This is a genomic window from Actinacidiphila sp. bgisy160, from assembly GCF_057707815.1.
In genome coordinates, this window is the sequence record NZ_JBYIQW010000027.1 from 55,749 (window position 1) to 97,122 (window position 41,374).

The 41,374-nt window shown below is 71.8% G+C and carries 41 protein-coding genes and 3 pseudogenes (1 of these 44 running past the window's edge); 22 read left to right on the plus strand and 22 right to left on the minus strand.

The window, feature by feature from the left end; translation table 11 throughout:
* Both AC3EUJ_RS21575 and AC3EUJ_RS21580 read right to left on the minus strand, forming a co-directional pair.
* Positions 1-1,401, minus strand: the 5' portion of a protein-coding gene (locus AC3EUJ_RS21575) for an aminotransferase class I/II-fold pyridoxal phosphate-dependent enzyme (protein WP_431963752.1). Its footprint begins 69 nt before the window's first position; the window shows 1,401 of its 1,470 coding nt (coding positions 1-1,401); its start codon is at positions 1,399-1,401; its stop codon lies off the left edge, out of view.
* A 55-nt stretch (positions 1,402-1,456) separates the two neighbouring features.
* On the minus strand, positions 1,457-1,837 hold the full coding sequence (locus AC3EUJ_RS21580; protein ID WP_431963754.1) for a hypothetical protein: 381 nt from the start codon (positions 1,835-1,837) through the stop codon (positions 1,457-1,459).
* Between the two features lie 138 nt (positions 1,838-1,975).
* Between AC3EUJ_RS21580 and AC3EUJ_RS21585 the strand changes: the two genes are divergently transcribed.
* On the plus strand, positions 1,976-3,163 hold the full coding sequence (locus tag AC3EUJ_RS21585) for an amidohydrolase (RefSeq protein WP_431963756.1): 1,188 nt from the start codon (positions 1,976-1,978) through the stop codon (positions 3,161-3,163).
* Between the two features lie 85 nt (positions 3,164-3,248).
* Positions 3,249-3,809: a hemerythrin domain-containing protein gene (locus AC3EUJ_RS21590; RefSeq protein WP_431963758.1), complete on the plus strand. Its 561-nt coding sequence runs from the start codon at positions 3,249-3,251 to the stop codon at positions 3,807-3,809.
* Between the two features lie 330 nt (positions 3,810-4,139).
* On the opposite strand, the pseudogene AC3EUJ_RS21595 reads toward AC3EUJ_RS21590, so the two are convergent.
* Positions 4,140-4,440 (minus strand): annotated as a pseudogene (locus AC3EUJ_RS21595) (LLM class F420-dependent oxidoreductase); the annotation flags it as partial.
* 52 nt (positions 4,441-4,492) lie between these two features.
* Positions 4,493-4,675 carry a hypothetical protein gene (locus AC3EUJ_RS21600; RefSeq protein ID WP_431963760.1) on the minus strand — a complete coding sequence of 61 codons (183 nt, stop codon included), beginning with the start codon at positions 4,673-4,675 and terminating at the stop codon, positions 4,493-4,495.
* An 827-nt stretch (positions 4,676-5,502) separates the two neighbouring features.
* Between AC3EUJ_RS21600 and ctaD the strand changes: the two genes are divergently transcribed.
* The gene (gene ctaD, locus AC3EUJ_RS21605; protein ID WP_431963762.1) at positions 5,503-7,230 is read left to right on the plus strand and encodes an aa3-type cytochrome oxidase subunit I; all 1,728 of its coding nucleotides are present in this window, start codon (positions 5,503-5,505) and stop codon (positions 7,228-7,230) included.
* The gene (locus AC3EUJ_RS21610; RefSeq protein WP_431963764.1) at positions 7,227-7,604 is read left to right on the plus strand and encodes a hypothetical protein; all 378 of its coding nucleotides are present in this window, start codon (positions 7,227-7,229) and stop codon (positions 7,602-7,604) included. Before ctaD ends, AC3EUJ_RS21610 begins: the two co-directional genes overlap by 4 nt.
* An 82-nt stretch (positions 7,605-7,686) precedes the next feature.
* Here the strand turns inward: AC3EUJ_RS21610 and AC3EUJ_RS21615 are convergent, their stop codons facing one another.
* A complete protein-coding gene (locus AC3EUJ_RS21615; protein WP_431963766.1) occupies positions 7,687-8,364 on the minus strand; it encodes an HSP18 transcriptional regulator in 678 nt (225 codons plus the stop codon).
* A gap of 122 nt (positions 8,365-8,486) precedes the next feature.
* On the opposite strand from AC3EUJ_RS21615, the gene AC3EUJ_RS21620 reads away from it, so the two are divergent.
* The 3 genes from AC3EUJ_RS21620 to AC3EUJ_RS21630 all read left to right on the plus strand — a co-directional run bounded on the left by AC3EUJ_RS21620 (position 8,487) and on the right by AC3EUJ_RS21630 (position 9,894).
* Positions 8,487-8,921, plus strand: a complete 435-nt coding sequence (locus AC3EUJ_RS21620) for an Hsp20/alpha crystallin family protein (protein ID WP_431963768.1) — start codon at positions 8,487-8,489, stop codon at positions 8,919-8,921.
* Between the two features lie 102 nt (positions 8,922-9,023).
* A complete protein-coding gene (locus tag AC3EUJ_RS21625) occupies positions 9,024-9,419 on the plus strand; it encodes a DUF2267 domain-containing protein (RefSeq protein ID WP_431963770.1) in 396 nt (131 codons plus the stop codon).
* A 64-nt stretch (positions 9,420-9,483) separates the two neighbouring features.
* On the plus strand, positions 9,484-9,894 hold the full coding sequence (locus tag AC3EUJ_RS21630; protein ID WP_431963772.1) for a DUF2267 domain-containing protein: 411 nt from the start codon (positions 9,484-9,486) through the stop codon (positions 9,892-9,894).
* Positions 9,895-9,963: 69 nt separating this feature from the next.
* Here AC3EUJ_RS21630 and AC3EUJ_RS21635 read toward each other — a convergent pair whose 3' ends face one another.
* The 3 genes from AC3EUJ_RS21635 to AC3EUJ_RS21645 all read right to left on the minus strand — a co-directional run bounded on the left by AC3EUJ_RS21635 (position 9,964) and on the right by AC3EUJ_RS21645 (position 11,474).
* Positions 9,964-10,185 (minus strand): hypothetical protein, encoded by a 222-nt coding sequence (locus tag AC3EUJ_RS21635; RefSeq protein WP_431963774.1) that lies wholly within the window; start codon positions 10,183-10,185, stop codon positions 9,964-9,966.
* Positions 10,186-10,515: 330 nt separating this feature from the next.
* Positions 10,516-10,755, minus strand: coding sequence for a DUF6480 family protein (locus tag AC3EUJ_RS21640; protein WP_431963776.1), 240 nt, complete (start codon positions 10,753-10,755; stop codon positions 10,516-10,518).
* A gap of 86 nt (positions 10,756-10,841) precedes the next feature.
* Positions 10,842-11,474, minus strand: coding sequence for a UdgX family uracil-DNA binding protein (locus AC3EUJ_RS21645; protein ID WP_431963778.1), 633 nt, complete (start codon positions 11,472-11,474; stop codon positions 10,842-10,844).
* A gap of 64 nt (positions 11,475-11,538) precedes the next feature.
* Between AC3EUJ_RS21645 and AC3EUJ_RS21650 the strand changes: the two genes are divergently transcribed.
* A complete protein-coding gene (locus AC3EUJ_RS21650) occupies positions 11,539-12,555 on the plus strand; it encodes an SDR family oxidoreductase (RefSeq protein ID WP_431963780.1) in 1,017 nt (338 codons plus the stop codon).
* 18 nt (positions 12,556-12,573) lie between these two features.
* Here the strand turns inward: AC3EUJ_RS21650 and AC3EUJ_RS21655 are convergent, their stop codons facing one another.
* The 3 genes from AC3EUJ_RS21655 to AC3EUJ_RS21665 all read right to left on the minus strand — a co-directional run bounded on the left by AC3EUJ_RS21655 (position 12,574) and on the right by AC3EUJ_RS21665 (position 15,809).
* Positions 12,574-12,729 (minus strand): DUF6131 family protein, encoded by a 156-nt coding sequence (locus AC3EUJ_RS21655; protein ID WP_431963782.1) that lies wholly within the window; start codon positions 12,727-12,729, stop codon positions 12,574-12,576.
* A gap of 302 nt (positions 12,730-13,031) precedes the next feature.
* Entirely contained in the window at positions 13,032-13,868 is an 837-nt protein-coding gene (locus AC3EUJ_RS21660) for a Rieske (2Fe-2S) protein (RefSeq protein ID WP_431963834.1), read from the minus strand.
* A gap of 210 nt (positions 13,869-14,078) precedes the next feature.
* On the minus strand, positions 14,079-15,809 hold the full coding sequence (locus AC3EUJ_RS21665; RefSeq protein ID WP_431963784.1) for a SpoIIE family protein phosphatase: 1,731 nt from the start codon (positions 15,807-15,809) through the stop codon (positions 14,079-14,081).
* A gap of 205 nt (positions 15,810-16,014) precedes the next feature.
* Between AC3EUJ_RS21665 and AC3EUJ_RS21670 the strand changes: the two genes are divergently transcribed.
* Both AC3EUJ_RS21670 and AC3EUJ_RS21675 read left to right on the plus strand, forming a co-directional pair.
* Positions 16,015-16,671, plus strand: a complete 657-nt coding sequence (locus tag AC3EUJ_RS21670; RefSeq protein WP_431963786.1) for a HemK2/MTQ2 family protein methyltransferase — start codon at positions 16,015-16,017, stop codon at positions 16,669-16,671.
* Positions 16,652-16,852 (plus strand): annotated as a pseudogene (locus AC3EUJ_RS21675) (CDGSH iron-sulfur domain-containing protein); the annotation flags it as partial. The gene AC3EUJ_RS21670 and the pseudogene AC3EUJ_RS21675, both read left to right, overlap by 20 nt.
* A 417-nt stretch (positions 16,853-17,269) precedes the next feature.
* On the opposite strand, the gene AC3EUJ_RS21680 reads toward AC3EUJ_RS21675, so the two are convergent.
* Together AC3EUJ_RS21680 and AC3EUJ_RS21685 are read right to left on the minus strand one after the other, a co-directional pair.
* On the minus strand, positions 17,270-17,668 hold the full coding sequence (locus tag AC3EUJ_RS21680) for a hemerythrin domain-containing protein (RefSeq protein WP_431963788.1): 399 nt from the start codon (positions 17,666-17,668) through the stop codon (positions 17,270-17,272).
* 289 nt (positions 17,669-17,957) lie between these two features.
* A complete protein-coding gene (locus tag AC3EUJ_RS21685; RefSeq protein WP_431963790.1) occupies positions 17,958-18,449 on the minus strand; it encodes a DUF6328 family protein in 492 nt (163 codons plus the stop codon).
* Positions 18,450-18,617: 168 nt separating this feature from the next.
* Here AC3EUJ_RS21685 and AC3EUJ_RS21690 point away from each other — a divergent pair, with 168 nt between their 5' ends.
* Together AC3EUJ_RS21690 and AC3EUJ_RS21695 are read left to right on the plus strand one after the other, a co-directional pair.
* Positions 18,618-18,788 carry an LPFR motif small protein gene (locus AC3EUJ_RS21690; protein WP_431963792.1) on the plus strand — a complete coding sequence of 57 codons (171 nt, stop codon included), beginning with the start codon at positions 18,618-18,620 and terminating at the stop codon, positions 18,786-18,788.
* A 10-nt stretch (positions 18,789-18,798) separates the two neighbouring features.
* Positions 18,799-19,404: a flavodoxin family protein gene (locus tag AC3EUJ_RS21695; RefSeq protein ID WP_431963793.1), complete on the plus strand. Its 606-nt coding sequence runs from the start codon at positions 18,799-18,801 to the stop codon at positions 19,402-19,404.
* Positions 19,405-19,413: 9 nt separating this feature from the next.
* Here AC3EUJ_RS21695 and AC3EUJ_RS21700 read toward each other — a convergent pair whose 3' ends face one another.
* Positions 19,414-20,604, minus strand: coding sequence for a zinc-dependent alcohol dehydrogenase (locus tag AC3EUJ_RS21700; RefSeq protein WP_431963795.1), 1,191 nt, complete (start codon positions 20,602-20,604; stop codon positions 19,414-19,416).
* A 190-nt stretch (positions 20,605-20,794) separates the two neighbouring features.
* On the opposite strand from AC3EUJ_RS21700, the gene AC3EUJ_RS21705 reads away from it, so the two are divergent.
* From AC3EUJ_RS21705 to AC3EUJ_RS21715, 3 genes are read left to right on the plus strand one after another with little or no spacing between them, the layout of a single operon-like run.
* Complete coding sequence (locus tag AC3EUJ_RS21705; RefSeq protein WP_431963797.1) at positions 20,795-23,893, plus strand: FAD-binding and (Fe-S)-binding domain-containing protein; 3,099 nt, start codon at positions 20,795-20,797, stop codon at positions 23,891-23,893.
* Between the two features lie 26 nt (positions 23,894-23,919).
* Positions 23,920-25,728 carry a thiamine pyrophosphate-requiring protein gene (locus AC3EUJ_RS21710; RefSeq protein WP_431963799.1) on the plus strand — a complete coding sequence of 603 codons (1,809 nt, stop codon included), beginning with the start codon at positions 23,920-23,922 and terminating at the stop codon, positions 25,726-25,728.
* Positions 25,725-26,849 carry an enolase C-terminal domain-like protein gene (locus AC3EUJ_RS21715; protein ID WP_431963801.1) on the plus strand — a complete coding sequence of 375 codons (1,125 nt, stop codon included), beginning with the start codon at positions 25,725-25,727 and terminating at the stop codon, positions 26,847-26,849. The genes AC3EUJ_RS21710 and AC3EUJ_RS21715 overlap by 4 nt, the downstream gene beginning before the upstream one ends.
* Before the next feature lie 291 nt (positions 26,850-27,140).
* Here AC3EUJ_RS21715 and AC3EUJ_RS21720 read toward each other — a convergent pair whose 3' ends face one another.
* Positions 27,141-27,782: a hemerythrin domain-containing protein gene (locus tag AC3EUJ_RS21720; protein WP_431963803.1), complete on the minus strand. Its 642-nt coding sequence runs from the start codon at positions 27,780-27,782 to the stop codon at positions 27,141-27,143.
* A gap of 72 nt (positions 27,783-27,854) precedes the next feature.
* Here AC3EUJ_RS21720 and AC3EUJ_RS21725 point away from each other — a divergent pair, with 72 nt between their 5' ends.
* Together AC3EUJ_RS21725 and AC3EUJ_RS21730 are read left to right on the plus strand one after the other, a co-directional pair.
* Entirely contained in the window at positions 27,855-28,481 is a 627-nt protein-coding gene (locus tag AC3EUJ_RS21725; RefSeq protein ID WP_431963805.1) for a TetR/AcrR family transcriptional regulator, read from the plus strand.
* A gap of 312 nt (positions 28,482-28,793) precedes the next feature.
* Positions 28,794-28,997 (plus strand): hypothetical protein, encoded by a 204-nt coding sequence (locus tag AC3EUJ_RS21730; protein ID WP_431963807.1) that lies wholly within the window; start codon positions 28,794-28,796, stop codon positions 28,995-28,997.
* A gap of 273 nt (positions 28,998-29,270) precedes the next feature.
* On the opposite strand, the gene AC3EUJ_RS21735 is transcribed toward AC3EUJ_RS21730, so the two are convergent.
* The 6 genes from AC3EUJ_RS21735 to AC3EUJ_RS21760 form a co-directional block, all read right to left on the minus strand.
* Positions 29,271-29,642, minus strand: a complete 372-nt coding sequence (locus tag AC3EUJ_RS21735; protein WP_431963809.1) for a winged helix-turn-helix transcriptional regulator — start codon at positions 29,640-29,642, stop codon at positions 29,271-29,273.
* 299 nt (positions 29,643-29,941) lie between these two features.
* A complete protein-coding gene (locus AC3EUJ_RS21740; protein ID WP_431963836.1) occupies positions 29,942-30,799 on the minus strand; it encodes an endonuclease/exonuclease/phosphatase family protein in 858 nt (285 codons plus the stop codon).
* 136 nt (positions 30,800-30,935) lie between these two features.
* Positions 30,936-32,030: a D-alanyl-D-alanine carboxypeptidase family protein gene (locus tag AC3EUJ_RS21745; RefSeq protein WP_431963811.1), complete on the minus strand. Its 1,095-nt coding sequence runs from the start codon at positions 32,028-32,030 to the stop codon at positions 30,936-30,938.
* A gap of 156 nt (positions 32,031-32,186) precedes the next feature.
* Positions 32,187-33,449, minus strand: a complete 1,263-nt coding sequence (locus AC3EUJ_RS21750; RefSeq protein WP_431963813.1) for an ATP-binding protein — start codon at positions 33,447-33,449, stop codon at positions 32,187-32,189.
* Between the two features lies 1 nt (position 33,450).
* Positions 33,451-34,203: a two-component system response regulator CseB gene (cseB, locus tag AC3EUJ_RS21755; protein WP_431963815.1), complete on the minus strand. Its 753-nt coding sequence runs from the start codon at positions 34,201-34,203 to the stop codon at positions 33,451-33,453.
* Positions 34,204-34,351: 148 nt separating this feature from the next.
* Complete coding sequence (locus tag AC3EUJ_RS21760; protein WP_431963817.1) at positions 34,352-35,215, minus strand: DUF3152 domain-containing protein; 864 nt, start codon at positions 35,213-35,215, stop codon at positions 34,352-34,354.
* Between the two features lie 192 nt (positions 35,216-35,407).
* Between AC3EUJ_RS21760 and AC3EUJ_RS21765 the strand changes: the two genes are divergently transcribed.
* From AC3EUJ_RS21765 to AC3EUJ_RS21780, 4 genes and pseudogenes are all read left to right on the plus strand, one after another.
* Entirely contained in the window at positions 35,408-36,097 is a 690-nt protein-coding gene (locus AC3EUJ_RS21765; protein ID WP_431963819.1) for a response regulator, read from the plus strand.
* A complete protein-coding gene (locus tag AC3EUJ_RS21770; protein ID WP_431963821.1) occupies positions 36,094-37,710 on the plus strand; it encodes a sensor histidine kinase in 1,617 nt (538 codons plus the stop codon). Before AC3EUJ_RS21765 ends, AC3EUJ_RS21770 begins: the two co-directional genes overlap by 4 nt.
* Positions 37,707-38,300, plus strand: a complete 594-nt coding sequence (locus AC3EUJ_RS21775) for a hypothetical protein (protein WP_431963823.1) — start codon at positions 37,707-37,709, stop codon at positions 38,298-38,300. Before AC3EUJ_RS21770 ends, AC3EUJ_RS21775 begins: the two co-directional genes overlap by 4 nt.
* A gap of 34 nt (positions 38,301-38,334) precedes the next feature.
* Positions 38,335-38,455 (plus strand): annotated as a pseudogene (locus tag AC3EUJ_RS21780) (VOC family protein); the annotation flags it as partial.
* A gap of 31 nt (positions 38,456-38,486) precedes the next feature.
* On the opposite strand, the gene AC3EUJ_RS21785 reads toward AC3EUJ_RS21780, so the two are convergent.
* On the minus strand, positions 38,487-39,398 hold the full coding sequence (locus tag AC3EUJ_RS21785) for an NAD-dependent protein deacetylase (protein ID WP_431963825.1): 912 nt from the start codon (positions 39,396-39,398) through the stop codon (positions 38,487-38,489).
* A gap of 1,137 nt (positions 39,399-40,535) precedes the next feature.
* On the opposite strand from AC3EUJ_RS21785, the gene AC3EUJ_RS21790 reads away from it, so the two are divergent.
* Positions 40,536-41,357, plus strand: coding sequence for an MBL fold metallo-hydrolase (locus tag AC3EUJ_RS21790; protein ID WP_431963827.1), 822 nt, complete (start codon positions 40,536-40,538; stop codon positions 41,355-41,357).
* Positions 41,358-41,374 lie beyond the last annotated feature (17 nt).

The following is a 41,374-nucleotide window of genomic DNA, read 5'->3' on the forward strand; positions in this document are numbered from 1 at the left end:
GGCCTCGACCCCGGTACGCAGGTAGTCCAGCACCTCCCCATCAAGGCGTTCACCGGGGAGGGCGGCGGGGATGCCCGGCGGGTAGGGCGTGAGCATCTCGGCGGTGATCCTGCCCTTGGCCTCGGCGATCGGGACCTGCTCGGCCGGGCCGAAGAAGGCGTCCCGGGGCAGGACGACCTGCTCCAAGGTGAGCTCCCCCGGGCTCGGGATGTCCACCGAAGGCGTGGGGCGCAGGTCGTCCACGTGCTCGACGAGGTCGGCAAGCGCCGTCACCAGGACGGCGGCGGTGTCTTCGGTGTCGCCGTGGGTCAGCTGGGCGCTGATCCTGCGGTGGTCACTGACGTGCAGGTTCACACCGTGGTGGGCGCGCAGCCAGTCGGCGGCCCGGTACCCCGTCACCCGCAGCGCGGAGATGTCCACGATGACCTGCAGCGGGTCCAGATCGGCGGCCCGACCCGGGCCGCAGAAGTCCTCGCGGCCGTGCACATGGAAGCCGTCCAGCTGCTCGATCTGACCGCGCAGGGAGCCGGCCAGGGCCAGGGCCCTCTCGTACAGCGCGTGACCGTGCTCCACCATCTGGCGGCGCCAGCCGTCCAAAGCCGCGTACAGCAGCACGGACGGGCTGGTGGTCCCCAGCAGGTCCTCGCGGGCCTTCAGTACGGCGGGATCGACCAGGTCTCCCCGCAGATGGAACACCGAGGTCTGCTCCAGCGCCGAGCCCATCTTGTGCACGGAGGTGACGCACACGTCCGCTCCGGCGTCCATGGCCCAGGTCGGCAGTGAGGGGTGGAAGGGCAGATGCGCTCCCCATGCCTCGTCCACGATGAGCGGCTTGCCCTGCCGGTGGCACTCCTCGACGATCGCGGACAGGTCCGCGCAGCTCCCGTACGGGGTGGGGCTGGTGACCAGAACGCCCTTGGCATCGGGGTGGTCACTCAGGGCCGCGGCGACCGCCTGGGCGGAGGGCGGATGGGCCAAGTGGAGGTCGGGGTCCCATTGGGGGCGGACCCAGACCGGCTCCTGTCCCGAGAGGATCAGCCCGGAGATGACGGACTTGTGGGCGTCCCTGCCCACGACGAGCTTCTCGTGCGGCCCCGCGACCGAGAGCATCGCCGACTTCACCGACAGCGAGCTGCCACAGGTGGAGAAGAAGGTGTACTCGGCTCCCACGGCGTCCGCCATGAGTTCTTGCGCCTTTTCCAGGACGCCGTGCGAGGAGGTGCGGTCGTCCAGACCGCTGGTGGCCAGGATGTCGGAGTGGAACACCGCCTGTCCCAGCGCTTCCAGGACGCGGGGATCGGTACCCCGGCCTTGTTTGTGACCGGGTGGGGTGAACGGTGTCTGTCCGGTGGCGTGGTAGGCGGCGAGCGCCTCCAGGACCGGCGCGTGCGAATGGTCCATGAACTGCGGCTGCCCCTGCCCCGACCGGGGAAACGCCCGGCGGGGGCATTCGGGCTCAGCGACCGCGGTGCTTGGTCCTCGGCTCCTGCGGGTCGACCCCGCTGAACTCGGAGGTGTCCTTGGCGCCGCTGGGTCGTCCGGAGGCACCGCGTTTCCCGGTGTCCTGGATCTGCCGCTTGCCGGACTTTCCGGCCCGCTCCTCACCGCTGCGCGACACGTCGTTCGCCGGTGTGCCGGCCGTCGACGCCTCGATGTCCTCGGAGGACGGTTCGCTGTTCTTGCCGCCGGGCGCATAGGTGTCCGGGTGGAACGAACGGTGACCGCTGGGATTTTCCTGCTGCTTCGTGGCGTCGACGTCCGTGGCCCAACCGTGCTGGTCGTCGCCCTTGTGGCGGCTGGGACCCGCGCCGTGCGGAGGATGCTGCTTCTTCGTCATCGCGCTTCCCTCTCAAGAAGTACCTTCCGTGCATTTCCTGCCTTTGTGGACGCGTGCCCCCGCCCCGGCGGCTCATGCGTGGCGCGATGTCCGGCGCGGAGGCGGGTAGGCGACCGGCAGACATCCGGGAGGTCAGCGATGGACGAGCGCTTGGACCAGGTGTACGCCCGTGTCGCGGAGCAACTGGCCGCCCGTGCCGGGCCCCTGTGGGAGGTGGCGCTGACGCTCCACGGGGACCCGGAGCCGGCCTTCGAGGAAGTGCGCGCGACCCATCTGCTGGCCGGCCACCTGGAACGGGAGGGCTTCTCCGTACAGCGCGGGGTGGCGGGCCTGCCCACGGCCTTCGTCGCCGGCGCCGGTGACGGCGGCGGCCCGCGGGTGGCGCTGCTGCTGGAGTACGACGCCCTGCCGGGGCTCGGGCACGCCTGCGGCCACAATCTGATCGCCGCGGCCGGACTCGGCGCCGGCCTTGCCCTGCACGAGGCACTGCCGAGCCTGCCCGGGTCGCTGCTGGTGGTGGGCACCCCGGCCGAAGAGCGGGGCGGCGGCAAGGTCGTCCTGGCGGAGGCCGGCGCCTTCGACGGGGTGGACGCGGCCCTGATGTTCCACCCCGGCGTGCATAGCTGGTCGTGGGCACCGCTCACGGCCTCTGCCCAGGTCCGCGTCGCCTTCCACGACCGGGCCGCCCACCCCACCGGCAACCCGGCCGAAGGAATCGACGCACTTGCCGCGCTCATCCAGCTGTTCAACACGCTGCCGGTGCTCAGCCGGCGTCTCCCGCCGGGGTCGCACGTGCAGGGCATCATCACGGAGGGCGGCAAGGCCACCAACATCGTCCCCGAGTACGCGGAGGGGCTGTTCGGCCTGCGCGGGGCCACCACGGCCGCCCGTGACGAGCTGGCGGACAGTCTGGCCGAGTGCGCGCAAGGCGTGGCTCGCGCCACCGGCACCCGGGCGAAGACCTGCCCCGCCGACGCCGGCTACGACCACTTCCGCAACAGTGCCGTCCTGGCCGCGCGGTTCACCACCCATCTGGCCCGGGCAGGCCTCGCCGCGAGCGAGCCGGTGCCCGGCGTCTACCTGGGCTCCTCGGACATCGGCACGGTCAGCAACCGCCTGCCGACGATCCACCCGTTCGTGGCGATCACGGATGCCGACGGCTCCGACCACACGCCACGGTTCGCCGCGGCCGCCGCCGGCTCCCGGGCCCGCGAGGCCATGCTCGCCGCCGCCCACGCGCTGGCCTGCTCCGCCGCCGACGTCCTGGTCGATCCGGACGTCAGCGCGGCGGCCTGGGCCGAACACCACCACCACCCGGACGGCTGACAACAGGGCGCGTGCCCGGCCCGGGATCGGGAAGCCGCCCGGGAGAGGACCGTAGAGCGCACACCGGAGCGGAAGGAGCCACGAGATGGGACACGGCGGAAACGTCATCGCAGAACTCACGGCCGACCACCGGGAGGTGGAGGAGTACTTCGCCCGCCTGCGGGCACTGCCGGCGGGTGACAAGGAACGCCGTGACGTACTGGACGAGGTCACGATCGAGCTGGTGCGGCATTCGGTGGCCGAGGAGATGTACCTCTACCCGGCCGTCCGGGAGCACGTGTCCGGTGGGGACGCCCTCGCCGACAAGGAGATCCGGGAGCACGCCGAGGTAGAGCAGGTCCTGAAGGACCTGGAGGACGTCGACATCGACGACGCCCGCTTCGACCAGCTGGTGGGGAAGCTGATCACCGACGTCACCGAGCACATCCTGGATGAGGAACAGCGGCTGTTCCCCAGCCTGGCGCAGGAATGCTCGCCCGAGCAGCTCAACGAGCTCGGTGAGCAGGTCCGCAGGGCGAAGAAGGTCGCCCCGACCCGGCCGCACCCCAGTGCCCCGGACACCCCGCCCGCCAACAAGCTCCTGGCGCCGGGAACCGGACTGGTGGACCGGGCCCGCGACTTCGTCACCGGCCGCGGCAGGTCCTGACACGGCCGACCGCCCGGGCCACTCCGGCGGGCACCCGTCTGAGCGGCCCGGGCTCCGTCGCCGGCCGCCCTGCAGGCCGACGAAGTCCGCGCCGTGTCGCGTGGCGGCCGCACCCCCAGGACTGACGCTCCTGCCCAAAGCGCGCCCGCTACCTGCCGCGTACTCGGCAGCCCCGGCCGCGGCGCTCGGCGCCGGAGGCCGTCCTGTCGCGCGGGGAACAGATGCGGCGCTGACCATGGCCGCCCGCCCTACCCGGTGCCTGGCGACCCGCGCCGGGCTTCTGCTGCCGGGTCGGTCGACGGCCGCCTGCTTGCGTCTCCCAGGCAGGCGTCAAAGTTCGCGCAGGGCGGGCAGGAGGGTCTTCGCGGCCCAGTCCAGGAAGGCCGTTTGCGTGTCGCCGCCGACCTGGACGAGGGCGATCTCGCCGACCCCGCTTCCACGTACCGGCGGACCGCCTCCACGAAGGCCTCCGGGTCGTCACCGCAGGGTGATTGCGCGACGTCCTCCGGGCGAACGTGGGCGCTCGCCGAGGCCAGAGCGCAGGTCCCGGCCAATTCCGAGTGACCTTCCAGCCGCCGCCGAACCAGCGGAACTGCTCATGTGCCCGGCCCACGGCGGTCTCCCGCCCCGGACTCCGGGTCCCCCTCCCGGCGTCCGGGCTCGGCACCGGTCGTCTGCCCGTCTCAATCGGGCGGCTCCTGCGGTGGCATGTCGCGCGGCGCGTCGGGAATGTCGCTCTCCGGCCGCCCTCTTTCCGCGGCGTCCGGGTCGTGTCCGCGGGCCTGCCGCAGATCCTGCTGGTCCTTGGGGGGCGGGGCGGTGCGTCCCGTCTCCTCGAGTGGCTCCTTTGGCTCCTTGCCCTTCATGATCTTCTCCTCACGTGGGCGGCCCGGCGGGCGGACCGTCGGCGCCTTCGCCGTCCTCGTCCTGCCGGGCCCGCTCCCGCGGCTCCGACGGCGGTGCCGGCGCAAGGGGCGCTCCGGGCAGCAGATTCTCCGGTGAAGTGACGCCGGGCTCCTCGTCCCTGTTGCGGTCGGGCGCCCGGTCTTGATCTGGTGCCTTCATGGCTCTCGGCTGCCCGGCAGGAGTACGGGCACACCTGCGCGCGGCGTGGGAAGGCGCCGGCGAGGGTTCCCTCCACCGGGGCCGCCGCCGGCGCATCTCCGTCGCGGAAGGCGAACCGCACAGGGGCGCGCGCTCGCGCGTCCTGCACCTGGAGCCCGGCCTCCCGCCCGGAATCGATCCAGCCGCGCACCACCCGGCGGCCGAGATCGACTTCCCGCCCGGCGCGGTTCTGGCGCCGTTCACGGACGGCCCAGGTCGAATCCCGGGGTCTCGACCTGGACGACGCCGTCCGCCGCCCATCACCTGTCCCGGTCCTGCGGCGTCACGATGGAGGCCGTGGCCGACCGCCTCATCGGTCACCCATCGGCATGCGCCCCGCGCGACGACGACGTCGCACCGCTCCTGCCGCGGACCGGCGGCCCGCACTTGCGCCGGTAGGCGGATCGGCGGCCACAACCTCGGTGACCGGGCTCCGCTCGGTTCATCCACGCGATCGCCGCGCCCACCATCGGGGCAATCCGGTCCAGTGGCGCCGTCCCGCAATAGACCTTTGCAAAGGTGCCCGAACACCTTGAGGTACGGCACCGAGAGCGGGCGACGCAACCCAGGTGAAAGGGCGGCACCAGCTATGGCAGTACAGGTAGAGCCGACTCGGGGAGCGGAAGGGGAGCGGCTCAAGCCTGGGGCCGTCATCGTGGACTGGCTGACGACGACGGACCACAAGAAGATCGGGTCGCTCTATCTGGGCAGTGCCTTCGGGTTCTTCCTCGTCGGTGGGATCCTGGCGCTGGTGATGCGGGCGGAGCTTGCCCGGCCCGGCACCCAGATCCTGTCGAACGAGCAGTACAACCAGGCGTTCACCATGCACGGCACGATGATGCTGCTGATGTTCGCCACCCCGCTGTTCGCCGGGTTCGCCAACGCCATCATGCCGCTGCAGATCGGCTCCCCCGACGTGGCCTTCCCCCGGCTGAACATGCTGTCGTACTGGCTGTTCCTGTTCGGATCGCTCATCGCCGCGGCCGGCTTCTTCACCACCCAGGGCGCCGCGGACTTCGGCTGGACCGCCTACACCCCCTTGTCCGGCGGTGAACGCACCCCCTATGTCGGGGGCGACATGTGGATCCTGGGCCTGGCCATGTCGGGCTTCGGCACCATCCTCGGCTCGGTCAACTTCATCACCACGATCATCTGCATGCGCTGCCCGGGCATGACCATGTTCCGGATGCCGATCTTCACGTGGAACATCCTGCTGACCTCGGTGCTCGTGCTGTTCGCGTTCCCGGTGCTGGCTGCCGCGCTGCTCGTCCTGTTCGCGGACCGCAAGTTCGGCGCGCACGTCTACGACCCGCAAAACGGCGGGCCACTGCTGTGGCAGCACCTGTTCTGGTTCTTCGGGCACCCGGAGGTCTACATCATCGCGCTGCCGTTCTTCGGCATCGTCACCGAGGTGATCCCGGTCTTCGCCCGCAAGCCGGTCTTCGGCTACCTCAGCCTGATCGGCGCCACGATCTCCATCGCCGGCCTGTCGGCCACCGTGTGGGCGCACCACATGTTCGCCACCGGAGCGGTCCTGCTGCCGTTCTTCGCGTTCATGACCTACCTGATCGCCGTGCCGACCGGAGTGAAGTTCTTCAACTGGATCGGCACCATGTGGAAGGGCTCACTGAGCTTCGAGACCCCCATGCTGTGGTCGCTCGGATTCATGATCACCTTCCTGTTCGGCGGGCTGACCGGGGTCATCCTGGCCTCCCCACCGCTGGACTTCCACGTCACCGACTCCTATTTCGTGGTCGCCCACTTCCACTACGTCGTCTTCGGCACCGTGGTGTTCGCCATGTTCGCCGGCTTCCACTTCTGGTGGCCCAAGTTCACCGGGAAGATGCTCGACGAACGCCTCGGCAAGATCCATTTCTGGACGCTCTTCATCGGCTTCCACACCACCTTCCTCGTTCAGCACTGGCTAGGCGCCGAGGGCATGCCCCGCCGCTACGCCGACTACCTGGCCGCCGACGGCTTCACCACCCTGAACACCATCTCCTCCATCGGTGCCTTCCTGCTGGGCCTGTCGACCCTGCCGTTCATGTACAACGTGTGGAAGTCCGCCCGCTACGGCAGGCCGGTCGAGGTCGACGACCCCTGGGGCTACGGCCGATCCCTCGAATGGGCCACCTCCTGCCCACCCCCACGGCACAACTTCCTCACCCTGCCCAAGATCCGCTCCGAGTCCCCCGCCTTCGACCTCCACCACCCCGACATCGCGGCCCTCGACCAAGAACTCAACGTCGGCCGCCGCGACGTCATCGAACCCGGAAAGGGCGCCGCGAAACCGCTCGGCGAGGGTGACCAGACGTGAAACGGCGTCCTCCCCGGTCCGCCGCCGGCGCTCCGGCGATCGCCGACGGTATCGCCGCATGCGAAGACTTCCTCTCCTGGCACGCGGACATCAGCGACGCCGAAAACGCGGCCAGGGACTACGCCGACCGCATGCCCTGGCTGACCACCGGGCAGCGGCATGAGGTCGTGCGACTCTACGTCGCTGATCGCCTCGGCTTGATCCGTGCCATGCGGACACGCGTTGCCGAGCGCGAGAGCGCACTGCACTCCGAGTACGGCAGACGCTGTGAAGCTTTGCGGAACCGACTGCTGTGCACGGTCGTCGCCCTGGCTTTGGTGACCGCGGCCGCCTGTATCCCCGTGCCTCTCCTGGTGCTCTTCACCGGAGACTGACCCGCCGCGGGTCCGAGCCGGCCGGCCCTGGCAGCGGGGCCGGTCTCGAACCGCAGGCCGGCCTGCGAGATACTTCCCGCGTTCAGCCGCCACGCCGCTGGTCGTCGCTTTTCCTCCGCAACTGCTCAGCGTGCCGAGTGAGAGCGTCGACGCGTGCGGCGACCTCCGGATGCCCCGGCCGCAGGTGCACCTGGGTGGCTGCGAGGGGGGCCATCAGGCGCGCCGCGTCGTTGTGGGCGAGGGCCTCGTCGACGGCTGCGACGGCGGAGCGGGCGCCGGGAGGAAGGTCGGTGAGTCCGGTGACGTGAGCGGCCAGCCGGCGCAGATCTCCGGCGTTGTCGCGCGCCCAGGCAGTGACGGTGCGGTCGGCGGCACGGCGGTCGCGGGTCGCTTTCACACGATCCTCACCCGTACTGCCCGCGGCTCCCGGCTGCAGCCGAAGGTAGCGGCGTTCGGCGGCCTGACGACTGGCGACCCCGAGCGGACCGGCCAGGTCGGCCCAGCTGGCCCCGGCGGCTCGGGCGGTTTCGATCAGTCCCCTCTCCCAGCCGGCGAGCTGCCCGCGCACCTCCCGCAGGAGGATCAGCGACGCCAGCGCCTGTTCCGCGTCGCCGGCGGAAGCAGGTGCCGGTCTCGCGTCCGCCGCACGGGCCTCGCGCAGGGCTCGGTCAATGGCGTCGAGAGCAGCTGCCGCGGCCAGGAGCGGTACAGGTCCGCGGCCGACGGCGTCCCTCGGCGCGGGGGGCTCGGTAACGTCCATGACCCTCCTTTCCGTCATCCATTTGACGACTCAAGATTTGTCATCGCTTGGACGACATGCTACAACGGAACCAGGTGAAGCGCATTGGCAGTCACTGCCCGAACGCTTGGAGGTGTTTCACGATGTTGATGCGCACCGACCCGTTCCGTGAGCTGGACCGTCTGACCCAGCAGCTGCTCGGCACGTCCGGCACCTGGTCCAGGCCCCAGGCGATGCCGATGGACGCCTACCGCGAGGGTGACCACTACGTGATCGCACTCGACCTGCCCGGCATCACGCCCGACGCGATCGACATCGACGTCGAACGCAACATGCTCACGGTCAAGGCCGAACGCCGCCCGGTCGCCAAGTCCGACGACGTGCAGCTGGAGCTGTCCGAACGGCCGCTCGGTGTCTTCTCCCGGCAGCTCATGCTGGCGGACACCCTGGACACCGAGAACATCGAGGCCGACTACGACGCAGGTGTCCTGACCCTGCGCATTCCGATCGCCGAGCGGGCCAAGCCCCGCAAGATCGCGATCACGTCCACCGGCGACCGCAAGCAGATCAGCGGCTGAGCCCTGAGCCGGGCGACCCGCCCGGCACGACCCGGCGGCGGAGGACGGATGCCGTTCCCCTCCCTCCTCGGTTCCGTCCTCCGCATCAGCCAAGGGGGAACCATGGCTATGCGACCTGATGCGTTCCTGACACGGGTCCAAGAACGCGGCGAATACGCCACACGGGATGAGGCGGACCGCGCGGCCCGCGTCGTGCTCGGACTGCTCGGCGCGCACGTGGTCGGCGAAGAACGGTCCGAGCTCGCCGCCCTTCTGCCCGAGACCTACGCACTCATCCTGCTGAACCCGCTCCAAGCCGCCGAGCCGCTGGACGCGGAACGGTTCGTGCGGGCCACCGCGGCCTGGATCGAGGGCGCCACCGAAGCGACGGCGCGCTGGGACGTCGGCGCGGTCCTCAGCGTGGCTGCCGAAGAGGCCGGTCCGGACCTGTTGCGAAGGCTCCTGCTGCAGTTGCCGCCCGGCTACGACCTGTTGTTCGGCCACCTCGCGTCGGCCTGACCGCGCGACCCGGAGCGGGACACGCCCTCCCGCCCCCTACTACATGGAAGGAAAGGCACTCCCGATGCACGCCACGGCGATGACGTTCGACGCGATGGTCGAGCACGTCCGCTACGAAGGTGCGTACCCGACCCGCGACCGGGCCGAGCAGGCCGTCCGTGAGGTGCTGGCAGGCCTGGGACGGCAGTTGACCGGCGACGAACGCGTTGCCCTCGCTGCCCTGCTGCCCGTCGAGGCCGCTCTCGAGTTCACCGCCCAGATCCCCCGCCCGGAACCGCTCACCGGTTTCGGCTTCGTCAGCGACCTGGCCGCGCGCACCGGCGTAACACCGGCCACCGCACGCTGGGACGCCGGGACCGTCTTCGCTGTACTCGCGCGCCTGGCCGGGGAGGACCTCGTCAGCCGGATCCTCGCACAGTTGCCCAGCGGCTACGGCCTGCTTTTCGGCCGCGTCGAACTGGCGCCGACAGGCTAGTGGTGGCTGGGTGCGGAACCGCGCGCGGGACAGGCGCGGATTTGCCCGGCCAGGCCGGCCTGGGGCATCTCAGAGGCCGGACATGACCCGGGCCGCGGCCTTGTCGCTCGCGTGCCCTTCGAGGGCAGCCCACTCAGCGACGTCGAAGGGCCAGTGCTTGTCCGTGTAAGCGATGACGACATGGCGGCCGTCCTGCCGGACGGTGTGCCGCCGGTCTCCAGGCGCCGCGCCGGCAGCGACGACGGCGGCAGCCGATGAGGTGCTGCGGCACTTCAGACGGGTCTTGGGCATGGGGGTCAGCGCTCCTGCTTCGCTGGTCGATTGTCAAACGCTGCCTCTTCGGAGCCTAGCCGGAGTACCGCGCGGCCTCCTCCCGGACCGCGCTTTCGCCGCGAAATCTCCGTGACGGCCATCTCTGTCACAGCTCGTCCGTATCCGCGCGAACGTATGCACACCACTCGTGACACTGACGATCCGCCGCCGATGCGCTGATGAACGACATCTTGCCGAAGTGCGTTCAGCCGCCGGTTTCGTCACCGGTTACCGGCTTGAGCCCGCCGGCGGAACCCTTTTCGGTCCGGAGGCACGCCTCCGGGGGCTCAGGCGGCGCGGGGGTCGCGGTTACGAGGACAGGGCTACGATCATGGCGATCACCCCGGCGAGGAAGATCGCCACGACGAGGAAGATCAGTACCAGCGGTGCGAATCCCCACGCCTTGCGGAGTTCCGGACGCTCGGGAAGCGATATCCCTTCGGTGGTGCTGCTTTCCGCCGGGGGCGTCTCGGTGGGCGGCACCTTGTGCCCGGCGTGCTCGGCGCCGCTTTGAGGGGCGGAACGATCGCCTGCATGCGGCGTACTCATGGCGCACCTTCCAGTCGAACGCGGTCAGTGCATCTCCTGTGCGACTTCCCGGAAACCGGGCCGGGAAACGGAGCCGCGAGCCGGGGTCAGCCGAGTGCGTCGGCCACGACGCGCAGGTCCGCGACGAGCCCGGCGTACATCTCCTCGCGGTTCTCGCCGGCCCGCAGCACGGCCGAGGGGTGGACGGTGGCGAGGACGTGCGCCCCGTCGAGGGGCACGCCCGGGGTGAGGAGCCTGCCGCGCTGCCGGGTGACCCGGAACTCCGGTCCCATCACTGCCTTGGCCGCGGTCGCGCCGAGCACGACCACGATCTGCGGCGCGATCCGTTCCAGCTCGGCCTCCAGCCACGGCTTGCAGGCCGCGACCTCGCGCAATGTGGGCTGTTTGTGGATCCGCCGCTTGCCGCGCTCCGGGACCGTGAACTTGAAGTGCTTGACGGCGTTGGTCACGTAGGCGTCGGCCGGATCGAGCCCGGCCTCCTCCATCGCCCTGTCCAGGACCTTTCCCGCCGGGCCGACGAAGGGACGGCCCTGCCGGTCCTCCTGGTCCCCCGGCTGCTCGCCCACCAGCACGACGCTCGCGGAGGGCTCTCCCCGGCCGAAGACGGTCTGCGTGGCGTCCGCGTACAGCGGGCATCCCCGGCAACCGGCTGCCGCGCTGCTCAGCGCCGCGAGATCCGCACCTTCGGGGACGTAGGGCGAGGCGTCGTATTCCGCCATGGCGAGCGCCTACCCCCGCGAGGTGATACGAAGCTCCCGCCCCGGGTAGCCGAGCCTCATGACGATGCGACGGCACACCAGGACGGTTGTGGTGACCGGGGCAAGCGGGGGTGTCGGCAGGGCGGCGGCCCGCGCCTTCGCCGCCCGCGGGGACCGGGTCGCCCTGCTGGCCCGTGGGCGCACAGGACTGGCCGCGGCAGCCGACGACGTGGTGCGAGCAGGCGGTGCGGCACTGACCGTGCCGGTCGACGTGTCCGACGCCGACGCGGTGGAGGCGGCCGCGGCCCACGTCGAGGAGGCGTTCGGCCCCATCGACGTATGGGTCAACAACGCGTTCACGGGGGTCTTCGCACCCTTCACCGAGATCTCCGCCGACGAGTTCCGGCGGGTCACGGAGGTCACCTATCTGGGCTACGTGCACGGTACGCGGGCCGCGCTGCGCCGGATGCTCCCACGCGACCGCGGTGCGATCGTGCAGGTGGGCTCCACGCTGGCCTACCGCGGTATCCCGCTGCAGTCGGCGTACTGCGGCGCCAAGCACGCCATCCAGGGATGGAACGAGTCGCTGCGCTGCGAACTGCTGCACTCGGGCTCGCGAGTTCGTACGACGATGGTGCAACTGCCGGCACTCGACACCCCGCAGTTCGACTGGGTGCTGAGCCGCCTGCCCCACCGCGCCCAGCCCGTGCCGCCGATCTACCAGCCCGAGGTGGCGGCCCGGGCGATCGTGCACGCCGCGGACCACCCCGGCCGGCGCGAGTACTGGGTAGGGGCGAGCAGCGCGGCCACGCTGCTGGCCAACGCGGTGGCGCCGGGCCTTCTGGACCGTTACCTGGCACGCACCGGCTTCCGTTCGCAGCAGACCGCGGAGGACGCCGACCCCGCGGCGCCGGTGAACCTGTGGTCACCGGCTGACGGGTCCGACGGGCACGACTTCGGCGCGCATGGACGCTTCGGGCCGCAGGCGCACTCCAGGAGCGCGCAGTCCTGGGCTTCGCGTCACCACGCGGCCGTGGGGGCCGCGGCGGTGGCCGCTGCCGCGACCGCCGTCGCGGCCGCGCGCGGCCTCCGCCGCGTTTGACCAAGGGCGGCGCGCCGCCTACCAGTAGTGCCGGCGTCCGCCGACTCCACGCCCCACGGCGCCCAGCACCCAGAGCACGAGGCCGATGACGACGAGAATGATCCCGATGGTCCACAGGATCGAGATCCCGGCGAGGAAGCCGATGATCAGCAGGATGATGCCGAGGATGACCATGATGTCCTCCGCTGGTCGGCCCGCGTGCGGGCAGCTTGAGCAGGCGCGCCTTTTCGGCGAGCCGTCCCGCGTAGACCTTGTGGCGCCGCGCGGGTACGTCGAGCGCGGCCATCAGGTCGAGAAGGCTGTCCCGGTCCTCCTCGATCTCGTCGGCCACGCGCCGCAGTTCGTCGCCGTGCGGCGAGGAACGGTGGTGGTCCGCCAGGTGACGCGCGATCAGCAGCCGGGTCGTGGCTCCGGCCGGATGGTCGGCTCGGTGGATCTCCAGAGCTTCCCGGCTCATGACGGTTCCTCCTGGTGGCTCAGGTCTCGGCGAGCCGCACCTCGACCTGCCCGTCGGGGGCTACACGGCAGTCGAAGCGGGGTTGCGGCGCGGTCGCCGGCCCCTGGACGTTCGCGCCGTCCGTCAGGCGGAACTGGCTGCCGTGCCAGGGGCATTCGAGGCAGCCCTCGAGGACCTTGCCCTCGTGCAGGGGGCCGTTCATGTGGTTGCAGCGATCGGCCAGGGCGTAGAACCGCCCGTCGTCCTCCCGGACCACGACCACCGCCGCCTCGTCGGCCATCCGCCGTACGGGCTCCCCGAACGGGAAGTCCTCCGGCACCCCGATGCGGTGCCATCCCGGCTCCACCAGCACGGGCACCGCCTCGGCGTGGTTCACGCCGGCGCCCTGCCGGTAGGCGAGGTGGCCGCCCAGCACCCCGCCCACCGTGGCCAGGGTCATGCCACCGAACCCCAGAGCGCGGCCGAGTATCGGGCGGCCCTTGATCCGGTACACGAGGGAGGCGGCGTACGCGGTGACGGCCGCGAGATTGGCGGTCGCGTGAACCAGGCCCACACGGGCCTGCCGGGGGCGCTGCTCCGCCCAGTCCACCCATCCGGCGAGCGCCGCGGGCCCGGCGGAGGCCAGGCCCACCGCCACCAGGCGCCGGGCGGCGCGGCTCTCCCCGGGGAGCAGGTCGAGTATCCCGGCGCAAGTCCAGGCCCCGATCGGCAGTTGGACCAGGACCGGGTGCACGGGGTGCCCGAGCCACAGGCCGCGCAGTGCGTCACGCCCCCGGCCCAGAGGCACCGCGCGCACGGCTTTGCGGACGAGCCCGGCGGGCCCGTCGAGCCACTCCTGTTCTTCCAGGACGTCCATGGCGGCGGGGAGAGCGCCGTTCGGCGAGTCCTGCTGTTCGCTCTTAAGCCTCATAAGTCTCATGTGGAGCGGCTTTCCTTCACGCTCCAGGGCAAACCCGGCATCCGGCAACGCGGGCGTGGCCCGGTGTGTGCGCCAGCGCGGGCATATGCCCGTGGCGTCGCCCTCAAGGTGCCCGCGGGGCCGTACGCGACGAGGAACCGCCCGCTGTCAGGAGGCGCGGTCGGGCGTGCGCAGAGCGAGGAAGGCCACGTCGTCGTCGTTGTCCTGGGGCCTGACCCGGTCGAGCAGCGCGTCGCTGAAGGAGTCCAGGTGGCGCCGGGCCAGGGAGGCGGCGTGTTTGCGGAGCCGGTCCAGTCCCTCGTCGATGGGGTGCCGGGTGGATTCGACCAGTCCGTCCGTGTAGAGGACGAGGGTGGATCGCGGTGGCAGGGTCACGACCGCGTCCTCGCGCGGTGTGGCCGTACCCGTGCCGAGCAGGATGCCGTGCCCCTCGGTGAGGAAGCGGCTCTGGCCGTCGTGGTGCACCAGGAGCGGCGGCGGGTGACCGGCGTTGGTCCAGCGAACTCGCCACATTCCGTCCTCCGCGCTGGTGAGCCGCGCGAGCAGCATGGTCGCCATCGGGACCTCGGCGATGTGCATGACGGCTTGATCCAGCTGGGTGACGACGGCGCTGGGGGACTCCGGGTGCGACCAGGCGAAGGCGCGCAGCATGTTGCGCAGCTGCGCCATGCCACCGGCGGCGTCGAGGTCGTGTCCCACGACGTCGCCTATGGCGAGTGCGGTCACTCCGTCGCTGAGCGGGAACGCGTCGTACCAGTCACCGCCGACCTGTGAGGCCTGGGGGGCGGCCACGTACCGGGCCGTCATCTGCACGCCGGGGATCGTGGGCATCTGGGGCAGCAGGTGGCGTTGCATCGTCTCGGAGACCTTGCGCTGACGCTGGTAGAGGCGTGCGTTGTCCAGGGCGAGACCCGTCCGCCGGGTCAGGTCCTCCAGCAGCGGGAGGTCACAGGCGGTGAAGGCGTCCGGGCGTGTGGCACGGCCCAGCGTGAGCGCTCCCAGCACGTCCCGCAGGCCGCGGACCGGGGCGATGGCCGCGGAGTGCATGCCGGTCTCCTCGAAGAGCCGGTGCTGTTCGACGGCGATGCCGGAATCCGGTGGGTCGAGGTACGTGGAGGCACTGACGATCGCGGACGCGACGCCGCGCAATGCGCGGGACAACGGCATGGGGGATTCCTGCACCAGCGGCGGCATCGGACCCTGCAGGTCAGTGCGTTCCACCAGGACGCCGCCCTTGTGCTCCACGACCAGGGCGCGGCGTACTTCGTTGTTCTCGTTGAGCAGGTCGACGATCGCCCAGTCCGCGAGGAGCGGCACGGTGAGGGCGGCCAGGCGGTGCAACGCCTCGTCCACGTCCAGGGTCGAGGTGAGCTGTGTGGTGGTCTCCGCGAGAAGGGCGAGACGGTCGAGCTCCGTCAGCGGCGTGGAGCGCTCCTCGCCCTCCTGCCGACGCTCGGGGGCCTGCTGCCGCTGGTAGAGCATGACCAGGGCACCCGGCCTCCCGGAGCCGAGGGCGTAGGGCGTCAGGAACCAGGACAGACCCAGCAGGCTGCCGTCCCCGCGCGCGAACCACCCCAGGTCGCTGTGTCTGGTGCTCCCGGCCATGAGGGCGTCACGCATCTGGCAACGCGAGCGCGGCAACGTGCGGCCATGGCTGTCGCGGTGCAGCAGGTCGTGGGCATCCTGACCGAGGAGATCCGCGGCGGACCACTGCAGAAGGATCCGGGCCGCGCCGTTGGCCGCGGCGATCAGGCCCTCGTCGTCGACCACGAAGGCGGGCGCCCTCACGCCCTCCAGCAGATCGTCGGGCACGGCTCCGGCCTGTGCTCGCGGTCCCGCGAGCAGGGGCTGTCCCGCCTCCGGTACGACGGCGTCCATGGTCCCCCCTCCTCACATGCCCATCGGGTCTCTTGGCCTACCCCCGCACCAGGATCCCATGCGGTGTGCCTCGCGCACCGGCCACGGAGGGTACGCGGGCTCCGCGCCACCCGTGACGTGATTTCGGACCACCACCTGGCGGCTCGGTCCACGTACTCCTTCCCCGATCCATGTTAGTTCTCCTCCTGTGGGGTAGCCGCGACCTATGTGGCTTTTGTGCCCACCGGGGGTGTACCGCCCCCAGCACGACACGCTCCTTCTCGCGGAGGCGCTGCAGCGGGAGCCCCTCGCCGGCGATGTCGCCGTGCTCGATCTGGGCACGGGGAGCGGGGCGCTCGCTCTGGCCGCCGCCGAGCGCGGGGCCGCTCAGGTGACCGCCGTCGACACCTCCCTCAATGCGGTGTGCACCGCATGGATCAACGCCCGTCTGCACGGCCTGCGCGTCAAGGTGCTGCGCGGCGACCTCACCGAACCGGTGACGGGCTCCCGATTCGGTCTGATCATGGCCAATCCACCGTACGTGCCGTCTCCAGGGTCCGGTCCTCCTGCCCGGGGCCGCGCCCTCGCGTGGGACGCCGGCTCCGACGGCCGTGCGCTGCTGGACCGCATCTGCTCGGACGCGCCCGCGCTGCTCACTCCGAGCGGCGTCCTGCTCCTGGTCCATTCGGGGCTCTGCGGGGTCGAGCGCACACTGGGCCGGCTGCGTCGCGCCGGCCTGCGGGCCGCCGTCGTCGAGCGCCGGTACATCCCGTTCGGGCCGGTGCTGCGCGACCGGTCGGCATGGCTGGAGGCACGGGGGCTGATCGCTCCCGGCGAGGAGAAGGAAGAACTGGTGGTGATCCGTGCCGAACGTGAACGATGAACCGTCGCCGACCCGCGTGACGATCACGCGGAACGGCCCGATCCTGATCGAGGGACCCGTCGAGGTCGTCCTGGACGACGGCCGTGTCGTGCGTTCCGACCGCTTCGTCGTGGCCGTCTGCGCGTGCCGTCGCAGCCGCAAGTACCCGTGGTGCGACACCAGTCATCGGCGGCACAGCCGGTCCTCGCCGCGCCGCACGGAAGAGATCCAGGACAGGGCGTCCTCCTCAGCCGCCGCCCTCGTCGAGCCGACCGCGCAAGTGAACGATCACCCGTGCCAGTAGACGGGACACATACATCCGGCCGGACCCGGCGCGGCGGTTACTGTACCTGCGTCATCACCTGCGGGTCTGCCATGACTCACCGGCACGTCGTCGCAGGCCGGACCCGGCACTGAGTGGGGTCTGCGGCTCTGACTCCCCCTGAAACCGCCCCTGGAGTCATGAAGCCTGATGGAGAGTGGCGGGAGTGGGCGTCTTCCGCTTCCGCCAGGAACGCTCCCCGCCGCTGGGCGGCCGAAGGCGCGCCGCCGGCCCGGCGCCGGGCCCGGGTTCACGGCGGCCCCGAGGGGCGGGCCGCACGTTGAAGGGCGGCGCCGGTCAGTGCCGGTACCCGCCCTCGGCGGCGGTCTCCTCGCTGATTTTCTCCATCTGCTCGAACATCTGCTGGGCCTGGGCGGCGGTGAGCTTCTGGTCGAGCAGCGGGAGGTAGACCTCGTCCTCCTTGGCGAAGTGCAGACTCACGATGCCGTTGAGCGAGTAGAGGACCCTGCGCAGTTGCCGCTCCTGGGCGGGCGAGGGTGTGCCCTGTCGCAGGTTCTCGTCCAGCTCGCCGAGCTTGTCGGTCAGCGTTTCGACTTCGATGTGGTCGCGGCGCATCGTGTCGGTCGCACGGGTGCTCCCGTTCCCGCCGATCAGGCTGTCCACCTTCTTGTAGAGCACCTTGTCCTCGGCGACGGCATGGGGGATGAGTTGCCGGGACAGGAAGGTGTAGGACATCCCGGGCCGGCCCTCAACGGCGGTTGCCGGCCACGTCTCCCGTATTCGGCGGACGCAGTGTGAGCAGTCCGCGGGCGCACAGTTCCTGTACGACACGGAACAGCACGTCGCCCTCGCCCACGCCATGCCCCCACGGGTCTTCCGGAGCGGGCAGGGCTTCCACGGTTGACACGTCCCGTGGTCGCGGGACGACGGGCGTCCGTTCACGGAGATCCTCAGCGCACTACCGCGATATCGGCAACGGAGCCTGCGACTTGATGGGACATCCGGGTGACGTGGCCGCATTCGATCAGTTCTCCGTGAAGCGGTACCTGGCCCACAGGGGCAGCACGAACCAGCACAGCATGCACCAGGCGAGGATCGCCGCCACCAGGTAGGGCACGTACGCGTCATGGGTGGCCACCCGGAGGACCAGGAGCAGCGCGGAGGACATGGTGAGCAGCAACAGGACGAGCCCCGCGAAGGTGAGGCGGGCGGCCCAGAGGACGGTCTCCGGTTTGATCCGCCGACCGGAGACGATGCGGTGGAAGGAGACCGGTCCGACCAGCGCTCCGGTGGCGGAGGCGCCCAGCACGACGGTGAGGATGTAAATGATCTTGTCGGTCGCCTCGAGCTGTGGGTAGCGCGGGGTGAAGACCACGGTCAGCAGGAAACCGAAGAGGATCTGAACACCCGTCTGGGCGACCCGGACCTCCTGGATGAGTTCTCCCCACTGGCGGTCGGCGCGCTCCTCCCGGGTCTCGTCGCGGCCCTTCCGGCGGCCGGCGCCGTCAGCAGGCATGTCGCCCTCCCGTCGATCGATGGTCCGGTCTTGTCCGTGTACCCGCGACGGGGCGCGCGCCTCGCCGCCGACCCCTGCGCATCCGCACAACGTCCTACACCGTTTCCGCCGGGCCACCGCGGGAAGCCGTACCGCCGGCACCGTACGTCCGGACTTCTGGAGGATCACATGTCCGCTGCCGTGGCGGACGTACCGCGCGGCGCCGGGAGCGCCGTCGCGACCGTGGTGACGTTCCCGTTTCGTGCGGCCCCCCGTCCGCTGGGCGGCGCGGGCGACCCGGCACTGACCGGGAGAGTGAGTCCGGCGCTCCTCCGGGATGCGCCGCCGTGCGCGAGGTAGGTAGAGCCGCATGAAAGCCCTTGTCATCAACTGCACCTTGAAACGGTCTCCGCAGCCGTCCAACACCTATGCGCTGGCGAAGGTGGTGGCGGACCAGCTCGCTGCCTACGGCGTGGACATCGACTGTGTCCGCGCCGTGGATCTGGACATCAAGCCGGGCGTCACCAGCGACGAAGGCGAGGGGGACGCCTGGCCCGAGATCCACACGAAGCTGCTGTCCTCGCAGATCCTCGTCGTGGCCTCCCCGACGTGGTTGGGCAGGCCCTCTTCGATCGCCCAGCGCGTGCTGGAGCGGATGGACGCCATGCTCTCCGAGACGGACGACCACGATCGCCCCGTGGCCTACAACCGGGTGGCCGGGGTGGTGGTGACCGGCAACGAGGACGGCGCCCACCATGTGATCAGCGAGATCTCCGGGGCGCTCGCCGGCATCGGCTTCACCATCCCGGGCCAGGCCTGGACCTACTGGCACCTCGGCCCGGGCGCCGGGCCCGACTACCTCGACGACGAACGCGGCCACGACTGGTCCCACAAGACGGGACGCGCCATGGCCGCGAACCTGTACGGGGTCGCCCAGGCCCTGGCGGCCACGCCCCTCGGCGCGCCGCCGGGCTGACCGCGGGCGTCACGGGATCATGAGGACCTTGATGGCGCCGTCCGCCTTCTTCTGGAACATGTCGTAGGCCTGCGGGGCCTGCTCCAGGGGGACGTGGTGCGTGGCGAATCCGTCCACGCCCAGGGGGTCCTCGTCGGTCAGCAGCGGGAGGATCTCGTCGGTCCAGCGCCGGACGTTCGCCTGGCCCATGCGCAGCTGGATCTGCTTGTCGAACATCGTGAGCATCGGCAGCGGGTCGGTCATACCGCCGTAGACGCCGGTGATCGAGATCGTGCCGCCACGACGGACCAGTTCGATGGCCAGGTACAGGGCCCCGAGCCGGTCGACACCGGCGGTCTGCATCAGCTTGGCGGCCCAGGCGCGGGGCAGCAGGCCCACCGACTGCTGTGCCAGCTTGCCCAGGGTGCTGCCGTGCGCCTCGGTGCCCACGGCGTCGATCACCGCGTCCGGGCCGCGGCCGTCGGTGGCGTCCCGGACGGCCTTCACGAGCTCGTCCTGGCCCTCGTACTCCTCGAGGCTGAAGACATGGGCGCCGTCGTGGCGCGCCCGGGTCAGTCGCTCCGGTACGTAGTCGATGCCGATGATCTTGCCCGCGCCAAGGCGGCGGGCGACGCGGCAGCACATGTCGCCGATCGGCCCCAGGCCCAGGACGGCCACGCTCCCGTCCTTGGGAACCTCGGCGTACTTCACCGCCTGCCAGGCCGTGGGCAGGACGTCGGAGAGGTAGACGAACCGGTCGTCTGACGGTCCGTCCGGGACCTTGATCGGCCCGAACTGGGCCTGCGGCACCCGCAGGTACTCCGCCTGGCCACCGGGGACGCGCCCGTAGAGCTTGGTGTAGCCGAAGAGCTCCGCCCCGCACCCGTACTCGGTGACCTGGGTCGTCTCGCACTGCGTCGGCAGTCCCTCGCGGCACATGTAGCAGGTGCCGCAGGAGATCTGGAACGGCACCACGACGCGATCACCCGGAGAGAGGTTGTCCACCTCGGCGCCGGTCTCCTCGACGATGCCCATGGGTTCGTGCCCCAGGATGTCGCCGGGCGTCATCAACGGGGCCAGGACCTCGTACAGGTGCAGGTCCGAGCCGCACAGGCCGGTGGACGTGATCCGCACCACCGCGTCGGTCGGCTCCTCGATCCGTGGGTCGGGCACGGTGTCGACCCGTACGTCGTGCTTGCCGTGCCACACGGTGGCCCGCATGATCGATCACTTCCTCGCGGTCGTCTTTCGCGGCAGGACCATCGGCTACCCGCGACCACGCCGGTGAACCGCCCGGCGCGCGGTCATCCGGCCGATCCCTGCCCGCGGGGCGTTAGAGACCGGACGGTCCGGGAACGCGTGACTGGGGCGCCGAAGCGGTTCACCGACGAGCAGAGGGCGGACGACGCAGATGGCTCGCGACGCAGACATCAGCAAGGGCCTGGTGACCGGGCCTGACCGGGCCGAGCTGGATCCGACCGGCCTGGAGCGCGCGCTGCGCGACCGGGTCGACGGTGAGGTGCGCTTCGACGCGGGCAGCCGGGGCGCGTACGCCACCGACGGGTCGAACTACCGCCAGGTGCCGATCGGCGTGGTCGTCCCCCGGAGCCTGGACGCGGGGGCCGCGGCGGTGGAGGTGTGCTCCCGGTTCGGGGCGCCGGTGCTCTCCCGCGGCGGCGGTACGAGCCTGGGCGGCCAGTGCACGAACACCGCGGTGGTGATCGACTGGACCAAGTACTGCCACCGCCTGCTCTCGGTCGACGCGGAGAACGGGACGTGCGTGGTGGAGCCCGGCATCGTGCTGGACGAGCTGAACCGGCAGCTGTCCGGGTACGGGCTGATGTTCGGGCCGAAACCCTCGACCCACAGCCACTGCTCGCTGGGCGGCATGATCGGCAACAACTCCTGCGGCGCGTCCGCTCAGGCGTACGGCAAGACCGTGGACAACGTGCGCAGGCTGGAGATCCTCACCTATGACGGGCTGCGCTGCTGGGTGGGTCCCACCTCCCGGCAGGAGTACGACGCCGTCGTGGCCGCCGGAGACCGCAGGGCGCAGCTGTACCGCGGCCTGCGCGAGCTGACCGACCGGTATCTCGGCGACATCCGCAAGGGCTTCCCCGAACTGCCGCGCCGGGTCTCCGGCTACAACCTCGACTCCCTCCTGCCGGAGAACGGCTTCGACCTGGCCCGGGCCCTCGTCGGCAGCGAAGGAACCCTGGTCACGGTGCTGCGCGCCGAGCTGGATCTGGTACCGGTGCCCGCCGCCGAGGCCATGGTGGTGCTCGGCTACCCGGGCATCTGCGCCGCGGCCGACGACGTACCGCGGCTGCTGGAACACTGCGAGCCGACGCAACTGGAAGCGCTGGACGGGCGCATGGCGCAGCTGATGCGCGAGGAGCACGCCTACCTGGAGTCCCTGGAGCAGTTTCCGCAGGGCGACGCCTGGCTCCTGCTGCAGTTCAGCGGTGACAGCAAGGACGACGTGGACCAGCAGTCGCGCGCCTTGCTGCGGGCGATCGGACGTGACGAGGACGGCCGCGACGTGGCCTTCTCCGACAACCCGGACCGCGAGCAGGAGATGCTCAAGGCCCGTGAGGCCGGGCTGGGGGTCACCGCCCGGCCCCCGGACGGGCGCGAGACGTGGGAGGGCTGGGAGGATTCCGCGGTGCCGCCGGAACGGCTCGGGGACTACCTGCGGGACCTGAAGAAGCTGTTCGCGGACTTCGGTTACGCCCAGTCGTCGTTGTACGGGCACTTCGGGCAGGGGTGTGTGCACACGCGGATCCCGTTCGAGCTGACCACGGCCCAGGGCGTGCGCGACTTCCGCGCCTTCCTGGAGCGCGCCGCCGATCTGGTGGTCGCTCACGGCGGCTCGCTGTCCGGCGAACACGGCGACGGCCAGGCCCGCGGCGAATTGCTGCCGAGGATGTTCGGCGACCGCCTGGTGGCGGCGTTCGGCGAGTTCAAGGCGCTGTTCGATCCCGGTGACCGGATGAACCCCGGCAAGGTCGTCGCCCCGCACCGGGTCGACGAGAACCTGCGGCTCGGCCCGCACTGGCGCCCCGACGCCCACGAGACGTTCTTCGGCTACCCCGAGGACGAGCACTCCTTCACCCGCGCGGTGATGCGCTGCGTGGGCATCGGCAACTGCCGCACCCACAGGGGCGGGGTGATGTGTCCCTCGTACCGGGCGACCGGCGAGGAGGAGCACTCCACGCGCGGCAGGGCCCGGCTGCTGTTCGAGATGCTGAACGGGCACGCCGCCGACTCGGCGGTGAGCGACGGCTGGCGCTCCACGGAGGTCCGTGACGCGCTCGACCTGTGCCTGGCCTGCAAGGGCTGCAAGTCGGACTGTCCCGTCGGGGTCGACATGGCCACCTACAAGGCGGAGTTCCTGGCGCATCACTACCGGGGCAGGCTCCGGCCGGCCGCCCACTACTCGATGGGCTGGCTGCCGCTGTGGGCCCGGCTGGCGCGGCTGTCGCCGCGGCTGGTCAACGCCGCGCTGACCGCACCCGGCCTGGCCCGGGCGGGCAAGATGCTCGCCGGAGTGGCGGCCGAGCGTGACGCGCCGCCCTTCCCGCGGGAGTCGTTCGCCGAATGGTGGGCGGCCCGTGGCACGGGGCAGCCGGAGCCGGGCGGCGACCGCACCGTCCTGCTGTGGCCCGACACTTTCAGCGCCCAGTTCCACCCCGGTGTGGCGAAGGCCGCCGTACGGGTCCTGGAAGACGCCGGGTTCCAGGTCGCCGTTCCGGCACAGGCCGTGTGCTGCGGGCTGACCTGGATCTCCACCGGGCAGCCGGCCACGGCGCGCCGCGTGTTGCGCCGCACGCTCGATGTGCTGCGGCCGTGGCTGGAGGCGGGCACGCCGATCGTAGGGCTGGAGCCGTCGTGCGCGGCGGTGTTCCGCGCCGACGCTCCGGAGCTGATGCCCGGGGACCAGGACGTGCGGCGACTGGCCGGACAGTTCCGTACGTTCGCCGAGCTGCTGGTCAACGACGCTCCCGAGGGGTGGCGGCCCCCACGGCTGGACCGCGGCGCCGTGGTGCAGACGCACTGCCACCAGCACGCGGTGCTCGCCGACGACGCGGACCGCGAGCTGATGCGCCGGGCCGGTCTTGATCCCCGGGTGCTGGACGAGGGCTGCTGCGGGCTGGCGGGCAACTTCGGGTTCGAGCGCGGCCACTACGAGGTGTCGATGGCCGTGGGCGAGCAGGGTGTGCTGCCTGCCGTACGCCGTGCCTCCACCGAGGACCTGGTCCTCGCCGACGGGTTCAGCTGCCGTACCCAGATCGAGCAGGGCGGAACGGGCCGGCGGGCCGTGCACCTGGCGGAGGCGCTGGCGTCCGCACTGGACGGAACGGTGCCCGGCGAGCGGCCCGAGCGGCTCGCGGAGCGCCCGGCCGGCTCGCCACGGGACGGCCGGCTCCTGGCCGCCGTATGCGCCGTGGCGCCGGTCGCGCTCGCGGCCGGGGCCGCCGTCGCCGCGCGTCGCCACCGACAACGTTGAAGCCGAAACAGGAAGGTGAGTCCCCCGTGTCCATCAAGGTGTCCGACTTCGTTCTGCAGCGGCTGCGGGAATGGGACGTCGACCATGTCTTCGCCTATCCAGGTGACGGCATCAACGGTCTGCTCGCCGCCTGGGGCAGGGCGGACGACGACCCGCGCTTCGTCCAGGCCCGCCACGAGGAGATGGCCGCCTTCCAAGCGGTGGGCTACGCCAAGTTCTCCGGCAGGGTCGGCGTCTGCGCGGCGACCTCGGGCCCCGGCGCCATCCACCTGCTCAACGGCCTGTACGACGCGAAGCTCGACCACGTACCGGTGGTCGCGATCGTCGGGCAGACCAACCGCAGCGCGATGGGCGGCTCGTACCAGCAGGAAGTGGATCTGCTGAGTCTGTTCAAGGACGTCGCCTCGGAGTACGTGGAGATGGTGACCGTCCCCGAGCAGCTGCCCAACGTCATCGACCGCGCGATGCGGGTGGCGGCCGCGAAACGAACGGTCACCGCCGTGATCATCCCGGCCGACGTCCAGGAGCTCGACTACTCCCCTCCGCAGCACGCCTTCAAGATGGTGCCCTCCAGCCTGGGCATGCCCTCCTTCGCCCCCGTCCCGGGCGACGCCGAGCTGGACCGCGCGGCCGAGGTGCTCAACGCCGGCGAGAAGGTGGCGGTGCTGATCGGCCAAGGGGCGCGCTCGGCGCGGCCGGAGGTGGAGCAGCTCGCGGACACGCTCGGGGCCGGCGTGGCCAAGGCGCTGCTCGGCAAGGACGCGCTCTCCGACGAACTGCCCTACGTCACCGGGGCGATCGGGCTGCTGGGCACGCGGCCCAGTTACGAGATGATGCAGGACTGCGACACCCTGCTGGTCATCGGCTCCAGCTTCCCGTACACCCAGTTCATGCCGGAGTTCGGCCAGGCACGCGCGGTGCAGATCGACATCGACCCGTTCATGGTGGGCCTGCGCTACCCGTTCGAGGTCAACCTGGTCGGCGACGCCAAGGCGACCCTGACGCGGCTGCTGCCGAGGCTGAAGCGCAAGAAGCACGGCGGCTGGCGCAAGAAGATCGAGAAGGACACGGCCCGCTGGTGGGAGGTCATGGAACGCCGCGCCGGCGTCGAAGCGGACCCGATCAACCCCGAGTACGTCGTGCACGCCTTGGACGCACTCCTGCCCGAGGACGTCATCCTGGCCGCCGACTCCGGTTCCGCGGCCAACTGGTACGCCAGGCACCTGCGGATGCGCGGCGGCATGCGCGGCTCCCTGTCCGGCACGCTCGCCACCATGGGACCCGGTGTGCCGTACGTGATCGGCGCGAAGTTCGCGCACCCGGAGCGGCCGGCGATCGCCCTGGTCGGTGACGGCGCGATGCAGATGAACGGGATGGCCGAACTCATCACCGCCGCCAAGTACTACCGGGACTGGTCCGATCCGCGGATGGTCGTCGCCGTCCTCAACAACGGCGACCTCAACCAGGTGACCTGGGAGATGCGCGCCATGTCCGGCGCACCGCAGTTCCTGCCCTCGCAGGCCCTGCCGGACGTCGCCTACGCGGACGTCGCCCGCTCCATCGGACTCGACGGCCTGCGCGTGGAGAAGCCCGGCGAGGTCGAGGACGCCTGGCAGCGGGCGCTGGCCGCGGACCGGCCCTTCGTCCTGGACTTCCGCACCGACCCGGCGGTCCCGCCGATCCCGCCGCACGCCACACTCGACCAGATCGAGGCCGCGGCGGCGTCCGTCCTCAAGGGGGACTCCGACCGGGCCGCCATGGTCCGGCAGGGCCTCAAGGCGAAGGTGCAGGAGATGCTGCCGGGCAGGGGACGCCACGGGCACGGCGAGCAGTGACTCCTCCCGCTGCGGCCGACGCGCCGGTGGTGGAGGCCGTGGAGGCCGCGGCGTACACGGTGCCCACCGACGCGCCCGAGGGTGACGGCACCCTGACCTGGGACTCCACCACGCTCGTGCTGGTGCGGGCGCGCTCCGGCGGCACCACCGGGATCGGCTGGACGTACGGGGCGCCCGCCACCGCCCAGGTCGTGACCGCACAGCTCGCACCGGTCGTGACCGGTACGAGCGCCTGGGACGTGCCCGCGGCGAACGGGGCGATGTGCCGGGCGGTCCGCAACGCCGGACTGCCCGGCCTGGTGGCGGGGGCCGTCTCGGCCGTCGACATCGCCCTGTGGGACCTGAAGGCCCGGCTCCTTGGCCTGCCCCTCGTGCGGCTCTTCGGCCGGGCGAGAGGCGACGTCCCCATCTACGGGAGCGGCGGGTTCACCACGTACGACGACGCCCGGCAAGATCGGCAGCTGCGCGGCTGGGTCGAGGAGCAGGGCATCCCCCGCGTCAAGATCAAGATCGGGCAGTCCTGGGGGTCGGACGACGACCGTGACCGCGATCGCGTGGTGTGGGCGCGGCGCAGCATCGGCGAGGCGGCGGCGCTGTACGTCGACGCCAACGGTGCCTACGGCGTGAAGCAGGCCGTCGGGTTGGCGCGTTTTCTGCACGATCTGGGGGTGACGTGGTTCGAGGAGCCCGTCTCCTCCGACCACCTCGCGGGCCTCGCGCAGGTGCGGTCCCGGATCGTGCCGGAGGTGGCCGCGGGCGAGTACGGCTACACCTTGCCGTACTTCGGCCACATGCTGCGGGCGGGGGCCGTGGACTGCCTGCAGGCCGACGCGACCCGTTGCGGCGGCCTGACCGCCTGGCTGCGCGTGTCGGCCCTGGCGCACGCCTTCGGCGTCGATCTTTCCGGGCACTGCGCCCCGCACGTCCACGCGCACGCGGCCGCGGCGGCGCCGAACCTGCGGCACCTGGAGTGGTTCCACGACCACGTGCGGATCGAGCAGATGCTCTTCGACGGCACCCTGGACCCCGGCGGCGGCACCATCGCCCCCGGCGCCGACGGGGTGCCGGGCCTGGGACTGAAGTTCCGCGACAAGCGGGCGGAGCCGTACCGGGTGGCCTGAGCACAACGATCCGCCGCGGATCGCGTCCTGGGCAACGGTCGTCGAGGAGAGGAGCGGTTGCCGGGCAGGCGGGCAGGCGGGCAGGCGGGCAGGCGGGCAGGCGGAAGGAAGGTGGTGTCGGGCAGCGCCCACCCGCGGCGGTAACGCCTGCCCAGCCCGATGGTTTCGATGGCGGCCGGCCTCCGGCGCACCGTGGAAACGCGGCCCCGCTCCGGCTTGCCGCATCCGCCCTCGGCGCGGGACCGCGCCGGCGACCGTCCCCCGTCCGGCCGCCCGCCTCTCTTTCCCGGGTCAGGCCGCGACGCCGCGCAGGGTCCGGAGGTCGTCCGCCGCCTGCCGGCGCAGGGCGGGTACGAGCGGCTGCACCGGCTCCGGCAGGGCCGCGAGCATGAGGGCGACCTCCTCGGGGGTGCCCACCTCGTCGAGGAAACCGATCATGAGGTGTCCTGCCACGGGCGGCGTGGTGGCGATCACCCGCTGCGAGAAGTCCGCCCAGTACTCGGGGGTGACGTGCTCGCGCAGGGCGGGGAAGAGGATGGGCTCCTCATGGGCCAGGTGGCCGTGCACGGTGTCGCGTACGGCGGTGGCCGCCTCGTGGAGCGCCGCCCGGACTCCGTCGGCGTCGTCGCCCAGCACGACGGCGGCGAGCCGGTCGAGGGCCTCGTCCAGGTGCTCGTGTTCCGCGCTGAGCTCCTTGAGCGCGTCCGCGGTGGCCGGCGCCGTCGCGACGATCTGCGGCCACAGGTCCTCGTCCTCGGTCTCGTGGTGGTGGCGCAGGTTGACCACGAGGAAGTCGCGCAACCGGGCCAGCGTGCCCAGGGGTACGGAGGGGCGAACGGCCGCCTCTGCCAGCAGGGTGGTGGCCACGCGGTGGACCTCGTGGGCGAGCCGGGTCTCGATGACGGCCATGGGCTCTTGGGAGGAGTGGTTCATGGTGCGGAACATATTCATTAGAAGCAATTATTGTCAATAAAATCACTGACGGTGCAGGGGTACGATGCGTCGGTGACGAGCCGGAAGTACCACTCACCCCTCCGCGCCCATTCGGCGGCCGCCACGCGCGAAGCGATCCTGGGCAGCGCCCATGCGCTCTTCCTGGCGCGCGGGTACGCCGGCGTGACCATCGGGGAGATCGCGGAGGCGGGGAACGTCGCCGTGCCCACCGTGTACAGCAGCGTGGGGAACAAGCCGAAGATCCTCACGGCCCTGCTGGAGCCGGCCCTCACGGATCCCGCCATCGCCGACTCCCTCGCCGCGGTCGAGGCCGCCGACGACCCGCGCGCCGTGATCGAGCTGACCGCGGAGGGCACCCGGCTCACTCACGAACGCCACTGGGATCTGGTGTACGGGCTCTTCTACCGGAACCCGCCGGGGGAACCGGCCGTCAAGACGGTGCTGGACAAGGGCGCCGACGACTACGTACAGGCTTTGACCCGGGTCGCGAACCGCCTCCTGGCACTCGACGCGCTGCGCGCCGACGTGAGCCGAGCCGAGGCCGTCGACCTGCTGTGGTTCCACCTGGGCCCGCACGCCTGGCTCACGCTCGTCGGTGAACGGGGCTGGACCTTCGACCGCACCCAGGCGTGGATCGCGCGCGCCGCCTGCCGGGAACTGCTCGAACAGGAGTCCTGAGGCGGCCGTTCAGTCGGCGGGCGCGGCGGAAAGCGACCGGTCCGCGGCCCAGGAGGCGAGGATGGGCAGCCCGTCGGCGGGCCGGAGCCACCGCCGACGCCTTCCTCGCCGGCATGCCCGCGGTCGCCCAGCACCCCGGGTCCACACCGACCACCGGGACGCCGTGGGCAGGCCGGCGGCCGGGGAGACGGACTACTGCGCCGTCAGCACCGTCGGCCCCCGCAACCACGGCAGCAAGATCGTCGGCGGGCTCCCGTTGACGGCCTGACGGGCCGCGGTGCGTCCTCGCCGGTGACTGGGCAGGCTGGGATTATGCGCACCGAGGGACCGCCGGTGATCGTGGAACCTCCGGTCGACGGACGAAGGGTCGTGATCCGGGGCGACTACTTCGGTACCGCGTACCGTCTCGCGGACCTGATGCGATTCCTGTGGCTCGCCGGGTACGACGCCGGAACGATCAGCCTGAGCGATCCCGCGCAGGTGGAGTGGCGCGGCGGCGGCCCCGAGGTGTGGTGAGACGGCGACGCCCGTCCAGTCCACGCGGGTGGGCGGAGGGGTCAGCGGGGTGAGTTGTAGCGGCTGCCGGGCCTCAGCCGCACGGCCCTGACACGTTGTGGTGCGGCGAACTGGTCGCCCTGGCAGTCGGGACAGAGTTCGTGTCGGCCTTGGTCGGTGACGACGGTTCCCCAGCCGAGGCACGCGCCGCATTCGCGGGCCAGGTCGACGTCGGCTCGGGGAGTGGGGTAAGGCATTCCCTCGGCTCCTCGGGTCATGAGGCACCCCTCTGCGCTACTTCCGGAGATTTTGCGTAGATATTACCCATTTCAGGCGATATACACCCATTCCGGGCTGTTTCTCTCCGGCGCGGCGCAGCCGGTGCGCGCTCCACTGCGCCAGCGGCTGCAGGGCGTCGATGAGTGCCTGGCCGTCGGGGGCGAGCGCGTAGCGGATCTGCGCGGGGGTGCTCGGGATGACGGAGCGGTACTCGCCGAAGCGGCGCGCGCCCTGGGACGCCGCGAACAGGATCGCCCCCGTCCAGCGGCGCCCGACGAGCTCGACCGCGCCCTGGAAGCTCGGGCACGCGTCGTCGTGCACCGAGCCGCGCTCCAGGCGCGGCGCAAGCGGCTGAGGGCTGATCTTCCAAGGGGATCCCGTGGTCACCCCTCGGAGCGTGGCCCAAGGGCACCCGCCCGGGCGGGCTTCGTTCCTGGTAACACCCGTACCAGGAAAGAGCCCGCCCCAGAAGTGGCCCGCGATGGCAGGCCGTGCACGCCTCCTCGTGGCCGGCTGCGGTTTCCACGTAGCCTGCGTCGACGCACCGGTCACGGCGACCGGCCGCGTACGGAGCACGCCGAGCGGGAGATCGCCGAGATACTGCGGGCGAGGGCGGCGGGCGAGCCGGAAGGCCCGTTCGGCGTCCGGCACGCCGGCCGGACGCCGACACCGCGGCCACGCGGGCCCTACAGACGGACCGATGCCGCGACCGGCAGATGGTCGCTGCCTGTGGACGGGAGGGTCCAGGCCGACCGCGGTTCCAGGCCGCGCACCAGGATGTGGTCGATCCGGGCCACGGGAAAGGACGCCGGCCAGCTCAGACCGAACCCGGCACCCGACTCCGCCTGGGCCGAGCGCAGTTGGGAGGTGACCGCGGACAGGGCCTGGTCGTCCGAGGTGCCGTTGAAGTCGCCCATCAGCAGGGTGCGGGGCAGTGGTTCGGCGCGCAGCGCGATGGCCAGGGCGCGGGCGGCGGCGTCCCGCCCGTCCGTGGTGAAGCCGTACGCGGGCGTGAACCGGACGGACAGCAGGTGGGCGACGTAGACGGCGACCGGCCCCTTGGGTGTGCGGGCGGTGGCACGCAGGGCGCGCGGCCAGGGCGCGATGTCGACCGTCCGGGCGTCGGCGAGCGGGTGGCGGCTCCACAGGCCGACCGTGCCGCGCACCACGTGGTGGGGGTAGGCGGCGCGCAGCGCCTTGTCGTACGCCGGTGCGTTGTCGCCCAGTTCCTCGATGGCCACGAGGTCGGCGCCGGAGGCCGCCAGGGCCCGGGCGGTTTGCGCCGGGTCCGGGTTCCGCTCGTTGGCGTTGTGCGTCACCACCGTAAGGTCCCCGCCGGCCGCCCGCTTGTCGGTCAGCGTCCCGCCGAAGAGCGAGCCCCACACGACGGCCGGCAGCAGCACGGCGACGGCGGCGGTCGCGGAGCGCCGCAACAGGGCGCACAGCAGCAGGAGCGGGACGACCAGGCCGGTCCAGGGCAGGAAGGTCTCGACGAGGCTGCCGAGGTGGCCGGGATCGTGGGGGACGTGGGCGTGACCGGACATCACCAGGGTGGCCGCCGCCGCGAGGGCGGCGGGGACGCGCCCGCGGCGCCAGATGCCGGGGCACCTGTCGTGCCGTCGTGCCGCCGCGGGTTCCGGCGGGGCGCCGGGGGGACGAAGGAGGGTGGTCACGGTCGGTTCACCGGTCCCCGGCCCGGGCACCGGCAGCGGAGGCGGTTTCCGTCCCGGCCACCCACCGGCGTACGCCTTCCACAAGGACGCGACTGGTGCCCAGGACGGCGTTCAGGCCCTCCTGCGGGCTGGTGCCGGGATGCTGGTGGAGGACGACACCGAGAGCGAGATGGCCGTGTCCGTGGCGGTCGGGTGCGGTGGCCGCCCACATCAGGGCGCCGCCGGCGGGGGTGCTGGAGCCGGTCTTGAGCCCGATCACGCCGGACGTGCCGAGCAGGGTGTTGGTGTTGGGGATGGAGCCGGGCACGCCGGGCACGGTCGTACTGGGCAGGGCGACGATCGCCCTGAACACCGGGTCGCGCATGACCTGTCGGGCCAGCTTCAGCTGGTCGCCGGAGGTGCTGGTGGTCGTGGACTCGATGCCGCTGGCCCCGGTGTAGGTCGTCCGGTCCATGCCGAGGTCGTCGGCGGCCCGGTTCATCTTGGCGGCGAACGCCTCCTGTGAGCCCGCGTCCCAACGGGCGAGCAGACGGGCGACGTTGTTGCCGGAGGGGATCAGCATCATTTCCAGCAGCCGCCGTTCGCTCAGCCTCCGGCCCTTGCTGAGCGGCACGCTGGACTCCACGCCGGACACGGACTCGTCCGCGGCCTGCCGGTCGACGGCGACCATGGGGCCGGACGCGCCGTCGCGCAGCGGATGGTCGCGCAGGATCACGTACGCGGTCATCACCTTGGCGACGCTGGCGATCGGCACCGGGTTCTGCGCACCCCGGTTCCCGAGGTCACCACTGTCACCGAGCCCTTCGACGAGGACGCTCGCCTGCCCTTGGTGGGGCCAGGGCAGCGACACCGGAGGGTGCGGCCGGGCTCCGTGACGGCCGCCCGTCGTGGTCGTACCGGCCCCGTCACCGCCCGAGTCGCCCGTGATGACGACCAGCGAGCCCAGAACGAGCAGGGTGACCAGGGCGGCGGCGCCGACCGCGACCGGAGCGGGGACGCGCCGGGGACGACGTGACCCGCCCGGCAGGTGCGACAGGCCGGCGGGCCGCGGCCGCGGCGGACGCCCGGTGTCACGCTCGCGGGCTTCGGGGACTTGGCGCATGGACTGGCACCTCCACGGGTCACGGCGTGGCTTTCACGCACACCGCCCACCGTGGGCCGCGCTGATGTCGGACCGGCCGTGACCGTGCCTCCGCCACCGCTCGGCCGGTCATCCGTCGTGTATCGGCGCCGGCGCGCACCGCGCCCACGGGGTGCCTCAGTCGGCCACGGGCAACCGGAGGGTGGCGACGGCGCCGCCGTCGGGCGCGTTGGCGAAGGACAGCGCCGCGCCGATGACCCGGGCCTGGCCGAGCGCGATGGTCAGCCCGAGGCCGTGGCCCCGCCCGCGCTCCGACGCCCCGGTGCGGAACCGCTGGGGCCCGTCCGCGAGCAGCTCGCGGGGGAATCCCGGACCGTGGTCCCGTACCGTCACGGTGGTCCCCGCCACCGCGACCTCGACGGGCGCGCTGCCGTGCCGATGGGCGTTGGCGACGAGGTTGGCCACGATCCGGTCGACCCGGCGCGGGTCGGTGCGGGCGGAGCCGGCACCGGCCGGGACGAACCGCGTCGGCAGTCCGGTGCGGTCCAGCGCGTCCTCGACCAGCTCGGCCAGGGGGACGGGCCTGAGCTCGGCCCGTTCGGCGCCCGCGTCCAGCCGGGAGATCTCCAGCAGGTCCTCCACCAGGACCCTCAGCACCCCCACCCGGTCCCGGACGAGGTCGGTGGCCTCCCCCTCGGGCAGCAGCCCGCTCGCGGTGACCAGGCCCATCAGCGGGGTGCGCAGTTCATGGGCGACGTCGGCGGTGAAGCGCTGCTCGGCGGTCAGCCGCGCGAGCAGGCTGTCGGCCATGGAGTCGACGGTGGCGGAGATCTCGGTGATCTCGTCGCCGCCGCGGCCGCCGGGCCCGGCCCCGGTCCTCGCGGCCAGGTCACCGGCCGCGATACGGCGCGCGGTCCGCGCCACGCGCCGCAGCCTGCGATGGGGCAGCTCGGCCGAGAGCGCCGTCAGCGGCAGGACGACGGCGAGCGCGACCAGGGAGTACTTCCACATGTGCCGGTCCAGGGCGCGCCGGGTGAGCAGGTCGGACGTCATGTCGGTGCTGATCGCCACCGGCCCGCCCCGGTACATCCGCGCCGCCCACATCTCCGGGTGGTCGCCGGGACTGTCGCCGTCGTACCAGGTGGCGTACCCGGTGCTCGGACCCTGCCCGTGCCGCAGCCGGTCGAGCAGTTCGGCGGGCATCGCCGCGGGCGACGTCTCCAGCCCGCCGGGCGGCGCGCCGTCGCGCTCGTACTCCCCCAGGGCCGAGGACAACTGCGCCACGGCCTTCGCCCCGCCGTCGTTCATGGAGCGTTCCAGGGTGCTGCGGTGGACCAGTACCCCGACCGTCAGCGCGACGGCGCAGCAGGCCACGGCGACGAGCAGGGCGGTCTTCCAGCGCAGCGAGCGCCAGTTGAGCAGGTCGCTGATGGTGTCCACCTCAGCGCCGCAACTTGTAGCCGAACCCGCGGACCGTCGCGATCCGTTCGGCTCCGATCTTCTTCCGCAGGCGCTGCACGCAGAGGTCCACCACGCGGCTGTCGCCGTCCCAGCCGTAATCCCACACGTTGCGCAGCAAAGTGTTCCGGTCCAGCACGATGCCGGGGTTCGCGGCGAACTCCAGGAGCAGCCGCAGCTCGGTGGGGGCGAGCGCGACGGGTTCGCCCGCACGGAACACCTCGAGGCCCGCGGTGTCGATCGTCAGGTCGCCGAAGGCGAGCCGGCCGGAGTCCTCCGACCCCGCCGGGGCCGGGGTGGCGGACGGGGCCGCGGACGGGGCGGCGACGGGGGTGAAGGTCGCCCGCCGCAACAGGGAGCGGATCCGGGCCACCAGGACCGCGGTGTCCACGGGCTTGACCACGTAGTCGTCGGCGCCCGCCTCCAGGCCGGAGACCACGTCCAGGGCATCGCCTCGCGCGGACATCATCAGGATGGGATCCATGCTGGTCTCCCTGACCCGGCGGCACAGCCCGATCCCGTCCAGGCCCGGCAGCATCACGTCCAGCAGGAGCAGGTCGTGGCGGCCCTCCCGGAACAGTTCGAGCCCGGTCAGGCCGTCGGCGGCGGACGTGACGCGGTAGCCGTAGCGCTCCAGCGCCATGGCGACCGATCTGCGGATCACCTCGTCGTCCTCGACGAGCAGCACCGCCACGGGCGCGGGGGCCGCCGCCCCCTCTGTCACCAAAACCGACATCTCTTCCCATCGGACGCAGGTACCGGCCCTCCATCATGCGTGAGCCGGTCCCCCGCCGGGCATCCGGTACCGCGCGGCCGGGCATCAACCGTGTATCAGCCGGCCCTCGACGCCACCGCTGCCCCACGCCGCCTCCGCCGTCCTACCTTCACCGCACGTGCGGCCCGGTCACGAAGTGACCGTTCCGGTCGTAGGGCCAGGCGTTGGCGACGCATCCGTGCAGGCCCTTGATCTGCTGCATCATCACGGGGGCCGGTTGCCCGGCGCCCGCGCACGTCGTGTGCGTGTAGCCGAGGAAGTGCCCCATCTCGTGGTTGATGATCAGCGCCCGGTATTCGTGGATCGGGCCGTCGAACGTGGGCGAGCCCTCGGCCCAGCGCTTGAGGTTCACCACGACCCCGCCGGAGACCTCGCAGTTGTACTCGCCTTGGGTGTCCTGGTGGATGCCCGACCAGCACAGGGCGTCGGCCGTCCCCGGTGTCGCGATGCTCACGGTGAGGTCGTGGGGCTGGCCCGCGCTGACCAACCTGAACGCGTAGGCCGGGTTGTGGGTCCAGCCGCGGGGGGCGGCGAGTATGCCGGCGATCTCGCTGGCCGCCTGTTCGGGCGAGACGGCGAGGCCACTCTCGACCTTCACCACGTAGCGCAGCGGACGCGGACCGTGACCGACCTGCTCCCCCGACGCCTGCGCGGTGACGAACGTGCCGCTGCCCGTCGCGGGGACGTCGATCTTGGTGGGCGTGGACTTCGGCGTCGGCGTCGGCGTCGGGGTGGGGGTGGGGGTCGGGGTGGGGGTGGGCGTCGGGGTGGGCCTCGGCGTGACGTGCGCCACGCGCCGCGGGTGCGACGCGGCGCTCGACGCGTCGCTTCGCCCGTCGTCCAGGAAGAACGCGACGGAGCCGAGCAGCCCGGCGACCACCAGTGTGACGACCAGATAGCCCCTGCCCCGGCGGCGCGGACGGCGCCGGCGACGGGAGGGCCGGTGACGCCCGGCGCGGTGGGATGAATGCATGGCAGCTCAAACTGGCCATCTCAGATGATCGCCATGAGCCCGAAGCGTCACGAAGAGGTAACGAGCGCCCTTCCGGCGACCCCCGCCGACCGTAAACCGCATGCACACCCCGGGTATGACCCTTCTGTAACAGCTCCCGCGAGGGGCCTTTCCCGGGCCGGTCGCCGCTCGCGGTCTGCTTAGACTGGCGAGGTGCCACGAGTCCTTATCGTCGAAGACGACCCGGATGTCCGTAAGGCGGTTCAACTGGGCCTGCGTCACCAGGGGCATGACGTCTTCGCCGCCGGAACGGGTGAAGAGGGACTGGAACAGCTCCGCCCCTTCCGTCCGGACGTCGTCGTGCTCGACCTGATGCTGCCGGGGATATCCGGGCTCGACGTGTGCCGGCGCATACGCGACCTCGACCAGGTGCCGATCATCATGGTCACCGCCAAGGGCGATGACATCGATGTGGTCGTGGGGCTCGAGGCCGGTGCGGACGACTACGTCGTCAAGCCGGTGCAGGCCCGCGTGCTCGACGCACGCATACGGGCCGTGCTGCGCAGGCAGGGCGCGCCGGCCTCCGACACCCTCCGGCCCAGGGCGGAGTCGCACGGGGAGCTGATCATCGACCGGGCCGGGCTCGTGGTGACGCACCACGGTGAACCCGTCGCACTCGCCCCCTCCGAACTCCGGCTGCTGCTGACCCTGTCGGCCTCGCCCGGACAGGTCTTCAGCCGCCAGCAACTGCTGGAGGCGGTCTGGGAGCACAGCTACTACGGCGACATACGGCTCGTGGACGCCTGCGTGAAGCGGCTGCGCGGCAAGCTCGGTGAACTGGGCGGCGCGCCCCGGTACATCCAGACCGTACGCGGCTTCGGTTACCGCTTCGGCACCGCGTGAGCCGCCGCGAAACCGCGCGGGCGCGCAAGGCCGTACGCAAGCGCGAGGCATCAGCAACCGGGCAGGGCCCCGGATGGACGCGGTTCTACCGGGCGGCACTGGCGAGGATCCCGCTCCCGCTGCGGGGCCTGCGATCCCGCCTTGTCGTGGCCTTCGTCCTGGTGACCATGGCCGGTGCCCTGAGCACCGGAGCGGTCACCTTCCGGGAGGCGCGCACAGGGGTGCTGCAGCAGAGCCAGGACGCGGTCATCCGGCAGTTCCGGGCAAGCGTCAACACCGTCGCCGTCTACACCCCCGCGACGCCGGACCAGTCGCAGTTGCAGACGGCGGTGAACCAGGTGTTCCGCGCCAACCAGGCGCAGGGCGGGCGGGTCTTGGCCACCTACGGCAGCCTCCGCGCCTATACCCCGAGCGCCGACTTCGACCGGCTCACGCCGGAACTGCGCCGGTCCGTGGCCACGAGACGCGCCGCCGTGTTCCAGCGCGTGAACGTCGACGGTCATCCCTGGCTCGTCGTCGGGATGCCGGTCACGTACGGCAGCGGCTACGGCACCGAGTCCAGGCTGTCGGGTCTCGTGATGTACCTGGTCGTGCCCCAGGAGACCGAACAGGCCTACGTCGATGCCATGGTCAGCGCCATCGAGCACGCCACCCTGGTCGCGCTGGGCCTCGCCGTCGTCCTGGCGCTGGCGGCCGCCAGCGGCGTCCTCCGTCCCGTGCGGGCGCTGCGCGGGGCGACGCGCCGCATGGCCGAGGGACACCTCGACGTCCGGCTGACCGTCAACGGTTCCGACGAACTGGCCGACCTCTCCCAGTCCTTCAACCACACGGCCGCCGAACTCGAGCGGTCCGTCGCGGAGCTGCGCCGCCTGGAGGCCCAGGCGCGCCGCTTCGTCGCGGACGTCTCCCACGAGCTGCGGACGCCGCTGGCGGCGATGTCGGCGGTCACCGACGTGCTGGACGCGAACGCGCCGCGCCTGGACCGGGAGTCCGGTGAGGCGCTGCGGCTCATCAGCGAGGGGACCAGCCGGCTGAGCGTGCTGGTGAACGACCTGATGGAGATCTCCCGTTTCGACGCGGGCGCGGCCGAGCTCAACGTGGACGAGATCGACCTGGCCGACTTCGTACAGCACACCCTCGCCGCCCGGGGGTGGCAGGGCCTGGTGGAGACCCACCTGCCCGCGCCCGGTGTGCTCCGGGCCCGGGTGGATCCGCGCCGGCTCGACGTGGTGCTGGCCAACCTGGTCGGCAACGCACTGCGGCACGGTGCTCCGCCGGTGCGGCTGGCCATGAGCGTGCGGGAGGAGCGGGCGGACGTGAGGTGGGCCGTCATCGAGGTGACCGACAACGGACCGGGGATAGCCGAGGAGGCCATGCCGCACATCTTCGAACGCTTCTACAAGGCGAGCAGTTCACGGACCAGGAGTGAGAGCAGCGGACTGGGCCTGGCCATCACGGCGGAGAACGTGCACCTGCACGGAGGGCACATCAGTGCGGCCAACCAGCCGTGGGGGGGCACATCGTTCACGGTCGAGCTCCCCCTGCACCGCGACTCCGCGGCCGACGACGCTGAGGCCGAGGACGCTGAGGCCGAGGACGGGGGTGCCCGGTGAAACGGGCGCGCCCGGCGGCGCTCGCGGCCGGATTCGCGGCCGCGCTCACGCTGACGGCGTGCGGAGTCCCGCCGTCCGGTGTCATCGAGGCCGGCGAACCGGCGAGCGGCATGTCCTCCCCCAGCTCGAAGACCGCGCATCCGATGCTCTTCTCCGTCTACTTCCTGCACGACGGCAAGCTGAAGAGCTACCTCCGCAAGACGGTCCACCCCGGTGACGTGGCGGGCGCCGTCCAGACACTGTTCGCCGGACCGGCCCCCAACGAGAACGCGACGGTCACGACGGAACTGCCCCTCCTCGGCCTCGACGGCGAGCTGGACGTGAGGGTCGGCAGCGGCGTCGTCTCCGTCCGGCTCCCCAAGGGCGTCCCCGCGTTCACCCATCCGGCCATGCTGCAGTTGGCGTGCACGGTGGCCAGTGTGAGCGGGTCGGCCGCCTCGCTGCCCCCGGCGGGGACTGTGGGCGGTGCCTCCACGGTCCCGACCCCCGCCGCGTCCCGTGTCCCGGGGCACAGGACCGTCCGGGTGCTCGGGGACGGATGGGTGAAGGTGCAGACGGCCGGTTCGTGTCCCGCCCCAGCGCAGTTGTAGGCGGAAGGCCCCGCCCCCGGAAGCCCAGCGGTGGCGGTGGCTCGGGGCCAGGCCCGCGGACGTCGGCCAGACCGGCGCCGAGAGCCGGTACGTCCTGGCCGACCCGGAAGGCCACGAATTCTGCCTGCTGCGCCCGCCGGGTCCAGCCCCTCTGAGCCGGAGCGCGGACCGCGGCCTGCGCCGCCGTCAGCGGCTCGCCGGGGCCGCCGCCTCGCCGTCGACGGGGATGCCCAGCCGCTCGGCCACGGAGGCGAGGGCGGTTCCCAGCGGAAGCGCGACCCTGGTGAGGGCGTGCGAGTCGCCGCGGGTGAGGTCCCGGTTGACGATCAGCACCGGCTTCCCTGCCTGGGCCGCCTGGCGGACGAAGCGAAGCCCGGACATCACCGTCAGTGAGGAGCCCAGGACCAGCAGCGAGGCCGCCTCGCGGACCAGTTCGCGGCAGTGCTCGACCCGCCGCGGCGGTACGGCTTCGCCGAAGAACACCACGTCCGGCTTGAGGATGCCGCCGCATACCACGCAGGGCACCACGTGGAAGTCGCCGACCTGTTCGTCGGTGAGGTCGGCGTCACCGTCCGGGTTGATTCCGGCGGCCACCGGCTCGAAGCCCGCGTTGGCCTCCTCCAGCCGCCGGGCGAGTTCGCCGCGCGGACTGACGGCGCCACACGTGAGGCAGACGACCCGGGCCAGGCTTCCGTGGAGTTCCACGACGTCCTCGCTGCCGGCGGCCTGGTGCAGGCCGTCGACGTTCTGGGTGATCACCCCCGAGAGCAGGCCGTGCCGCCCGAACGCGGCCACGGCCCGGTGCCCGGAGTTGGCCCGGGCACGGCCGAAGGTGCGCCAGCCGAGGTGGCTGCGTGCCCAGTACCGCCGCCGGGCCTGGGCACTGGCGGTGAAGTCCTGGTAGGTCATCGGGGTGTGTCGGCTCAGGCTGCCGCCCTCGCCCCGGTAGTCGGGGATGCCCGACTCCGTGGAGATGCCCGCCCCGCTGAGCACCAGCACACGGCCGGTGCCCAGCGCATCGGCGACCGGCCCCACGTCCGTGGTACCCGGCGGCAGGTCCTCGGTGGGCGTCCAGCTCAAGGTGGGGCGCATGCGCATGCCGCAAGGGTACGCAACGGGCCGGCTTCGGCCGCTCCCGCGGTCGGACCCCGGGCGGGGGATCCGGGCCGCCCGTCGCTACGGCACGATCACGGCCTTGAGCGGCTCGCCGCGGCCGACGCGTCCGACTCCCCTGCGCCTGCTCGAGCGAGCAGCGGTACGTGACCATCGCGGCGAGCGGGAATCGCGGCCCGGCCGGCGGCGTACCCGATGTGCCCCACAGGCCGATGACGACGTACTTCCCGTCGGGCGCGACGAACGGGAGAGCCCTCGGTGCACGCGGGCATCCCGCCGGCTGCCTCGACGACGACGTCGGCGCCACGGCGGCCCGCTCGCGCTCGTCGGTGCGGCGGCCGGAACTCCGGCGCGGCTGGGCGGGTTCAGCGCGCAGTCGAGAAATGAGCGGCCTCGCGGTGGCTCATCACCGCGAGGCCGCGTCCCCATATCCCGAGCGATGGGCGTCCCCACACCCGTGATGCTTGCTCGGTCAAACAAGTAGAACATTGAACGTAAATACGGGCAAGTAGCTTGATTCACCATCAATCCTTGAAGATCGTTGGGTCAGTCCGCGGTCGCAGACGGCCCGCAGCCACGATTCCAGGACGGCGGGCATCATGCGCGCGAGCAGGTGCCGGAACGCGGCGCCGGACGGCCGGAACGGCCACGGCGGGTGCGGGGGCAGCGGATCGCCCCGCTCCTCCCCTCATGCGGACCCGCCGGCCACCGGTAGCCGCGTTCCCCGGGGCGGAAAGGCCGGCTCGGACCAGTGCGCAGCCTCGACGGGCACGGCCACGGCACACGCTCGGCTGCCGGACCTCCCCTGCCTGTCGACGGCGCAGGTACCCGCCTCCAGCGCCGGAGCCCGGCCGGCCGGCCGGCCGGAGCAGCCTTACAGCAGCGGCGCCGATTCCTACCGGCTGCTCCTCGACAAAGAGGCCCAAAAGAGGTCTACCTGCCCGCCTGTCCGGACCGCTGCGATCCGGCGGCGATCTGGCCCGTGAACCAGAACGGTCCCCCGGGGGCCTGACCTCGCGGCCCTGATCCACTGGCCTCCCGCGAGCGCTGCGATCCGTGTGATGGGATCACACGGGGCTCGGCGACGGGTCCTGCGCGACACACTCCAGGAAAGGTGCCGTCATGAACGATCGGGTCAGCCCCGCCCGCCGCCCAGGTGCGATCAGCGTCCTCGGGGGCCCCACAACGGTGATCGACATCGGCGGGCTGCGCCTGGTGGCGGACCCCACCTTCGACGACCCGGGCGACCACGGATACCTCACCAAGACCGCGGGGCCCGCCGTCAGTGAGGACGCCCTCGGGCCGGTGGACGCCGTCCTCGTCAGCCACGACCTCCACCCCGACAACCTGGACACCCGCGGCCGCGCCTTCGCCCTCGGATCGCCCCTGGTGCTGACCGGCCCCGCCGCCGCGCGGCGTCTGGGTACCCCGGCGCAGGGGCTGTCGCCCTGGGACAGTGTGCGACTTCCCCGCCCCGACGGGGGCACGGTCACCGTCCACGCCGTGCCCGCCCAGCACGGTCCCGACGACGGTGAGCGCGACGAGCAGGGGCATGTGAACTGCGAGGTCACCGGCTTCGTCCTGAGCGGGGACGAGCTTCCCACCGTCTACGTCAGCGGTGACAACGCCTCACTCTCCGTGGTGGCCGAGATCTCCCGCCGTGTGCCGCCCGTCGACGTGGCCGTCCTGTTCGTGGGCGCGGCGCGCGTGCCGTCGAAAATGCGCGGCAGGCCCTTGACCCTGACCGCCCAGCGGGCGAGTGCCGCCGCCTCCGTACTGGAGGCTCCGTTGGTCGTGGCCGCCCACTGCGACGGATGGGCGCACTTCAGTGAGACCCGCGCCGACATCGAGCGGGCCTTCGACGACGCCGGTCTCGCCGGGCGCCTGCGCACGGCGGGCAATGGCGAGTGGATCGACGTCAGCCAGGCGGTCACCACGCGCTGACCCGCCGGTACGGAGTC

What these genes read in the sequence shown, in the direction of transcription:
- AC3EUJ_RS21700 (WP_431963795.1), bottom strand. Translation starts at nt 20,604, where the DNA reads ATGCGGGCCACCGTGTGGCACGGCAAGCACGACGTACGGGTCGACACC.
- AC3EUJ_RS21705 (WP_431963797.1), top strand. Translation starts at nt 20,795, where the DNA reads ATGGCTCGCGACGCAGACATCAGCAAGGGCCTGGTGACCGGGCCTGAC.
- AC3EUJ_RS21645 (WP_431963778.1), bottom strand. Translation starts at nt 11,474, where the DNA reads ATGGCGGAATACGACGCCTCGCCCTACGTCCCCGAAGGTGCGGATCTC.
- AC3EUJ_RS21680 (WP_431963788.1), bottom strand. Translation starts at nt 17,668, where the DNA reads ATGTCCTACACCTTCCTGTCCCGGCAACTCATCCCCCATGCCGTCGCC.
- AC3EUJ_RS21600 (WP_431963760.1), bottom strand. Translation starts at nt 4,675, where the DNA reads ATGAAGGGCAAGGAGCCAAAGGAGCCACTCGAGGAGACGGGACGCACC.
- AC3EUJ_RS21685 (WP_431963790.1), bottom strand. Translation starts at nt 18,449, where the DNA reads ATGCCTGCTGACGGCGCCGGCCGCCGGAAGGGCCGCGACGAGACCCGG.
- AC3EUJ_RS21790 (WP_431963827.1), top strand. Translation starts at nt 40,536, where the DNA reads ATGAACGATCGGGTCAGCCCCGCCCGCCGCCCAGGTGCGATCAGCGTC.
- AC3EUJ_RS21625 (WP_431963770.1), top strand. Translation starts at nt 9,024, where the DNA reads ATGGCTATGCGACCTGATGCGTTCCTGACACGGGTCCAAGAACGCGGC.
- AC3EUJ_RS21690 (WP_431963792.1), top strand. Translation starts at nt 18,618, where the DNA reads ATGTCCGCTGCCGTGGCGGACGTACCGCGCGGCGCCGGGAGCGCCGTC.
- AC3EUJ_RS21660 (WP_431963834.1), bottom strand. Translation starts at nt 13,868, where the DNA reads ATGGACGTCCTGGAAGAACAGGAGTGGCTCGACGGGCCCGCCGGGCTC.
- AC3EUJ_RS21785 (WP_431963825.1), bottom strand. Translation starts at nt 39,398, where the DNA reads ATGCGCATGCGCCCCACCTTGAGCTGGACGCCCACCGAGGACCTGCCG.
- AC3EUJ_RS21640 (WP_431963776.1), bottom strand. Translation starts at nt 10,755, where the DNA reads ATGAGTACGCCGCATGCAGGCGATCGTTCCGCCCCTCAAAGCGGCGCC.
- AC3EUJ_RS21665 (WP_431963784.1), bottom strand. Translation starts at nt 15,809, where the DNA reads ATGGACGCCGTCGTACCGGAGGCGGGACAGCCCCTGCTCGCGGGACCG.
- AC3EUJ_RS21580 (WP_431963754.1), bottom strand. Translation starts at nt 1,837, where the DNA reads ATGACGAAGAAGCAGCATCCTCCGCACGGCGCGGGTCCCAGCCGCCAC.
- AC3EUJ_RS21670 (WP_431963786.1), top strand. Translation starts at nt 16,015, where the DNA reads ATGTGGCTTTTGTGCCCACCGGGGGTGTACCGCCCCCAGCACGACACG.
- AC3EUJ_RS21720 (WP_431963803.1), bottom strand. Translation starts at nt 27,782, where the DNA reads ATGAACCACTCCTCCCAAGAGCCCATGGCCGTCATCGAGACCCGGCTC.
- AC3EUJ_RS21630 (WP_431963772.1), top strand. Translation starts at nt 9,484, where the DNA reads ATGCACGCCACGGCGATGACGTTCGACGCGATGGTCGAGCACGTCCGC.
- cseB (WP_431963815.1), bottom strand. Translation starts at nt 34,203, where the DNA reads ATGTCGGTTTTGGTGACAGAGGGGGCGGCGGCCCCCGCGCCCGTGGCG.
- AC3EUJ_RS21650 (WP_431963780.1), top strand. Translation starts at nt 11,539, where the DNA reads ATGCGACGGCACACCAGGACGGTTGTGGTGACCGGGGCAAGCGGGGGT.
- AC3EUJ_RS21590 (WP_431963758.1), top strand. Translation starts at nt 3,249, where the DNA reads ATGGGACACGGCGGAAACGTCATCGCAGAACTCACGGCCGACCACCGG.
- AC3EUJ_RS21745 (WP_431963811.1), bottom strand. Translation starts at nt 32,030, where the DNA reads ATGCGCCAAGTCCCCGAAGCCCGCGAGCGTGACACCGGGCGTCCGCCG.
- AC3EUJ_RS21695 (WP_431963793.1), top strand. Translation starts at nt 18,799, where the DNA reads ATGAAAGCCCTTGTCATCAACTGCACCTTGAAACGGTCTCCGCAGCCG.
- AC3EUJ_RS21585 (WP_431963756.1), top strand. Translation starts at nt 1,976, where the DNA reads ATGGACGAGCGCTTGGACCAGGTGTACGCCCGTGTCGCGGAGCAACTG.
- AC3EUJ_RS21655 (WP_431963782.1), bottom strand. Translation starts at nt 12,729, where the DNA reads ATGGTCATCCTCGGCATCATCCTGCTGATCATCGGCTTCCTCGCCGGG.
- AC3EUJ_RS21635 (WP_431963774.1), bottom strand. Translation starts at nt 10,185, where the DNA reads ATGCCCAAGACCCGTCTGAAGTGCCGCAGCACCTCATCGGCTGCCGCC.
- AC3EUJ_RS21760 (WP_431963817.1), bottom strand. Translation starts at nt 35,215, where the DNA reads ATGCATTCATCCCACCGCGCCGGGCGTCACCGGCCCTCCCGTCGCCGG.
- AC3EUJ_RS21615 (WP_431963766.1), bottom strand. Translation starts at nt 8,364, where the DNA reads ATGGACGTTACCGAGCCCCCCGCGCCGAGGGACGCCGTCGGCCGCGGA.
- ctaD (WP_431963762.1), top strand. Translation starts at nt 5,503, where the DNA reads ATGGCAGTACAGGTAGAGCCGACTCGGGGAGCGGAAGGGGAGCGGCTC.
- AC3EUJ_RS21620 (WP_431963768.1), top strand. Translation starts at nt 8,487, where the DNA reads ATGTTGATGCGCACCGACCCGTTCCGTGAGCTGGACCGTCTGACCCAG.
- AC3EUJ_RS21740 (WP_431963836.1), bottom strand. Translation starts at nt 30,799, where the DNA reads ATGTCCGGTCACGCCCACGTCCCCCACGATCCCGGCCACCTCGGCAGC.
- AC3EUJ_RS21730 (WP_431963807.1), top strand. Translation starts at nt 28,794, where the DNA reads ATGCGCACCGAGGGACCGCCGGTGATCGTGGAACCTCCGGTCGACGGA.